At 66.7% G+C, this 57671-nt stretch carries 50 protein-coding genes and 2 pseudogenes (2 of these 52 running past the window's edge); 20 read left to right on the forward strand and 32 right to left on the reverse strand.

What is annotated here, in order from left to right; genetic code table 11:
• The 4 genes from AC4JJG_RS11445 to AC4JJG_RS11460 all read right to left on the reverse strand — a co-directional run.
• Positions 1-21, reverse strand: partial view of a DUF3349 domain-containing protein gene (locus AC4JJG_RS11445; protein ID WP_495401306.1) — the beginning only. Its footprint begins 336 nt before the window's first position; 21 of the gene's 357 nt are visible here — the first part of the coding sequence; it begins with the start codon at positions 19-21; the stop codon falls past the left edge of the window.
• Positions 22-213: 192 nt separating this feature from the next.
• Complete coding sequence (locus tag AC4JJG_RS11450) at positions 214-516, reverse strand: DUF3349 domain-containing protein (RefSeq protein WP_495401307.1); 303 nt, start codon at positions 514-516, stop codon at positions 214-216.
• Between the two features lie 41 nt (positions 517-557).
• Positions 558-839, reverse strand: coding sequence for a hypothetical protein (locus AC4JJG_RS11455; protein WP_495401308.1), 282 nt, complete (start codon positions 837-839; stop codon positions 558-560).
• Positions 840-863: 24 nt separating this feature from the next.
• Positions 864-2099, reverse strand: a complete 1236-nt coding sequence (locus AC4JJG_RS11460) for an inorganic phosphate transporter (protein ID WP_495401309.1) — start codon at positions 2097-2099, stop codon at positions 864-866.
• A 223-nt stretch (positions 2100-2322) separates the two neighbouring features.
• Between AC4JJG_RS11460 and AC4JJG_RS11465 the strand changes: the two genes are divergently transcribed.
• Positions 2323-3387, forward strand: a complete 1065-nt coding sequence (locus tag AC4JJG_RS11465) for an LLM class F420-dependent oxidoreductase (protein ID WP_495401310.1) — start codon at positions 2323-2325, stop codon at positions 3385-3387.
• Positions 3388-3396: 9 nt separating this feature from the next.
• A complete protein-coding gene (locus AC4JJG_RS11470; RefSeq protein ID WP_495401311.1) occupies positions 3397-3993 on the forward strand; it encodes a YdcF family protein in 597 nt (198 codons plus the stop codon).
• A 190-nt stretch (positions 3994-4183) separates the two neighbouring features.
• Here the strand turns inward: AC4JJG_RS11470 and AC4JJG_RS11475 are convergent, their stop codons facing one another.
• Positions 4184-4936: a GTP pyrophosphokinase gene (locus tag AC4JJG_RS11475; RefSeq protein ID WP_495401312.1), complete on the reverse strand. Its 753-nt coding sequence runs from the start codon at positions 4934-4936 to the stop codon at positions 4184-4186.
• Positions 4936-5904 carry a 1,4-dihydroxy-2-naphthoyl-CoA synthase gene (locus AC4JJG_RS11480; RefSeq protein WP_495401313.1) on the reverse strand — a complete coding sequence of 323 codons (969 nt, stop codon included), beginning with the start codon at positions 5902-5904 and terminating at the stop codon, positions 4936-4938. The genes AC4JJG_RS11475 and AC4JJG_RS11480 overlap by 1 nt, the downstream gene beginning before the upstream one ends.
• A 147-nt stretch (positions 5905-6051) precedes the next feature.
• On the opposite strand from AC4JJG_RS11480, the gene AC4JJG_RS11485 reads away from it, so the two are divergent.
• The 3 genes from AC4JJG_RS11485 to AC4JJG_RS11495 all read left to right on the forward strand — a co-directional run bounded on the left by AC4JJG_RS11485 (position 6052) and on the right by AC4JJG_RS11495 (position 8439).
• Entirely contained in the window at positions 6052-6216 is a 165-nt protein-coding gene (locus AC4JJG_RS11485; RefSeq protein ID WP_495401314.1) for a hypothetical protein, read from the forward strand.
• A 45-nt stretch (positions 6217-6261) separates the two neighbouring features.
• Positions 6262-6933 carry a PaaI family thioesterase gene (locus AC4JJG_RS11490; protein WP_495401315.1) on the forward strand — a complete coding sequence of 224 codons (672 nt, stop codon included), beginning with the start codon at positions 6262-6264 and terminating at the stop codon, positions 6931-6933.
• A gap of 213 nt (positions 6934-7146) precedes the next feature.
• Positions 7147-8439 (forward strand): acetyl-CoA C-acetyltransferase, encoded by a 1293-nt coding sequence (locus tag AC4JJG_RS11495; RefSeq protein WP_495401316.1) that lies wholly within the window; start codon positions 7147-7149, stop codon positions 8437-8439.
• Positions 8440-8459: 20 nt separating this feature from the next.
• Here AC4JJG_RS11495 and AC4JJG_RS11500 read toward each other — a convergent pair whose 3' ends face one another.
• From AC4JJG_RS11500 to AC4JJG_RS11520, 5 genes are all read right to left on the reverse strand, one after another.
• Complete coding sequence (locus AC4JJG_RS11500; RefSeq protein WP_495401317.1) at positions 8460-8963, reverse strand: YdcF family protein; 504 nt, start codon at positions 8961-8963, stop codon at positions 8460-8462.
• Positions 8964-9034: 71 nt separating this feature from the next.
• Positions 9035-9550 (reverse strand): DUF3558 domain-containing protein, encoded by a 516-nt coding sequence (locus tag AC4JJG_RS11505; protein WP_495405769.1) that lies wholly within the window; start codon positions 9548-9550, stop codon positions 9035-9037.
• On the reverse strand, positions 9547-10569 hold the full coding sequence (locus AC4JJG_RS11510; protein ID WP_495401319.1) for a glycosyltransferase family 2 protein: 1023 nt from the start codon (positions 10567-10569) through the stop codon (positions 9547-9549). The genes AC4JJG_RS11505 and AC4JJG_RS11510 overlap by 4 nt, the downstream gene beginning before the upstream one ends.
• Positions 10566-11876 carry a nucleotide sugar dehydrogenase gene (locus tag AC4JJG_RS11515; protein ID WP_495401320.1) on the reverse strand — a complete coding sequence of 437 codons (1311 nt, stop codon included), beginning with the start codon at positions 11874-11876 and terminating at the stop codon, positions 10566-10568. Before AC4JJG_RS11515 ends, AC4JJG_RS11510 begins: the two co-directional genes overlap by 4 nt.
• 199 nt (positions 11877-12075) lie before the next feature.
• Positions 12076-14226 (reverse strand): heparinase II/III family protein, encoded by a 2151-nt coding sequence (locus AC4JJG_RS11520; protein ID WP_495401321.1) that lies wholly within the window; start codon positions 14224-14226, stop codon positions 12076-12078.
• A gap of 39 nt (positions 14227-14265) precedes the next feature.
• Here AC4JJG_RS11520 and AC4JJG_RS11525 point away from each other — a divergent pair, with 39 nt between their 5' ends.
• On the forward strand, positions 14266-15585 hold the full coding sequence (locus AC4JJG_RS11525; RefSeq protein ID WP_495401322.1) for a phenylacetate--CoA ligase family protein: 1320 nt from the start codon (positions 14266-14268) through the stop codon (positions 15583-15585).
• A 173-nt stretch (positions 15586-15758) separates the two neighbouring features.
• The gene (locus tag AC4JJG_RS11530; protein ID WP_495401323.1) at positions 15759-16961 is read left to right on the forward strand and encodes a putative glycoside hydrolase; all 1203 of its coding nucleotides are present in this window, start codon (positions 15759-15761) and stop codon (positions 16959-16961) included.
• Here AC4JJG_RS11530 and AC4JJG_RS11535 read toward each other — a convergent pair.
• From AC4JJG_RS11535 to AC4JJG_RS11555, 5 genes are all read right to left on the reverse strand, one after another.
• On the reverse strand, positions 16859-18163 hold the full coding sequence (locus tag AC4JJG_RS11535) for a glycosyltransferase family 4 protein (protein WP_495401324.1): 1305 nt from the start codon (positions 18161-18163) through the stop codon (positions 16859-16861). The two genes, AC4JJG_RS11530 and AC4JJG_RS11535, sit on opposite strands and share 103 nt — an antisense overlap.
• Positions 18160-20460, reverse strand: coding sequence for a glycosyltransferase (locus AC4JJG_RS11540; RefSeq protein ID WP_495401325.1), 2301 nt, complete (start codon positions 20458-20460; stop codon positions 18160-18162). The genes AC4JJG_RS11535 and AC4JJG_RS11540 overlap by 4 nt, the downstream gene beginning before the upstream one ends.
• Complete coding sequence (locus AC4JJG_RS11545; RefSeq protein WP_495401326.1) at positions 20457-21440, reverse strand: glycosyltransferase family 4 protein; 984 nt, start codon at positions 21438-21440, stop codon at positions 20457-20459. The genes AC4JJG_RS11540 and AC4JJG_RS11545 overlap by 4 nt, the downstream gene beginning before the upstream one ends.
• A 70-nt stretch (positions 21441-21510) precedes the next feature.
• Positions 21511-22914 (reverse strand): O-antigen ligase family protein, encoded by a 1404-nt coding sequence (locus AC4JJG_RS11550; RefSeq protein ID WP_495401327.1) that lies wholly within the window; start codon positions 22912-22914, stop codon positions 21511-21513.
• Positions 22911-24602: a hypothetical protein gene (locus AC4JJG_RS11555; RefSeq protein ID WP_495401328.1), complete on the reverse strand. Its 1692-nt coding sequence runs from the start codon at positions 24600-24602 to the stop codon at positions 22911-22913. Before AC4JJG_RS11555 ends, AC4JJG_RS11550 begins: the two co-directional genes overlap by 4 nt.
• A gap of 295 nt (positions 24603-24897) precedes the next feature.
• On the opposite strand from AC4JJG_RS11555, the gene AC4JJG_RS11560 reads away from it, so the two are divergent.
• Genes AC4JJG_RS11560 through AC4JJG_RS11570 form a run of 3 tightly spaced genes read left to right on the forward strand, consistent with a single transcriptional unit; the run spans position 24898 to position 29168 of the window.
• Positions 24898-26307 carry a polysaccharide pyruvyl transferase family protein gene (locus tag AC4JJG_RS11560; RefSeq protein WP_495401329.1) on the forward strand — a complete coding sequence of 470 codons (1410 nt, stop codon included), beginning with the start codon at positions 24898-24900 and terminating at the stop codon, positions 26305-26307.
• Positions 26308-26333: 26 nt separating this feature from the next.
• The gene (locus AC4JJG_RS11565; RefSeq protein WP_495401330.1) at positions 26334-27851 is read left to right on the forward strand and encodes an oligosaccharide flippase family protein; all 1518 of its coding nucleotides are present in this window, start codon (positions 26334-26336) and stop codon (positions 27849-27851) included.
• Between the two features lie 3 nt (positions 27852-27854).
• Positions 27855-29168: a GNAT family N-acetyltransferase gene (locus tag AC4JJG_RS11570; RefSeq protein ID WP_495401331.1), complete on the forward strand. Its 1314-nt coding sequence runs from the start codon at positions 27855-27857 to the stop codon at positions 29166-29168.
• On the opposite strand, the gene AC4JJG_RS11575 is transcribed toward AC4JJG_RS11570, so the two are convergent.
• Together AC4JJG_RS11575 and AC4JJG_RS11580 are read right to left on the reverse strand one after the other, a co-directional pair.
• On the reverse strand, positions 29083-30351 hold the full coding sequence (locus AC4JJG_RS11575; protein ID WP_495401332.1) for a saccharopine dehydrogenase family protein: 1269 nt from the start codon (positions 30349-30351) through the stop codon (positions 29083-29085). The genes AC4JJG_RS11570 and AC4JJG_RS11575 overlap by 86 nt on opposite strands.
• 28 nt (positions 30352-30379) lie before the next feature.
• Positions 30380-31459: a transferase gene (locus AC4JJG_RS11580; protein ID WP_495401333.1), complete on the reverse strand. Its 1080-nt coding sequence runs from the start codon at positions 31457-31459 to the stop codon at positions 30380-30382.
• Between the two features lie 55 nt (positions 31460-31514).
• On the opposite strand from AC4JJG_RS11580, the gene AC4JJG_RS11585 reads away from it, so the two are divergent.
• Positions 31515-32075, forward strand: coding sequence for a dTDP-4-dehydrorhamnose 3,5-epimerase family protein (locus AC4JJG_RS11585; protein ID WP_495401334.1), 561 nt, complete (start codon positions 31515-31517; stop codon positions 32073-32075).
• Between the two features lie 3 nt (positions 32076-32078).
• Here the strand turns inward: AC4JJG_RS11585 and AC4JJG_RS11590 are convergent, their stop codons facing one another.
• The 8 genes and pseudogenes from AC4JJG_RS11590 to AC4JJG_RS11625 form a co-directional block, all read right to left on the reverse strand.
• On the reverse strand, positions 32079-33101 hold the full coding sequence (locus AC4JJG_RS11590) for an NAD-dependent epimerase/dehydratase family protein (protein WP_495401335.1): 1023 nt from the start codon (positions 33099-33101) through the stop codon (positions 32079-32081).
• A gap of 46 nt (positions 33102-33147) precedes the next feature.
• The gene (locus tag AC4JJG_RS11595; protein WP_495401336.1) at positions 33148-33789 is read right to left on the reverse strand and encodes a PIG-L deacetylase family protein; all 642 of its coding nucleotides are present in this window, start codon (positions 33787-33789) and stop codon (positions 33148-33150) included.
• On the reverse strand, positions 33789-34565 hold the full coding sequence (locus tag AC4JJG_RS11600) for a glycosyltransferase family protein (protein WP_495401337.1): 777 nt from the start codon (positions 34563-34565) through the stop codon (positions 33789-33791). Before AC4JJG_RS11600 ends, AC4JJG_RS11595 begins: the two co-directional genes overlap by 1 nt.
• Positions 34566-34605: 40 nt before the next feature.
• On the reverse strand, positions 34606-35835 hold the full coding sequence (locus AC4JJG_RS11605) for a methyltransferase domain-containing protein (protein WP_495401338.1): 1230 nt from the start codon (positions 35833-35835) through the stop codon (positions 34606-34608).
• Positions 35832-37172: pseudogene (locus AC4JJG_RS11610) on the reverse strand (glutamate-1-semialdehyde 2,1-aminomutase); the annotation flags it as partial. The gene AC4JJG_RS11605 and the pseudogene AC4JJG_RS11610, both read right to left, overlap by 4 nt.
• A gap of 168 nt (positions 37173-37340) precedes the next feature.
• Positions 37341-37901: pseudogene (locus tag AC4JJG_RS11615) on the reverse strand (GNAT family N-acetyltransferase); the annotation flags it as partial.
• Positions 37888-39240: an O-antigen ligase family protein gene (locus AC4JJG_RS11620; RefSeq protein ID WP_495401339.1), complete on the reverse strand. Its 1353-nt coding sequence runs from the start codon at positions 39238-39240 to the stop codon at positions 37888-37890. The gene AC4JJG_RS11620 and the pseudogene AC4JJG_RS11615, both read right to left, overlap by 14 nt.
• Before the next feature lie 86 nt (positions 39241-39326).
• Entirely contained in the window at positions 39327-41192 is a 1866-nt protein-coding gene (locus AC4JJG_RS11625; RefSeq protein ID WP_495401340.1) for a YveK family protein, read from the reverse strand.
• 127 nt (positions 41193-41319) lie between these two features.
• Between AC4JJG_RS11625 and AC4JJG_RS11630 the strand changes: the two genes are divergently transcribed.
• Positions 41320-42303 (forward strand): glycosyltransferase, encoded by a 984-nt coding sequence (locus tag AC4JJG_RS11630; RefSeq protein ID WP_495401341.1) that lies wholly within the window; start codon positions 41320-41322, stop codon positions 42301-42303.
• A gap of 8 nt (positions 42304-42311) precedes the next feature.
• Here AC4JJG_RS11630 and AC4JJG_RS11635 read toward each other — a convergent pair whose 3' ends face one another.
• Positions 42312-43406 carry a glycosyltransferase family 4 protein gene (locus tag AC4JJG_RS11635; RefSeq protein ID WP_495401342.1) on the reverse strand — a complete coding sequence of 365 codons (1095 nt, stop codon included), beginning with the start codon at positions 43404-43406 and terminating at the stop codon, positions 42312-42314.
• Between the two features lie 166 nt (positions 43407-43572).
• Between AC4JJG_RS11635 and AC4JJG_RS11640 the strand changes: the two genes are divergently transcribed.
• The 3 genes from AC4JJG_RS11640 to AC4JJG_RS11650 are packed head-to-tail and all read left to right on the forward strand — an operon-like array spanning position 43573 to position 48124.
• Positions 43573-45126: a flippase gene (locus AC4JJG_RS11640; RefSeq protein ID WP_495401343.1), complete on the forward strand. Its 1554-nt coding sequence runs from the start codon at positions 43573-43575 to the stop codon at positions 45124-45126.
• Positions 45123-47066 (forward strand): glycosyltransferase, encoded by a 1944-nt coding sequence (locus AC4JJG_RS11645; protein ID WP_495401344.1) that lies wholly within the window; start codon positions 45123-45125, stop codon positions 47064-47066. Before AC4JJG_RS11640 ends, AC4JJG_RS11645 begins: the two co-directional genes overlap by 4 nt.
• 2 nt (positions 47067-47068) lie before the next feature.
• Complete coding sequence (locus tag AC4JJG_RS11650; protein ID WP_495401390.1) at positions 47069-48124, forward strand: glycosyltransferase; 1056 nt, start codon at positions 47069-47071, stop codon at positions 48122-48124.
• 26 nt (positions 48125-48150) lie between these two features.
• On the opposite strand, the gene AC4JJG_RS11655 is transcribed toward AC4JJG_RS11650, so the two are convergent.
• Positions 48151-49179 carry a glycosyltransferase family 4 protein gene (locus AC4JJG_RS11655; protein ID WP_495401345.1) on the reverse strand — a complete coding sequence of 343 codons (1029 nt, stop codon included), beginning with the start codon at positions 49177-49179 and terminating at the stop codon, positions 48151-48153.
• A gap of 136 nt (positions 49180-49315) precedes the next feature.
• On the opposite strand from AC4JJG_RS11655, the gene AC4JJG_RS11660 reads away from it, so the two are divergent.
• The gene (locus AC4JJG_RS11660) at positions 49316-50281 is read left to right on the forward strand and encodes a glycosyltransferase (protein WP_495401346.1); all 966 of its coding nucleotides are present in this window, start codon (positions 49316-49318) and stop codon (positions 50279-50281) included.
• Positions 50282-50283: 2 nt separating this feature from the next.
• On the opposite strand, the gene AC4JJG_RS11665 is transcribed toward AC4JJG_RS11660, so the two are convergent.
• Positions 50284-50901, reverse strand: coding sequence for a class I SAM-dependent methyltransferase (locus AC4JJG_RS11665; RefSeq protein WP_495401347.1), 618 nt, complete (start codon positions 50899-50901; stop codon positions 50284-50286).
• Positions 50902-50979: 78 nt separating this feature from the next.
• Between AC4JJG_RS11665 and menD the strand changes: the two genes are divergently transcribed.
• Together menD and AC4JJG_RS11675 are read left to right on the forward strand one after the other, a co-directional pair.
• Positions 50980-52668 carry a 2-succinyl-5-enolpyruvyl-6-hydroxy-3-cyclohexene-1-carboxylic-acid synthase gene (menD, locus tag AC4JJG_RS11670; RefSeq protein ID WP_495401348.1) on the forward strand — a complete coding sequence of 563 codons (1689 nt, stop codon included), beginning with the start codon at positions 50980-50982 and terminating at the stop codon, positions 52666-52668.
• 54 nt (positions 52669-52722) lie between these two features.
• Positions 52723-53226, forward strand: a complete 504-nt coding sequence (locus AC4JJG_RS11675) for a DUF3592 domain-containing protein (protein ID WP_495401349.1) — start codon at positions 52723-52725, stop codon at positions 53224-53226.
• Here AC4JJG_RS11675 and AC4JJG_RS11680 read toward each other — a convergent pair.
• Positions 53178-53798: a Type 1 glutamine amidotransferase-like domain-containing protein gene (locus AC4JJG_RS11680; RefSeq protein ID WP_495401350.1), complete on the reverse strand. Its 621-nt coding sequence runs from the start codon at positions 53796-53798 to the stop codon at positions 53178-53180. The genes AC4JJG_RS11675 and AC4JJG_RS11680 overlap by 49 nt on opposite strands.
• Positions 53799-53906: 108 nt before the next feature.
• On the opposite strand from AC4JJG_RS11680, the gene AC4JJG_RS11685 reads away from it, so the two are divergent.
• Together AC4JJG_RS11685 and AC4JJG_RS11690 are read left to right on the forward strand one after the other, a co-directional pair.
• The gene (locus AC4JJG_RS11685; protein ID WP_495401351.1) at positions 53907-55049 is read left to right on the forward strand and encodes a glycosyltransferase family 4 protein; all 1143 of its coding nucleotides are present in this window, start codon (positions 53907-53909) and stop codon (positions 55047-55049) included.
• Positions 55050-55076: 27 nt separating this feature from the next.
• Positions 55077-55778: a demethylmenaquinone methyltransferase gene (locus tag AC4JJG_RS11690; protein WP_495401352.1), complete on the forward strand. Its 702-nt coding sequence runs from the start codon at positions 55077-55079 to the stop codon at positions 55776-55778.
• Between the two features lie 16 nt (positions 55779-55794).
• On the opposite strand, the gene AC4JJG_RS11695 is transcribed toward AC4JJG_RS11690, so the two are convergent.
• Together AC4JJG_RS11695 and AC4JJG_RS11700 are read right to left on the reverse strand one after the other, a co-directional pair.
• Positions 55795-56745, reverse strand: a complete 951-nt coding sequence (locus tag AC4JJG_RS11695; protein WP_495401353.1) for an oxygenase MpaB family protein — start codon at positions 56743-56745, stop codon at positions 55795-55797.
• Between the two features lie 27 nt (positions 56746-56772).
• Positions 56773-57671, reverse strand: partial view of a geranylgeranyl reductase family protein gene (locus AC4JJG_RS11700; protein WP_495401354.1) — the 3' portion only. Its footprint extends 376 nt past the window's final position; the window shows 899 of its 1275 coding nt (coding positions 377-1275); its start codon lies off the right edge, out of view; its stop codon occupies positions 56773-56775.

The following is a 57671-nucleotide window of genomic DNA, read 5'->3' on the forward strand; positions in this document are numbered from 1 at the left end:
AAGAAACTGTGGACGGTCCATCTCCCCATCATCCCCATATCTCCCCCGACGACCCCGCTACGACGGTCGTCCGTGGTCCGAGCGTCGCCATCGACCACGAAGACCTGCTGCAAGTGTATTCCTCATACGTCATGGCACGGGTCGTCTGAACCCGTGCCATTCCCGCTGACCTGCACGCTCGTGCGAGCGTACGAGTGACGTCCGCGCGGCGCCTCAGTGCGCGGCGGCCAGCGGCCAGCCCGCGACGGCGAGGCGGCCGGCCACCTGATTGATCTCCTCCGGAGTGGGCTCGCTGCGGGTGACCTCGGCGATGGCATCGCGGATCTGCTCTTCGGTGAGCGGGTTCTCGATGCCGTGCTCGCGGACCAGCGTCAGCGCCACCGTGGTGACCTCTTCCTCGTCCAGCACTCGGGTCAGGAGAGCCAGCAGGGGCGGGAATTCGGTGGGCGACACGCCTTCCGGATAGCCCTTGCGGATCCAGTTGACGGCCGACTCGAACAGATCGGAACTTGCCATGGAAGAAACGCCCTTTCGAAGCGGGACTGACCGTCGTCGGCTTACTTGTAACCGAAGGGGAAGAGCTTGATGTCGGTGTAGTAGTAGATCGTCTGCCGGGTGATCCACAGCAGACCGACCACGATGACCAGCGCGACGAACGCGAAGATGACGTAGCCCGCGGCGCGCGCCATCGGATTGCCCTGCGTGACAGTGCCATCCGCGTGCGTCTCGCTGTCACCCTGCGCGAAGAGCCGCAGCCCGGTGGCGAACAGTGCGGGCAGCCCGGCACCGAGCACCAGTCCGACGATCAAGACCTTGCCGATCGATTCGACGATGTCCATCTGAGGGTCCTTTCGGGGCGCCGGTCAGGCGACGGTGGTGGGGCCGGCGGTGGGGGTGCGGTCCTCGGGAACGACGACGGAGTGGGATTCCTCGTCCCATTCGGCATTGACGTTGCGCGAGTCGACCTTGTTCTGCTGTGCGCGCCAGTACATGTAGCCGGACGCCGCGACCAGGACCAGGAAGATCGCGATCGCGCCGCCGACGTTGCCGATGAGGTGGGCGAGCCAGAAGCAGAGAGCGCCGACGAGGCCCGCGGCGGGCAGCGTCGTCACCCACGCGACGACCATGCGGCCGGCGACGGCCCAGCGCACCTGCGCGCCGCGCTTGCCGACACCCGATCCGAGGATCGAGCCGGTCGCGACGTGCGTGGTGGACAGCGCCATGCCGGCGGCACTCGAGGTGAGGATGATCGCGGCCGACGACGCCTCGGCGGCCATGCCCTGCGGCGAGCTGATCTCGACGAGACCCTTGCCGAGGGTGCGGATGATGCGCCAGCCGCCCAGGTAGGTGCCGAGTGCGATGGCGCCTGCACAGGTGAACACGACCCAGAACGGCAGACCGTGGCTCACCGACGATGCGTCGAGGTGGCCGGTGGCGATCAGGGCCAGGGCGATGACACCCATGGTCTTCTGCGCGTCTCCAGTGCCGTGGGCGAGGGAGACCAGCGACGCGGTGGCGATCTGGCCGTAGCGGAAGCCGTCTTCCTTCTTGCGGTCGGCGATCTTGCGGGTGATCGCGTAGACCAGCCAGGTGCCGCAGGCGGCGACGAGGCAGGCGATCACCGGGGCGGCCAGCGCCGGGATGATGATCTTCGCGGAGATGCCCTCCCAGTTGATGCCGCCGGTGCCGATCGCGGCGAGGCCGGAGCCTATGAGGCCGCCGAAGAGTGCGTGCGACGAGCTGGACGGCAGGCCGAACAGCCAGGTGAAGAGATTCCACAGGATGCCGCCGATGAGACCGGCGAAGATGATCAGCAGGGCTTTGTTGGCATCGAGCCCGGCGACCAACTCGCCCTTGTTGTCACCGGTCGTCTCCTGGATCTTCAGGACGTCCTTGGTGATCGTCGCGGCGACTTCGACGGAGAGGAAGGCGCCGACGAGATTGAGGATTGCCGACAGACCGACGGCGATTTTTGGTTTGAGGGCACCGGTGGCGATGGAGGTCGCCATCGCGTTGCCGGTGTCGTGGAAGCCGTTGGTGAAGTCGAACCCGAGTGCTGTGATGACGAGCAGCACAAGGATCAGCATCTCTCCGCTCATGGAGATCATTCTGCGGCGTGAGGGGCCCGCGCACCTAAACAATCGGCGGGAACGATAAACCGCTGACCTGGGAAATCCCTGAGCGCGCCGACATGTTCATTTTCTGTTCATGTAACCGATGGCAAACGTCCATCGGACACCATCGAGCTGCCGGGTGTGCCAGGTCACTTGCGGCCCAGGACGAGGCTGCCGCACACATGGTTCTCTGTGGAAGAATCCGCCCATGACTTCGATGACGCTGGGCATGCCGATCAACTATGCGGGCGATTTCCGCGAGACCATCAACAATCTCGCCGACTTCGAGAAGGTGGGAGTCGAACGGATCGCGGTGCCCGAGGCCTACAGCTTCGATGCGGTGAGTCAGCTCGGCTACATCGCGGCGAAGACCGAGAAGATGGAACTGCAGACCGCGATTCTGCCGTTGTTCTCGCGCACCCCGTCGAACCTCGCGATGACCGCCGCCGGCCTCGACTACATCAGCGACGGCCGTTTCATTCTCGGCATCGGTGCGTCCGGCCCCCAGGTGATCGAAGGCTTCCACGGCGTCAAGTACGACTATCCGCTCGGCCGGGCCCGCGAGACCGCGGAGATCTGCCGCAAGGTCTGGCGCCGCGAGAAGACCGAATACCAGGGCAAGCACTACACCCTGCCGCTCACCAAGGAGGACGGCGGAAGCGGACTCGGCAAGCCGCTGAAGATCATCAACCATCCGGTCCGCGACAACATCCCGATGCTGCTGGCCGCCATCGGACCGAAGAACACCGAACTCGCCGCCGAACTGTTCGAGGAATTCCAGCCCTTCCTGTTCCATCCTGAGTATGTGGAGGCGGCCTTCGGTGAGGCGCTCGCCGCGGGCAAGGCCAAGCGTGATCCGTCGCTGCCGCCGCTGAAGATCGTCGTGCAGGCGGCCACGCTGATCTCCGACGATGCCGACGAGATCGAGAACGCCATGAACATGGTGCGTCACCACGCCGCGCTGTACATCGGCGGCATGGGCGCGCGCGGCAAGAACTTCTACAACGCGCTCGCGGTGCGCTACGGATACGCCGACGAGGCCAAGCTCATCCAGGATCTCTACCTCGACGGCAAGAAGGTCGAGGCCGCCGAGGCGGTGCCCGAGGATCTGGTGAGCGCGATGTCGCTGATCGGTCCGCGCTCACTGGTCGCCGAGCGCGTCAAGGCCTTCGAGGAAGCCGGAGTGGGCGTCATTCTCGCGTCACCGGCCGCGGGCACCCATGCCGAGCGCGTCGAGGACATGAGTGAACTCCGGGGGATCTTCGGAGGCTGAGCCATCCGCGTGCGAAAGATCCTGCGGGGACCGAGGTTCCGATCGGAGAGGACCCGCGCGGCGATACTCGTGATGGTCGTCGTGGTGGGGCTGGTCGCCGGGATCTTCGGTTATGTGGGCGACCGGGTGTTCGGTAACGCACCGTCGGATGCGCTCCGGCCGGTCGATGCGATCGTCGTCCTGGGCGGCGCTCATGACGGCCGGGAGATGTACGGCGTCGATCTGGCGCGCGCCGGTCTCGCCGACACCGTTGCGATCTCGAATCCCTACGGACCGAGGGACAAGAACACCGATGTCGACAAGGCCTGTGCCTCGTCCGATGCCCGGGTGAGGGTGATCTGCTTCGTACCTGATCCCGCGACGACCCTCGGGGAGGCGCAATGGGTCGAGGACATGGCGCAGCAGCATGGCTGGCGGGAGGTGATGGTGATCAGTTGGCGCTATCACCTGCCGCGGGCACGGTCGATCTTCGGGCACTGCGCACCCCGGGTCGACGGGGTATTCGTCGAGGTGCCGCGTGACTACCGCTATTCCGCACTGCGATGGACGCTCGAATACACGTATCAGACCTTCGCGTTCGCGAAGGCGGCGATCGTCGGATGCTGACCTTGACCTTCAGGTGACTCGAGACCGGGTGATGGCCGCATGACCGATTCCGAAGAACAGATGTCCATCGGCGACGGATCGCTACCGCCTGTCGACACGAACCGTGGCGCCCGCCGATAGCCAGACGAGCGCAGAAGTTGCCCTTTGACGCGCATACCGCGTCACAGGGCAACATCTGCTGACGTACACATCAGTGATCCTGGTTGTTGGCCCAGAAGTCGAGCAGCCACGCCTTTTCGGTCTCGGCGGCCCAGCTGCGCTCCGGCCCATCGGTTTCCGGGGGGAGTTCGCCGTGGTGGATCTCGCTGTGCAACTGCTCCATCCGGAGATCGAGGTCGTCGGCGGTACGAGCGGCCGTGGCCAGGTCGGTGACCAGTCGTTCGGGCACGGCGCCGTCGTACTTGTAGAAGATCTTGTGCTCCAGTGACGCCCAGAAATCCATGGCGATGGTGCGGATCTGGATTTCGACCGGGACCCGCACCGGTCCCGTGGAGAGGAAGACCGGGATCTCGACGATCGCGTGCAAACTCTTGTAGCCGTTGGGCTTCGGCTCGGCGATGTAGTCCTTGATCTCGATCACCGTGACGTCGTCCTGCGCGGTGAGGGTCTCGAGGACCCGGTAGGTGTCGGCGATGAAGCTGCAGGTGATGCGGATGCCCGCGATGTCGGTGATGCCGGCGCGGATGGCCTCCAGGCTCGGCTCCACCTTCTTGCGGGACACCTTGCGCACCAGGCTTTTCGGCGTCTTCACCCGTGACGTCACGTGTTCGATGGGGTTGTAGTGGTGTAGATGCAGGAACTCACTGCGGAGGATGGTGACCTTCGTCAGCAATTCGTCGACCGCGAACTGATACTCCATCATGAACCGCGTCAACTGATCGCGGATCTGGACGAATGCGGTGAGGGTGGCCGGGTCGATGTCGTCGATGGGGTTGCCGTTCATCAGTAGTAGTACGGGAAGGCATCCCAGTCGGGGTCGCGCTTCTCGAGGAACGCGTCGCGGCCCTCGACGGCCTCGTCGGTCATGTAGGCAAGGCGTGTGGCCTCCCCGGCGAAGACCTGCTGGCCCATCAGTCCGTCGTCGGTGAGGTTGAAGGCGAACTTCAGCATGCGTTGCGCGGTGGGCGATTTGCCGTTGATGGCACGTCCCCACTCGATGGCGGTGCGCTCCAGATCGGCGTGGTCGACGACGCGGTTCACCGCGCCCATCCGGTGCATCGTCTCGGCGTCGTAGGCCTCGCCGAGGAAGAAGATCTCGCGGGCGAACTTCTGACCGACCTGCTTGGCGAGGTAAGCGCTGCCGTAGCCGGCGTCGAAGGAGCCGACATCGGCGTCGGTCTGCTTGAACCGGGCATGTTCACGAGACGCCAGGGTCAGATCGCAGACGACGTGCAACGAGTGTCCGCCACCCGCGGCCCAGCCGTTGACCACGGCGATGACGACCTTGGGCATCGTCCGGATGAGTCGCTGCACCTCAAGGATGTGTAGTCGGCCGCCCTCGGCCTTGACGCGGGCCTCGTCGACGCCCGCCGCGTCGGCGGCACCCACATCGGAGTCGTGGGCGGTGGCGTACTGGTAGCCGGAACGTCCCCGGATGCGCTGATCGCCACCGCTGCAGAAGGCCCAGCCGCCGTCCTTCGGGCTCGGACCGTTGCCGGTGAGCAGGATGGTGCCGACGTCGGGGGAGCGGCGCGCGTGGTCGAGGGTCCGGTAGAGCTCATCGACGGTGTGCGGCCGGAACGCGTTTCGCACCTCGGGGCGGTCGAAGGCGATCCGGACGATGCCGTTCTCGCGGCCCGCTCCGACGTGCCGGTGATAGGTGATGTCGGTGAGATCGAAGCCGTCCACCGGTGCCCACTGGGTGGGGTCGAAGGGTCCGTCGGAGGCGGGCGAAGAGGTGTCGGCGGTCATGCTGACAGGTTATCGCGGGCCCGTGTGCACGAAAGGACGATGCCATTGACAGTGGTCAGAGTGGTGTCTGACCCGCACTTACAAGAATCGTTTGTCGATCGTTAACCGACGGTTGTCAATGAGGTTGCGATACGCAATTCTGTTTTTGTGAGCGTCTTCGTCATCGCGGCCATCATCGCCATCGTGTGGGGAACCCTGGCTGTCATCGTTGCGCTCGTCATCGGTTTCGGCGTCCGGCTTCGTGACCATCACGAACTTCCGCGCGTGGGAGTCGACGCGGGTCCCGCCGACGGGCACGCGTCGCGGAACTGAGTCCGGCCCGCAGCGGCGGATCCGCAGGTCGATAACGTTGGCTGTATGACCGATCGTTCCGATTCATCCATCGCCGACGCCGACTCTCGTGACGAAGGCGCCGCCGAGCCGCCACATGAGGGCGGGTTCCGGGCCACCACGGCGATCACGACCGAACGGGGCGGCCCACGCTACGGCGAACTCAACGAGCAGGTGCGCCTGCTCATGGATCGGTTCCGGTACGCCTGTCCCACCCCGGAGATGACCGATCGGCTCATCGAGCAATTGGCCTCGGTCAACGAGGAACTCGGCAGCGTCCGCATCGACGAATGGCATGCGCCCTCGGGCACCCGCGTCGACCTGCCGGCGCGCGGCAACATCACCCTGCCGCCGTACGAGGTCGTGCACGGCGATGCCGACGGCGTCGAGGCCACCGTCACCTTCCGCGACTTCCACCTCGGCGGCAACGGCGTCGCGCACGGCGGCCACGTGGCGGTCTGCTTCGACGATCTCGGCGGTTACGCGTCGGCCGTGGCCATCCATGGAGTCAGTCGCACCGCGTATCTGACGGTCCAGTATCGGTCGCTGACACCGTTGAACACGCCGCTGACCTGCCGCACGTGGGCCGACAGGATCGAGGGTCGGAAGGTGTTCATCAAGGGCACCCTGCACGACGGCGACCGTCTGTGCGCGGAGATGGACGCACTGTTCATCAAGCTCAATCCCGGCCAGGCCTGATCTCGATACGCGCGCTCGCTGCGCTCGCGGGCTACTCGATCAGCAGGATGGGCGCGCTCGCTGCGCTCGCGGGCTACCCGATCAACAGATGGGGCCGGTGGTGCATCTGCTGGTCGAGTAGCGACGCGCGAGCGTAGCGAGCACGCCGCGTATCGAGACCGACAGGCGCGACCCTGACAATGACCGATGTCGACGTTGGGTTATCCTCGGCCGATGACGACATCGCGCACGTTGATCCCCGCCTACGTGCTGGGCGGCAACCGGATTCCGTTCGCCCGCTCGAACGGCAAGTACCTGGGCGAGACCAATCAGACGATGCTGACGGCCGCACTCAACGGCCTGGTGGAGCGTTTCGGATTGCAGGGCGAACACCTCGGGGAGGTGGCCGGTGGCGCCGTCGTGAAACTGGCTCGCGACCACAGCCTCACCCGCGAGGCCCTGCTCGACACCGAACTGTCGCGGGCGACACCGACGGCGGACATCCAGCAGCAGTGCGCCACGGGTGGTCAGACCATCGTGCACATCGCGAACAAGATCTCCTGTGGGCAGATCGAATCCGGAGTCGCCTGCGGCGCCGACACCACGTCCGACCCGCCGATCGGCTTCGGACCGCGCCTGCGTGACCGGCTGGTGCGCATCAACGCCGCGAAGTCGACCGTGGACCGGCTGCGTCAGGCGGCCCAGATCCCGTTGTCGCTCGACTTCGACATCCCGAGCCCGGCCGAACGTCGCACGTCGCTGGTTCCCGGTGCGGCCCAGGCGATCACCGGTGAGAAGTGGGGGATCGGTCGTGCCGAGCAGGACGTCATCGCGCTGAACTCGCACCGCAATCTCGCGGCGGCGTACGACCGTGGCTTCTTCGACGATCTGGTGACTCCGTTCGCCGGGCTCGCGGAGGACGACAACATGCGCCGTGACATCTCCGCGGAGCGGTTGGCCACGCTGAAGCCGTGCTTCGGTGGACCGGACGGCACCATGACCGCCGCCAATTCCACGACGCTCACCGACGGTGCCTCCTCGGTGCTGCTGGGTACCGAGGAGTGGGCGAGGCAGCGGGATCTGACGCCGCTGGCGCGCATCGTCGACGCCCAGAGTTGGGGTGTCGACTACGTCGACGGTGATCCGAAGACCCAGGGTGTCCTGATGGCGCCGGTGTACGCGGTCAACGAATTGTTGCGCCGCAACGACATCGGACTCGGCGACTTCGACTTCTACGAGATCCACGAGGCATTCGCCTCGCAGGTGCTCTCCACACTCACCGCGTGGGACGACGCGGAATTCTGCCGGGCACACCTGGATCGGCCGGAGCCGCTGGGGACCATCGATCGCGATCGCCTGAACGTCACCGGCGGCTCGCTGGCCACCGGCCATCCCTTCGGCGCCACCGGCGGCCGCATCGTCGCAACGGTCGCGAAGCTGCTGGCGGACAAGGGAACCGGGCGGGCGCTCGTCTCGATCTGCGCGGGCAGCGGTATGTCCGTGGCGATGATCCTCGAAGCGGCCTGAGAGCCGAGTCGGTTGGCGTGTCAACAATCTGGGTGGAGTGCTGCCCGGACGTAACCCGCGGTCTGGTACACGTACGACTTCACCCAATAACCGGCCGATAGGTCTGCCGGACTTTCCTGCATGATCAACTCACCGGGGAAACACTGCTGCAGAATATAACGCGCGCGAGAGATGTGTGGGCGGAACGTCACCACGATCACCGTGCGCCAGTGATTCCGCACGGCCAAGTCCCGAAGCTCCATTGCCTCGCCTTTTGTGGTGGGTGGGTTAGGTACGAAGCAATTGATTGAGAAGGGGTAGCGTCGCCGAGTGCAAAGATCGGTGAGCCACGAGTCCTCGGCCCCGGCCGGATTCGACATGACCAGGTGGTCGGCATAGCCGGCAAGCGCGAGTTCGAGGCCAAGGGGATAACGCTCGTAGCCGTTGCCGCCGAGCACCAGAATGGCATCGGCCTTCCGCAGACGGTCGGTCTGTGGTAGCCCGTACACCGGGAGTCCGGCCACGATGACTGCGACCAGCGCCACGACGATGAGTGCAAGGCCGGTACGGTGGCGCCGCCACCGGGGGCGGCGAAGCGAAGGCGCTCCCGTGTCGGTCATCGGTCACCGATCGTCGGCTCGACGACGCCACCGATCTGCCGAATCCTGCTGCACGAGTTCATCCCCCATTCGCGGGCGGCGACCGATATCTGTGTTGTCACCACAACGGTTCCCTGTGCAGATTTCAGGGCGAGCCGGCAGCCGGAATCGTTGCCCGGCTTGCGGAAGATGACTCCCGGTCGCCGGTTGATGTCCACGCCGATTCGTCTGCCGACATTGGCATCCCGGGTCTCTTCGAAGGTCAGAGACGAGGTGGTAAGGAACACCGATATGTCGGTTGACGTGAACGAGCAGCTCGCGGTGTCGGGCGCGGTTACCTCGACTCGGGTGCGGGAGAAGGGATTCAAGCCCACGGACCGGAGGGCATCGTCGCCGACGGTGGTGCACGGGTCAAAGATGCTGGTGACCGATGCTGTTTCAGGCGTCACCGCGGTAGTGTCGGTGCCGCATGCCGAGAGCACAAGTCCGGCGAGCAGCACGCGCACGACACCCCGGACCGAAATACCAGTCATTCCTTGGCCCGTTCGGCCCGTCGGGTACGCATGATCACGCGCGAAATGCGACCTTCGACACTCTGCCGCAGTGGATGGAGTCGCACGAACAGTCGGGGCGCCACAGTTACCGCAGCAACGATGCCGAGAGATCGGACCGTGCGCCGCTGAGTGAGTGCCGCACGGGCCGATTGCCGTGCGAGGTCGATATCGCCCGCTAGCAATGCGCTCCGGGCGCGTCGGATTTCCTGGTGATAGCGCAATGTACGGACGGTCCGCGCGGCAGCCTCTCGGTGCGCCGGGTCGGTGGACTCCTCGGCCGATAGGTCGAATGCTCTGATGAGTTGGCGTTCAAACGTTTCCACCGAATCGGAGTCCCGGGACAGCGAGTCGTCGCGCAGGCGATATCGGGCAAGACGATCGGGTACCAGCCGAACATCGAAATGTTGTGTCAACCGGCACCAGATGATCACCGACTCGTCGACGTCGTCGATATCGGGCTGGTAGCCGCCGACGTCGTTCCACGCGGCACGCCGGATCGCCGCCGTGTAATACGGGACCCGCCCGTCAAGTACATCTGAAAAGGTCAGTGGCACGGCAGGATCGGCAACTGACCGGATGCCCACGGAACGCATGTATCCGCCCAGCAAATCACGTTCGTCCGATCCGCTGAAACGGAAAGCGTCGACGCCGACCGCATCGATACCGGGATCGGCGTCGAGCAGTGCGCCGACGACCTCACAGAACCGCGCCATGAGTTGATCGTCGCTGTCCAGGACGCACACGTACTGCCCGGTGGCCGCTTCCGCCGCCGCGGTCACGCCGCCGCGATACCCCTTGTTCTCCTGACGGATCAGACTGATTCGCGAATCCCGGGCTTGGAACCTTCGGACGACATCGGCCACCGCGTCGGCAGGCTCGTTGTCGACGACGATCATCTCCCAGTCCGGACACGTCTGTGCGAGTACCGATTCGATGGTGGCGGGTAGGTACTCTTCGGACCGGTACGCGGTCGTCAGAAAGCTGAATCGAGGTGTCACCAGCCGATACCTCGGTATCCGTCGCGTCCGCGGAGGTTTGTCGCGTTGGGCAGGCGGACCAGGTCGAGGACGAGCGGTCCGGGAGCCAGTGAGTCGATGACGGCGGCGACCTCCGGAGCGCGGGATCCGACGACGAACACCTCCGCGTGCTCGACGACCGCATCGATGTCGTCGGTGAGAAGATCTCGGATATGGGGCAGGCGTGTCTCGATATATGTCCGATTGGCGCCGATGAGCCGGGACAGGGCGACGTTGGGGTCGTAAACCTGAATGGAGTAGCCCTTGCCGATCAGACGCTCGACGAGATCGACCATTGGACTCTCCCGGAGATCGTCGGTGCCGGCCTTGAAGGACAGACCGAATACGCCGATCTTCCGTCTCGGCTGGGCAACCACCACGTCCACCGCGCGACGCAGATGGGTCTCGTTGGACACCAAGAGGTTACCGAGCAATGGAATCTCGATGTCGTGATGCCGTGCTACATGAACGAAGGCCCGCAAGTCCTTTGGTAGGCAGGATCCGCCGAACGCGAATCCGGGGCGCAGGTATGCGGGGCTGATGTTGAGTTTGTGATCGGCGAGGAAGATGTCCATGATCTGGTGCGAGTCGAGTCCGAGTGCGGCGCCCACCACGCCGACCTCGTTGGCAAAACCGACCTTGAGCGCGTGGAAGCTGTTGTCGACGTACTTGGTCATTTCGGCCACCGGGATCGATACCTGGAATTTCTCTCCGGGCAATCCGGCGTACAGCTCGACCACCTGACGCCCTGAACGGCTGTCCGATTCCCCGACAACGGTTTTCGGTGGGTCCCGGAAGTCTCTGACACTCGTCCCCTCGCGGAGGAACTCCGGGTTCACGCACACCCCGAAGTCCACGCCGGCGCGTTTGCCCGACGCCTTTTCGAGGAGCGGGATCAGGATGTCGGAGCATGTCCCGGGCAGCATCGTGCTGCGATAGACCACCACGTGCCACGAATCCTTGGTGGCCAGCGCGACCGCGATGTCCTCGGTAACGCGTTCCAGGTACTCGGTGGACAGCGATCCGCTCGATCCGGTGGATGGGGTCCCGACGCAGACGATCGAGATATCGGTTCGGTGGACCGCTGCGGTCGGGTCGTCACTCACCGTGAGACGTCCGGCCAGGACCTGCTCGGCAGTCAGTTCGCCGATGAGTTCCTCGACTACGGGCGACGTGCCGTCGCGCAAGAATTGGGTCTTCTCGGGATTCGAGTCGACCCCGATCACCAGGTGACCGCGATCGGCGAAGCACGCCGCCGAGACGCAGCCGACGTACCCGAGGCCGAACACGCTGAGCGCGGGTAACGGAACCGGTTTGGAGACAAGGGCATTCGATGATGCGCCACCCGAACCCGAGGATTCCGAGGCGGCATGTCCAGTATCTGACGCCACTACAGCCATGTGTTGTTGTGCCCCCACTGTCCGCACCACGTGAAGTCACATGCCGGGAAGGTCCCCCCGTCCCTGCATCCGCGAATCGGACGGTGTCTCAGTGCACCGTGGTACGACTCGACACAACTTTCGCGTCTCGCGTGATGTCGATAGTGACTATAAGTGTGTCTTCGCCTTTGCGCCAGTGGATCTCGATCTCGTTGTCCTTCAAGTGGAGGATGAGTCCGGTGGGGCCACCGGGGCCTGGTGACGTGTCGACCACCGTGGCTACGGCCAAGGGCATAGGTGCACGCATGTGGACACCGACCAAGTCGGCCGGCACCGGATGTTCGAGCCTGCGTGACCACCACCCCAAGTGGTTTTCGTGGTCGCCTCGTATCACATCGACGTGGTGGTCCGCGGTGGCCGTGGTGAGCATCCGGACGGTGGTGTCGGCGCAGCGAGCGACCAATGCGTCGTCGTGGATCTCGGTTCTGACGTCCGGGGCCATCGGCCACGACAGTGATACATCGTGGGTTCCGCTGCCGGTGAACATGTCGACCACCAGAATGTGCGACTCGTCAGGTGGGGCCACCAGCCACCGTCGGTGGCGCACAGGTTGTGCGAAACGCGTATATCCGTCGTGGTCGGCATCGACGACTCCCGTGCCGATGCCGACGCCGCGCACCGTCACCGCTGCCTGTCGCCCCCACAGGAACGGCCCGGCGATGTCCGACTGATCGCAGCCGTCGACGGTTGCGGTGGCGTGGGTTCGGGTTCCCCTGTGCGCGCGGCGTAGGCCCGGATTGCCGTAATAGCTTCCCGCGCCGGGGTCCCCGATGATGTCGTGGCCGTCGACCGCGAGGGTGACCGCGAGGGCGTCGGCGTGACCGTGTGCGGCGATCGACAAGAAGCCCAGCGGACCGACGTCCATGATGACCCGACGGCCGCCCGAGCGGAACACGACCAGCCCGCCGTCGGGCGCATGGCGGGCCGCCGGAACCGGTACCGCCGACGTCATCGACGGGTTCGTGCGGGGGCCGGCGAGCCACGCGGCCGTCAGGGATTCCTCGCCGTGGGCGCGTAACCGGTCGTCGCCGATGGCAGCGCCGACGATGCCGAGGTGCTCGACGACGGTGCGGACGGGCTCGGGCCCGAGACGGAGTGCGAATCCTTCGTCGTCGTCACCGTGGCGAGGCGCAGGGTCGCCGTCGCCGACCAGATCGGCCAGGTGATGAGCGCCCCGCCGGGCCGCTTCGACGAGTCGCTCGGGTCTGGTACCGGTCTGCATCTCAATCAATCTGGCCACCAGGATCAGCAGCTCCGCGGTGAAAATCTGATACCCGACGGCTTGTTCGGCGCCCATGCCGTCGGGCAGGATCTGGGCGTCGCCGTGTCGCTCCAGGGTGCGAACCGCATTGCGTAGATACATTGGCGCCGAAGGGATTTCGGGAAACAGCAGTGCGGTTGTGGCGAGTCCGGCCATCTCGCCGATCAGATGATTGTTGGCCGAGCTGAACAGTGAGCGATTCTCCCAGCATCGCCGTGCGGACTCGGCCAGCATCGCGGTGACGGCCGCGAAGCGGTCGGGGGTGAGTGCGGAGCTGTCGCGCACTCCTGCGACGGCGATCGCCACCGAGATCGCGCGAATGCCCACCTCGAATGCGCCGCGCCACGCTATCCCGGTGCCCGGCGGATTCTGTGCCAGCCACGAATCGAGTTGGACGCCAAGCGCGTTCGAATAGACATCGTCACCGGAGAGCAGCCACGCCTCGGCGAGAACCGGTAGATGCTGCAAGCGGTTGAGTTCCCAAATCCACTTCACATCGCCGGCGGCCGTACGATGATCGATCCGGTGCGAGGGTGTCCTCGGCCAGTGCACATTCGCGATCGGGTCGTGGTTCCAGTCGACGGGTGCGGCCAGGAGCACCGAGGGGTATCCGAGGTACGCGACCCGAAGGCGGACTGCGTCATCGGCGGCGTCGAGCAGCGCGGCCGCGGCATCGGGGTGGTCATCGGCGATCTGCCGTGCCCGGGTCCGGTCGAGCAGGACCGGCCTGCCGGAGCCCGAGCGGAACGCAGGCAGGGCGTCGGCATCGAGGCTGGGCGCCGGGTGCCGGGCGCGACGGATCGGTGCGGCGACGATCTGCCCTGCGCGCCAGCCGACCTCGGGTATCGACATCGATCGGAGACGTCGGGCATACCACGCGGTCTGCGACATCTGTTCTCCTCCGGTCGCCTGCGCATTGCTCGCGCCGGGAGCTGCCATCTGCCACGATGGTCGATGTTGCACATCGAAGGAGGGGCGATGGCGCCGGGGGGCGGATTGCAGGATCTCAAGCACCGTATCCGACGGACGCATCCGTTGCGCCCGCTCATGGTCCGTGAACTTGCGCGACATGCGAACGCGGGCCCGTCCGAGCTTCGCGAGTATCAGGAGCGGCGGCTGCGCCGCATGGTGCGACATGTCGCACGGCGCTCGCCGTACTACCGTGACTGGTTCCGTTCGACCGGGGTGAATCCACGTGATATACGGACCCTCGACGACCTGTCGATCCTTCCGCTGATCGGAAAGGCGGAGCTGTCGGCCGACGCCGACCGTTTTCGTGTCTATCCTCGCGCTGCGACGTGGCCTGCGCGGTCGAGCGGTACCTCGGGTACCGCGATCACGGTATATCGCACGCCCGGCTCGTCGGTGTATGAACAGGCGGCTCTGTCAAGGCAGTGGAGCTGGTTCGGTCTGCCTGCAGACGCTCGTCGGGTGGTGTTGCGCGGTAGTCATCCCGGGCCGGACGGCGGCCCGGCAGTAGTGGCCTTACCGGGAAACCATCAACTGACCGTATCCAGTTACCATCTGACAGCGGCTGCGCTGGACGAAATCGCCTCCGCGATAAGGAACTTCGAACCGCATGCGATCGAGGGCTGGCCGTCGAGCATCGCGCTGCTGGCCGCTCTGCTGCGGGATGCGGGCGAGCGGATCCCGGTGTCGGGGATCATCACATCATCGGAGGTGATGAGTCCGGGACAGAGGCAAGTGATGCGAGATGTGTTCGCCGGCCCGATCATCGATCACTATGGCCAGACCGAGCGGGTCGCGCTGGCCGGCAGTTGTGAGCACGGCGGTTTCCATGTGTTCTCCGATTACGGAATCGTCGAACAGTTGCCGGTGCCCGGCTCGCCGGGACGTCGGGAGATCGTCGGTACGCCGTTGCACAACTGGGGGTTTCCCCTCCTGCGGTACCGCACCGGTGACGAGGTGGCCGCTGAGCGTCAAGACGCCACGGGGTGCCCGTGTGGCCGCGGTTTCGAAACCCTGGGGCCGATCGACGGACGTATAGAGGACTCGTTCGTCACCGCCGATGGACGCCCGCTCCCGCTTCCGTCCACTGCCGTCGACGATCTTCGTGGACTGCGGGAGGTGCAGATCGCGCAACTGGCACCCGGCCGCTTCGAAGTGCGGGTCGTGCCGGGGTCCGGCTTCAACGAGGACACGACGTCGGCCCAGGTGATCGGCAACGTGGAGCGGTACTTCGGGCCCGGGCAGGAGGTGCATCTGCGTGTGATGGACCGGATACCCCGCCCGGCGAGCGGAAAACTGAAGACTGCCGTCGTCGAGGGCTCAGGGTGACCCACGAGGGCCGGGCCCAGCGACCAGCGGTACGCGTCCTGGTCGCGATGGCGATCGGCGCGGTAACCACCTTGGTGCTGAGTATTGTTCACCCGGTGGACGATCCAGACTCTCTGTCGTCGTCTCGGCCTCAAGTCCTGACTGGCCCCGCGTTCCCGCGTTCCGCGACGTACGTGCTGGATCAGGACAGTTTGCCGCCCATTGCGGAATTGGCCCGTTACGACATGGTGGTCATCGACGCCGAATGGCAGAATCGCATGCCGCGCAGCTTCTTCGAAAGGCTCCGACGCGCCGATGCCTCGGTTCGGATCATCGCGTATCTGAATCCGGTCGACATCATGCCCCGCGTGGGGTCTCCTGAGTACTGGCGGAATGCCTACTCGCTCTGGCAATTCAGAGATTCGACACGGAGTGACTTTCCGGACGAATGGGTGTCCCGGACGGCTGCCGGAGCCACCGTGCACGAATGGCGTGATTACCCGATGGCGAACCTCACCGACCGCGCCCCTCGGGTCGGCGGCCAACTCTACTCCGAGTATCTGGCCAACTGGGTCGCCGACCACGTGTGGTCGACCGGGCTCTGGGATGGCGTCTTCCTCGACGTGTGGGCCGACCGGTTGTTCACCGTGGACCATCCGCGATGGGATATCGCACGGGACGGATATGACCGGGACGCTGACCAGATCTTCGGCCCCGGCAACCCCCTTGACCGTGGACTACGCCTCGGTGAGCGGATCATGCGAACGCGGATGCCGGATGCGATCCTGATGGCCAATGGTGTTCGTGCGCTGCGTGATCAGACTCTGTCCGGACTGGTATTCGAGAGTTTCGCCGACCGCCTCGCCGTACCGTCGGTCACCGAATACAACGCTTGGGCGCGTTATATGAGAGCCCAGGTCGACGGAGGTCTGCGGGGACCCGTCACCGGTATGACGATCAACCGGCGACGGGCACCCGCAGGTTCTGCGGACGATTACCGCCGCGCCCGCCTGTTCCTGACCGCCACGTTGATGCAGAACGGTTGGTGGGCGCCGATGGGGCCCGACTACGGTGCCACCGCCTACTACGACGAACTGGACGGGGGTGGGCTCGGGCGCGGATATCTCGGGCGCCCGCTGGTGGCCGACCCCGATTTGTCCCGGATGTCCGAGGCGGTCGCGGATGGGACGGGATCACCTGCGCCGCAGGTCTTCCGACGGTCCTTTGAGAACGGGACGGTAGTGGTGAACCTCAGTGACCAGTCGCGAACGATCGCTCTGGGCCGTTCATACCGTCATCTCCGAGGCACCCAGGACCCGAATGTGAACAACGGTCGAGTCGTGTCATCGGTGGAGTTGCCGCCGAAGGACGGCATCATCCTGGTCATCGACAAGTGAGAGCGCGACGGCCGTGCGAGGAGATCGCGGTAGAACTCGACGAGGTTCTTTCGGGATGTGTCCCAAGATAATTCGGCCTCCACGCGATGTCTGCCGTAGCTGCCCATCGCGGCGCGCCGTGCCGGATCGTCGAGGAGCTCGCCCAGGGCCACCGCGAAGGCTTCGACATTGTTGTCGGGGACGTACACGGCCGCCTCGCCCGCCGACACCCTGGCCTCGGTGAGATCGAAGGAAACGAGCGGACGGCTCATTGCCATGTACTCGACCACCTTGTTCATTGTGGAGACGTCGTTGAGTGGGTTGTGCGGGTCGGGGGAGAGACAGACCTCCGCGGTACACAGGCACCGCTGGACGAATTCGTCGGGCACCCGACCGGTGAACTCCACCATGTCGGCGATCCCCAGCTCCCGGCTCAGCGCAACCAGATCGGTAAAGGCGTCGCCGGCTCCCATGAACACGCAGTGCAGATCGTCGCGGTGGAGCGTATGCCGATAGTGGGCGAGGGCACGCAGCGCGTGGTCGACGCCATCCTGCGGACCCATCACGCCGAGGTACGCGGCGAGATGGGGCTTTCCGCGGAACAGATCCGGATCCGGTTTGCGAGCAACGAAATTGGTGAGATCGGGTGCACTGCGTACCACCCGGACCCGGTCGGCAGGGCGGCGCCCGCGGGTGAGCGCGACCCGGCGGTAGCTATCGTTTGTCGAGATGACCCCGTCCGACGTGGAGTAGGTGAGTCGTTCGAGTATCAGCGTGAGGCCATACAAGAAAGAACCGCCGCCGGCGAACCGGGACTGGAACAGCTCGGGCACGAGATCATGCTGATCGAACACGAAACGGCTGCCGCCGAACAGTTTCAGTGGCAGACCAACAAGGAAGAACAGATCTGGGGGATTGCAGGCGTGTACGACGTCGATGGGCCCGGCCCGCCGAAGACGAAGGGCAAGGCGTGCGGTGTGCCAGAGCGCCGTTCCGTACTCGCGCAGATACCCGGCCGGTCCGCCTTCGGCGGGGCGGAGCCGATAACGGAGGATGCGTACGCCCTCGATCGTCACGTCGGGTTCGGTGTCCTGTTTCGTGCCCATCGGGCAGATCACGCTGACGCGGTATCCCGCGTCGGTGAGCGCTCGACTTTCCTGCCACACCCGGCGGTCGAAGGGGACGGAAAGGTTCTCCACCAGTATCAGGATGTGTTGACTCATGGTCGATTCTTTCGTGAGGCGACGAGTTCGGTGAGCAAGGCTTCGTAGTGTTGTGCGGTGTGGCGGATATCGAAGTCGCGGTGTGCTCGGCGCAGCCCCGCCTGACCGAGTTCGTGACGAAGTACGGGCTCCTCGGCGAGTAGTCGGAGGCGAGCGGCGAGTGCCCGGTGATCGCCGACCGGGACCAAGAAACCCTCGACGCCGTCGGTGATCATGCCGGGTAATGAGCCGCACGCTGTCGCGACCACCGGAACCCCGGTGGCCATGGCTTCGATCACGACAAGGGGTGCGCCCTCGTGCACCGACGAGAGGCAGCACACGTCGAGACCGGGTAGAAGATCGTCGACGTCGTCACGCAAGCCGACGAAGTCGGTGATCGAGAGTATGCCGAGTTCGCGCGCGAGCGCCCGCAACTCCGTCCCGCGATCGCCGTCGCCGATCACCACGAGCCGGAGATCAGGATTCGTCCGCACGAGTTCGGCGACCGCGGCGAAGAGCACCTGATGGGCTTTCTGCGGCGACAAACGCGCGATGATGCCGATGGTGAATGTGGCGGGTTCGACGCCGAGGCTCGCGCGCGCCGTCGCACGGTCCCTCGCGGTGGCCGGGGGTCTGAGAGTAATCCCGTTGGGAATTACCACCTCTCGCGTCGCGGACGCGGGACCGCGCCCCACGCCTTCTTCGGTTCGTAGGTACGTCCCCTGCTCGGTACTCAAGAGGACGAGGGCATCGACCGACGAGAGCGTACGTACCCGCCACGGTGGCAGCACCCGGCCGCCGACCGAGGTCAGGTCCATGTCGTGCGCCGCCACGACCGACGCCGTGACACCGGCGAGCCGGGCTGCCACCGGACCGAGGGCAAGCGCGGCGCGGTGATGATGCGGTACGAGCACGACATCGGTGCCGCTGTCGCGGAGGTCCGACACCAATGCCACGAAACGACGAGGATCGAGACGTCCCCCGCGCGGAATCACGTCGACATCGAAGCCTGCGTCCCGGAAATCATCGGCCAGTGGGCCTGATTCCCGCAGACATACGATCCGCGGCCGCACCCGTTCGGGATCGAATGTCCGGAACAGGCGCAACAGCAGCTTCTCGACTCCGCCGACGAAGGTCAGATCGAGAATGACGGTCAGGATGACCGGAGATGCCCGATGCGATGGTGCCGGTGCACTCACCGCCATGAGCGCCCGCTCAGTTCGTTCGATCGAACGCTCAAGGGTGAAACACTCTTCGACGCGCCGCCGGGCCGCGACACCCATGCGGCGGCGCAGTTCGGCATCGCGGAGCAGGGTGACGGTGTGCTCGGCGAGTGCGACGGGATCGCGGGGCGGAACCAGGTATCCGGTTTCCGTGTCGAGCAGCATCTCCCGGACGCCGCCGACGTCGGTGCACACCGCCGGTCGCCCGGATGCCATTGCCTCCAGCAGAGCCATCGGAAAACACTCGATCGTGTACGAGCAGAGGACGAACACGTCCATCACACCGAGTAGTTCCGGTATGTCTTCTCGGGCGCCGGTGAACTCGACGTCGTGCTCCAAGCCGAGACGTCTGGCTTCGTCGATCAGGCCGGCACGGATTGCGCCGTCGCCGACGATCAGGAAACGTGCGTCGGGGATCTGTCGTCGGATGTGGACGGCGGCAGCGAGGAAGGTCGCGTGGTCCTTCTCCGGCCGGAGCGCCGCGACGATGCCGACCGTCGGTCGCCGCGCACCGAGATGGCCGGTCGTGCGGTCGAACGGTCCGGGAGTGAAGGGCCCGGTATCGACACCGTTGTGGATGATCGTGACCTTCTGCGCCGGATGTCCGAGATCGTCGGTAAGGTACGCCAATTGTGCTTGAGCCACACCGAAATACGCAGTCGTGCGCCGGTCGAGGAGCCGATCCGCGAGCCGACGGAATCGCCCCCGCGGTTCGGTGTCACCGCAGTTGTGCACCCAGACAACGGTGGCCGGCACGCCGGCGATCCACGCCGCCACGCGTCCCAGTCCCTCGGCGCTGTATCCACGCATGATCACCACATCCGGTGCGAATCGCCGGAACTCGGTGACCAGGTCGCGAACCGCCGCGACCGCCTGACGTTTGGACCGTCCGAGTGCCCGGGCCGGCACGCCCGCGTCCACCAGGTCGCCGAAGAGCTGACCTTCGCCGCCGATGCACACCATCGATGGCTCGAACCGAGTGCGGTCGAGCGCGGACATCAGGGTGATCGCATGACGTTCGGCGCCGCCGATGGTCAGATCGGGAACCACATACAGCACACGCAGGCGCGTGGACGGCTCGGCCGGTGACGTCATCGGGTGACCTTCCGGTAGATCTCGTCGAGTTGCTCGGCGATCCGGTCGCGGTCGAATCGGTTGCACACCCGGCTGTGGGCGCGGCGTCCGTACTCCGTCCGGGCAACCACGTCGGCGGCGATCAGGCGGAGGACATCAGCGAGCGCATCGACATCGTCCCGCGGAATCACAATGCCGGCGTTGTCGGCAAGCATTTCCGGGATGCCGCCGGTATCGGTCGCGACCACGCAGAGGCCGTGTGCCATGGCCTCAAGGACGGCCATCGGCTGTCCCTCGTCGAGCGAGGGCAGCACCAGGGCATGCGCGCCCCGCAGAAGCGCGTCCTTCTGCTCCCGATCGACCCATCCTATGACCGAGACTGATTCGGCGAGTTGGTAATCGGCGACCATGCCGCGGGCACGGTTGACGTCGCCGTCACCCGCTATGGTCAGGTGGACGCTGCCCGGTGCCTTACCGAAAGCCGCCTCCCAGGCCTCGATGAGGGTGAACGTGCCCTTGCGGTCGCCGATCCGGCCAAGAAAGATCGCGTGAAATGGTCCGAGATCCTGGCGGACCGGGTCGGCAGGCGCAATGGCATTGGGCACCACCGCGATCTGAGCCGTCGGGGCGATCACCAGCAGACGTTCGCGCCAGCGGTGACCGAGTGCGATCAGGATGTTCGCGGCGGCGAGCGTCCGGCGGATGTAGCGCTGCACGGGTCGGCGCGCGGTTGCGTGAAATCGGTGGAACTCGGCGCCGTGTATATGCAGGACGATCGGAATCCGAAATAGCACGGCGAGCCACACGACCGTGCTCTTGCGGACGAAACTGCCATCCGACGCCATGTGAACATGAATCAGCGACGGCCGGTTCAGCATGACCGTCATGATGATTCGGGGCAGGGCCGCCAGATAGGTCAGAACGCGGCGCACTACCGCACCATCGGTATGTGTCGCGACATGCCGTATCCGCCACTGCGCCCAGAGCGGTGTCTGCTGCATCGTGAGCACGAAAGACGCTATTCCACCGCGGGTCTGGGTGCTGGTCGAAACCCAGAGCGCGTACTGCTCGTCATGACCTGACATACCCGACCGCCGACTTGTCCCGAACATCCGGTTCGGTGCCGGTCGGCCGGTGCGTATCGGCCGATGAGTGGCGCTCGGCCGCGCCGGTGGCGACGCCGAGGAGGAGGAACACGAGGGCGGTCGGAAAATCGAAGAAGCGTAGATCCACTGTGGTTCCCACGATGATCGTTGTGGCCAGGAGCCCGGCGGCGAGTAGTGCCAGGCCATGGCCGGTCAGTGTGTCGTCGTCGGCCAGCACGCGCATCGCGCGGACGACCCGGAAGACGAGTAGCACGATGACCGCCATCCACAGGAACAATCCGATGACACCCAGTTCAACCAGGATGCCCAATTCGTTGAAGTGGGACGATATCCCATAACCACGAACCCATGGCACCTCCGGGGAGAACTGCCGGTGATGGTAAGTGTTTATCGCGGTGAATCGTCCGATTCCCCACCCGGACAACGGTTCTCGCGAAACAGCCCAGATCGAGGTGGCGAAGGTGTTGAGCCGGTCATCGACCTCGTTCGTGGAGCCGATGCCACCGGCCTCGCGGTCGCTGCTGGTGAAGGCGGACCAGTTGACGAGCACGGCCACCACCATGACCCCGACGGTGGTGAGGAACATTCGCCTGGCGCGACGACCGCATGCCGCGCCGAGCAGCACCACGACGAGAAAGGCCAGCCATACCACGCGGGTGTGCGTGAGATATATCCCGAAGGCCATCGCTCCGGCTCCGACACCGAGAAGGTGACGTACCCAGCGTGGCCGCACGGTGTCGTACGCGACGAGAACAATGGACGCGACGAATCCCGCGATGAGCGAGAGCCCGTTCACCACAGGCTGATTGAACACGCCGTTCGCGCGGCCCGGCCAGTTCGGCGCATCAACGATATATCGGGGCCACACCAGTGACGGTGCGTAGAAGTTGAAGATGCTGACCACGGCAGAGAAAGTTGCGAACGCGACGACGAGGTACAGCACCATACGTACTGAACGGCCCGACGGATAGAGATCACGACCGACGAGGTAGAGCGCAAAGGGGATGGCGACGCCGGTCAGAATAAACCGGTACACCGACACCGTTTCCCCGGAGAGGGGATAGACGGCGCCGAGGCGGTGCGGCGACACCATCGAGAAGATGTTCCACAGCAGGTACAGCACCATCGCACCCTCGAGCCAGCCCAGACGCGGAGCGGGTCCGCGGTGGCCACCGATCCATAACAGGTAGGCGACAACCACTCCGAGGAATGCCAGGATGAACGGATCGACCGGCAGGAAACCGGACACGACAATGCGAAAGAACATGGCGGTCAACAGATATGCGACCGCGATGCGCGGATTGCGTAGACCGATCAACGCCACGAGCAACGCGACGACCCCGAGCGCGGGCATCGCGATGGCGGTCATTGGGTACGGTCTGTTCGCGGTATGTGTCGCTGGATGGCCCGAGGGCGTTCCGGTCCGACGTCCGTCGGCGAGTGATTGGCCGCTGCCGGCACGCCCGACGGCGACCCGGTGGTCGTCGTGGTACTGAAGGACTGCCCGGCGATGTCGGATAATGCTGGTGCGGTGCGCTCCTTGAGTGAATGGATGGCCGCGGCCTGCATCGGATCGGATCCGTTGCGCGAGGGCCGTACGGGTGATTGGCCGTCCGGTGAGTCCTCGGTGGAGGCGTCCGGAAATGGCGGCTGCTCGGCGGGGGGCTGCTCGGCGGGCGCCAGGTCTTTCGGCGGCCGATTTGTGAAGGGGGCGGGGGAGGCGCCGGACGGGAGCGGTTCGGACCGTGCAGAACCTGCTGTACTCGGATCGTCTTTCGGTTCCGCTGTGCCGCTGCGAATCACCCGGTGCCACAGGCGGTCCGGTTTCCGGATGGCAACCACGCCGAGAACGGTGGCTCCGGCTTGCGCCGCCAGAGTCGCTGCGGTCGACAGATCACGTCGCCGGGACAGTCCGTACTCGACGACGAGGATTTGTCCGTCGGCCGCGGCGGCGATGAGCGGGGTGTCCGGATTGTCCGGTGCGGAGGGTGCGATCACGATGACGGTGTCGCCGGCGGTGGTGAGATCGACGAAGAGGCGGCGGAGTAGGTGCGCGTTGACCGGGATCGCGCCGAGCGTTCCGGGACCGATCGTCGCGGGCGCGCCCGACGCCCGGTCGTGACGGATCTCGTCGCCAGTGGCCCGCTCGGCGAGATAATCTGTGAGGCCCGGATCATCTGCGCGTTGCGCCAGGCGTGCGTCGATGAGGACGACGCGCTGCCCGTGCGCTGCAAGGAATTCCGCGGTCGCGCGGGCCACGGTCGCCACTTCGGGGAGTCGGTGTGAAGCGGTGAACACGATTGCCCGCACGCCGGCGCCGTGGTCGCGAAGGATGCCGGTGGCGAGAGTGCCGTATCCGTCGGACGCATCCCGCCGCTCGGGGCGGATCGTCGCCATGGGCCGGCAGCCGGTACATGCGACGATGTCTTCCTCGGACTCCAGACGGCGGGAGAGTGCACCCGTGGCGAGCGCAATCGCACACCCGACCACGATGCCGGCGGCCAGCGCCATCAGCAGTGGTGTCGTCCGGGACGGATCGGTCGCCTGGGCAGGCGACCGGAGATTGAGGATGGCGACTTGATTCGTCGTGTCGGCGTTGAGCTGACTGATACGGTCTTCCATCTGGGTCAACGCTTGCTGAGGTATCACTCCGCCACCGGCCCGGATGTCCTCGTATGGGCGCCGTATCTCGGCGGCCGCTCGAGCGCGGGCAGCCGCGAGTGAGCCATTGATGCTGTCGCGCAATGCGATCGCCGCATCCGCCGCGGCCTTCTCCACCGGTGTGGCGTCGTAGGCGGTTGCGACGATCTGAATCAAGGGGCTGGGCGCGGCGACCTGCGCGGACAAGGAGACGTCAGCCGGGATTTTTGCGTCGGCACGCAATCTCTCCTGGAAGCCGGGCTGTTCGAACAGATCCACATAGCCGTGCGCGAGCATGGAATCTTGTTCCGGCGCACGATTAGGTGACACCACGCCCAGGGTCGAGGTGCTGGAATAGGTCGTGGCCACACCGACGGTCGATATCGCACCGCCGACCACGAACACGAGGGCGGTCAAAACGACGATCCACCATCTTTGTCGTAGTCGTTCGATGTGCACGCGAAATTCATTCGCGGCGATTGGCTTCCCCCGTCTGCGATAGAATTTTGTGCGCCCCCCGGTGCACTTCCGGTTCGCATCGTAACCGCTCTGACCGGCAGTGTCGACGGAACGAGTGCAATCGCAGATGTCTTGGCCGGATATGCCGGTATCGATGTACGCGGTATGGCGGACGCCCTCGAGCAACGGTATGTTGCTCATCGGGGGATCGATCATTCTTGCCTGTTATGGCCAGCGGAAAAGAACTGCGTCTATGAACATCCAGATGGAAGCGCCCGGGGTCGGCGGGCGCGGTCTGCGCATTGTGATCGAGAACAGCGAGTACTGGCTGTGCAATAACGGCGATCTCGCGATGATGGCGGTGACCATCGAGCGGCTACGAGCGAGGTGGCCGCTGGCACGTATCGCGGTGCTCACTGATTCACCGGCACTTTTGCGCGCCTACTTCCCGGACGTCGAGGGCATCACAGTCGGTGACCGAAAGCCATGGGCGGGAGGGCGGCCGATCGATCGGATCGCCGGATTTCTCGGACCGGAATGGGTCGGTCCTGTCGCGATGACCTGGTTGAGATCGCGAGTGTGGTTGCCGCAGAAGGCGCGTGGCGCGCGGCGCCGGCTCGGTCGGGCGTGGCGCCGAGTGACCGGAGGCGTGCCTGTGGTGGATGCACCGACTACCTCGTCGCCGGTGCACCGCGGCTCGTTCGAGGCCGTGGATCAGGCCTCCCTGTTGATCGCTCTCGGTGGTGGCTATCTGACGGATGTCGATGCGGCGCAGGCGCAACGGGTGCTCGGGTTGATCGAGCGGGCGGTAGGGCGCGGGGTCCCGGTGGCGTTGGTCGGCCAGGGGCTGGGGCCGATGGAATCGGCGGCATTGCGCGCCCGGGCGGCCAGGGTGCTTCCCGCTGCGGGGATGGTCGCGTTACGTGAGCGCCTGCGCGGCCCGGAGTTGCTCGACGGGCTCGGTGTTCCGTCCGAGCGAGTACGCGTGACCGGTGACGATGCCATCGAAGGCGCTTACCGCCGTCGACGGGACGCGCCCGGCCCGGATCTGGGGGTGTGCCTACGGGTTGCCGGGTACGCGCCGGTGCCGAAGGACGTTCAGGATGCGGTCGGGCACGCGGTACGGGAGACGGCCCGTCGGCTACGGGCACCGTTGGCGCCGCTGATCATCGCCGAGTATCGATCGCAGGACCGGAAGTCGACGCTGCCGATGGTGCGTGGCTATCGGCCCCGACGTCGACCGGCGGGACGGTACTGCCGGCCCGAAGCGGTCATCGATTGCGTCGGGAATTGCCGAGTGGTGGTCACCGGTGCCTACCACTTGGCCGTTTTTGCCCTGTCGCAGGGCATTCCGGTGGTTGCGCTCAGTTCTTCGACCTACTACGACGACAAGTTCGCGGGTTTGGCGGACATGTTCGGCGGCGACGGATTGACGGTGATCGACCTACGCGCGCCCGACGTTGCACCGGCCGTCGGTACGGCGATCGAGTCGGCTTGGCAGTCCGGTACCGACCTGCGATATCGCCTGCAGGAGAGCGCGCGTGCACAGATCGAGAGCAGTCGCGCCGGATTCGACCGGATGTACCGCATGGTCGACCCGACATTGCCGTCCGAGGCGGGCCGCGGCCAACTGGGCGCGCGGCCGAACCGGGCGCCGGGCTAGGGCAGGAGACGGGGTGGGGGACGCTGGTGACGGATCGTAATGTTCCGGAACCCGAAGCGGACGGGGGCGCGTTACGCCGCAAGGTCGGCAGTGTCGCCACCGCGTCGGCGGCGGCGCTGATCTTCGGCGAGGTCGTGACCTTCGGACAGACCGTAGCCCTGGCGCGGCTGTTGACACCCGCCGAGGTTGGCTGGTTCGTCGCGGGCACCGTGCTGGTGACATTCCTTGGCAACTTCGTCGAGGGGGGACTCCGGTCCGGTCTGATCCACCGTGAGCGCGATCTGCGGGATGCGGCAGAGACTGTGTTCTGGGTGACCCTGGTGGCTGGGCTGGGAATGGGTGTCCTTACGCTGGCTGCTTCGCCGGTGGTCGGCCTCGTCTTCCACAGTGGTGAGGTCGGGGCAGTCGCCGCCGCGACGTCGGGTGTGCTGATCCTGTACTCCGCCACCAATGTTCCGGAAGCCATGCTGCAGCGCGAGTTCAGCGTGCTCCGCCGGCTCGTCGTGGGCCCGTCGGTGGCGCTGTCATATGCGGTCGTCGCGGTGACCTGTGCGGCGCTCGGCTACGGGGTGTGGAGTATGGTCGCCGGGCTGTACGCCTCGTATGTGGTGTGGCTGGTGGCGGTCTGGCTCATTTGCGACTGGCGGCCGGGTCGCGGCAGACTCTCGGTCCGTCTCTGGCGGGAGCTGGCGCGCTACGGATTTCCATTGGTGCTTGGCATGATCGGGGCACGGGTGTACTCGTTGATCGAGTCGGTGTCCGTCGGTCGCGGACTGTCAGCGGCCGACTTGGGGTATTTCCGCTATGGCCAACGCATCTCGATGATTCCGCCCAAGGCCATCATCGAAGTCGGTGCGGTGGCGCTCTTTCCGGCGTTCGCCCGGCTGTCCGGGATGCCCGTGCGGCTGACGTCGGCATACCTGGACGCGCTCCGATGGGCGATGGTCGGCGCCGCTGCGCTGTCCGGTCTCATGATCGCCATCGGTGCCCCGGCCGTCGTGGTGATGTTCGGCGAACAGTGGCGCGCGGCGGGAGTGGTGGTCGTCGGCATGTCCGGCCTCGGCATCGGCAAGGCACTGGTCTCGGTCAGCGAGGAAGTCATCAAAGGCGGTGGGCGGACACGGCTACTGAACTGGTACACCGCCGTCGAACTGGTGGTAGGCGTCGCGCTGTTGCTGGCGCTGATCGGTCCGCTCGGGCTCCTCGGAGTCGGCCTGGCGGTCAGTCTGACCGCGCTCCTGGTCGGCGCGACCTGCGTGCTGCTGGCGCGTCGCGTGGTCACCTTTCACGCGCGGGAGATCGTTTCGGCGACAGTGCCGTCGCTGGTGTGCGCGGCGACGGCCACTGCCTGTACTGCGGCGCTGGAACATTATGTATTGCAGGCTGATTCACATCCAGTGGCGCTCGGGTTGGTTGTGCTGATCGTCGACGGACTTGTGTTCGGGGTGGTGTACGTCGCCGGGTTGGCGCTGCTCGCGCCCGCAATGTTCGGGGTGGCGCTACGCGGTGGCGGGCGCCTCCTGCGGCGCATGAGGAAGGCGTGATCGATGACGCGAGACGTAGCCGCCGGGGCCGACCTCTTGACGGTGGTCATCGGTCCTCGGCAGATCAACGGACACACCGTGTACCTGCGCCCGCCGCAATTCGGCGACTTCGACGACTGGCGGCGGGTACGACTGCATGATCGGCAGTTCATCGAACCGCATTGGGTCAGTTCAGAACTCGACTGGGAGCGCAGGCATTCGCGGCGCCGGTGGATTCGTGAGGTCCTGGATCAGCGACTGGCGGGACGACGCGGTTGCACATTGTCCTCGGCCGTGGTCGTCGATGGCCGATTCGCCGGCCAGGTGAGCCTCAGCGCGATCGATCGCGTGACTCGATCGGCGGAGCTGGGTGCCTGGGTCGATTCCCGGGTGGCGCGCCAGGGCGTGGCCGGAGTCGCCGGGGCAATGCTGGTCGACTTCGGATTCGATGAGTTGGCGCTGGAGCGTGTTACCGCACCGATCGGCGTGTCCAATATTGCGGCCCGCACGACAGCGGAACATCTCGGTTGGTATCGCGAGGCGGTGATGGTCGCGTATCTCGATGTCGGCGGTCGATGCGAGGATCACGATCTGTGGGTGATGACCAAGCGCCGACGGCCCATCGGAGGGCTCACCGCGTGTGCCCTGCGGCGCGATCGCGGGCCGCGTGTGGCGACTCCGGAATTGACCACCGGACCCGACGCGGCATGGTCCGCCCGGATCGTATTCGAGCTGGTGCGGCACCGAATGTGGCGTTGGCGTGCTCGGGTGTCGATGCCACTGCCCTTCCGTCAGGCACCGCTGCCGTGTCGGGGCGGCGCGGTCGAGGTCGTGGCAGACGGTCGCGTGACGCTGACGGCGCGATCGGTGGCGATCGGACTACCGGGGACGGGACGCGTCGGCCGAGGCGCGGATTTCGACGTCGAGGTTGACGGCACAGTGGTCGGTCACTGTGGCTATCGGCTCCAGTTGGACTACCAGTCGTCGGCGCTGTTGTGGATTCGAATCAGCTGTCCGCATAGCGATGACGGGGAGGTGGCGGCGGGCGGAGTGCTCTCCTTCCTGGCGGACCGTGCGTTCGGCGCGCTCGGCGTACGCCGGGTGATGTGTACCTCTCCGGCCGGCGGGCCGACGGCGGCGCTACGGGACTCAGGCCTGCGTTGTGAAGGCCTGTTGCAGGATTTCGTCGATGCCCACGGACGGCATGGTGACCACGAATTGTGGGCGACCACGCGTGACGCCTGGGCTGAGGTCAGTGCAGTTCGACGGCCGAGAGACCGGCGCCCGCATCGCGCAGGCGGTCGACGAGTGCGTCGCCCATGGCGACCGCGGGAGTGAGAACGCCGCTGCGCGCGGGCAGCTTGTCCCGATCCAGAGCCAAGGTGAGGGCGCTTTCGCCGAGCATCATCGCGGTGGCCTTGTAGCCCGGGTCGCCCTTCATCCGGATCTCCGAACGGAAACGACGACCGGTGTCGGTCTCGGTGAAGGTCTGCGTGACGAAAAAGCCCTTCTCCCTGGACTTCTCGCTCGGTCCGTCGCCGGGCTTCGGGAGCAGTCGATCGAGGAGCTTGCGGGTGGGGCCGAAGCTCATCGCGCCGAGGAAGACGCCGGTACCGACGCCGATCGCACCGGAGATCAGTGTCGACAGCCCGGGCACACCGCCGACCGCCATCGTCTCGGCATAACGGAAGTCGGGTCCGTAGGCGTCGTCGAGCAAGGCGTTCGAACGCCGGACGACGCGAGTGTTGTACGACGCCATGAAGAATGGCGCGAGCGTACCCGTCAGCGACGGATCGACCTTGCGTCCGCTGGTGATGGTGATGTCGCTCGGCTGCGACGACAGCGCGGCGCGCGGGGTGCCGTCGGGGCTGCCGGAGAGTGCCTGCGGATTGAGCAGCAGACCGCGGATATGCGGATCCTTCGCCTGCTCGGCGATCACCCGCATGGAATCGATGGTGCCGCCCGAGATCCCTCCGCGCATGGCCTTGACCACCATCGTCGTGTCGGTCATCTTGCCGGCGTCGTCGTCGGTGATGCGCTTGTACAGAAGATAGGCGCCGAGATCGGAAGGAACCGAATCGAATCCGCACGAGTGCACGATGCGGGCGCCGGACCCCTCGGCGATCTCGTGGGCCTTGGCGATGGAGAAGTGGACGAAAGGCACCTCGCCGGTGAGGTCGACGTAGTCGGTGCCCGCCGTGGCGGCGGCGACCACGAGAGCTTCGCCGTAGCGCAGGTATGGGCCGACGGTGCTGCAGACGACGCGGGTCCGGGACACCATGGCGTCGAGTGAACTCGGGGAGGAGGCGTCGGCGATGATCAGCGGCCAGTCCTGCGCGCGCAGCGGCAGCCGGTTGCGGGTGTCGGTGAGTTTGGTCTCTGATCGTCCGGCCAATGCGATCCGGGTGCCGATGGGTGCGTGATCGGCGAGATAACGTGCCGTGAGCTCGCCGACGAATCCGGTGGCACCGAAGACGACGACATCGAACTCGCGCGGTTCCTGAGCGGGTCCCCGTGTCATGTCTCCGACTCTAGTCAGCGGCGGTTGCTCAGTCGAGGACGATCAGGCGATCGGCCAGCGCGGGATAGGCCGCGGACACCTCGTCGTGCAGGTCGGGCAGGGTCAGCCAGACCGAATCGGGTTCGGCCGCCACCAGGTCGTCGGGGGCGATGATCGGTACATCGGTGCCGGGCATCCGCCGTCCCTGCTTCCCGGGTGACGCGTCCGCGACCGCCGTGATGTCGTTGCGGGTCAGCCCTGCCAGAGTGAAGACCGCGACGGCCCGGGACGCCGCACCGTAGGCGTAGCAGCGACCACCCGTCGCCGCGACCGCGTCCACGTGACTGCGGATGCGGTCGACCATCTCGGTGACCGACCGCTGCAGACCGCTCAGGCCGACGGCCGAGCCCAGTCCCATACCGCGCTCGGCCCCAAGGATTTTCGTGACCGAGTCCGACGGTGTGTGCTCACCGTGACGTGCGGCGATCAATACGGTGCCGCCGTAGAGCGGGAATTCCCACGCGTCGGTGATCGACATGCCCGCGGCGGTGAGGAGAGTGTCGAGGGCGCTCAGCGAATAGTAGGCATAGTGACCGTGGCGCAACGACATCCACTGGTTCTGCGCGACGATCGTGGCCAGCGAATGGAATTGGAGGAGCAGCGTGCCGTCCGGGGCGGTGGCCGCCGCGCGCGCTGTCGCCGCGGCCTGCTGATCCGGATCGTGCATCATCCCGAAGCTGTCGAACACCACCTCGGCGGTCGCGCCGGTACCGGCCTCGACCAGCCCCGCGTCGAGAGCCAGGGGCGTCCAGCTCCCGCCGTGCGGGCTGCGGAACTCCGCGACCGACTGACCCGGCCGGAGGACATCCGCCTCGAGCAGGATGCCGATGGCGTCGGCGGCCTGATCCCGCAGGGCTTGCGGTTCGGTACCGAGTGGCTCCTCGGTGGCCGTGTCGTCGGTGACCAATTGCGCGAGGCCGCAGCGACGGCATACGGCCATCTCCAGCTGATGCGCGGTCTCGGCGGCGGTGACCGGTGAGTGCGCCTGAGGGAAGAAGTCGGCAGCGGCCACCTCGCCCAGGTCGAGCACCGGGTCGGGTACGTCCAACCGGCATCCACGACAACGCATTTCAGATCTCCTCCGGCCATTGATGGCGATGGGCGACGCCTGGCATACTCGCCATATGCAGGTCACTGGGACGGACTTCGACGGCGTACTCGTGTTCACCCCGAGTCCGCATACCGACGACCGTGGATTCTTCACGCGTACCTTCGATGCGGACATCTTCGACGACGTGATGGCCGGACAGCGAGACCCGGCGCTGCGCGAACTGAGATCCGTTGATTTCCGGCAGGATTCGCAGTCGCGGTCGTCGGCGGGCGTCATCCGGGGCATGCACGGCAGGCGCGGCGAGGGTGAGGCGAAACTCGTACGCTGCGCGCGCGGAGCGGTCGACGATGTGGTCGTCGATCTGCGTCCCGGCTCTCCGACACGCGGCGAGCACCGTCATTTCCTGCTCGACGACACGAGTTTTCGTCATCTGTTCATTCCTCCGGGCTTCCTACACGGATTCCAGGCCCTCGTCGATTCGGATGTCTGCTACCGGATCAACCGGCCCCATGACCCCACCGAGGACATCGGGGTGTCCTATCGGGATCCTGACCTGGCGATCGAGTGGTCGATGCCGGTCGGTGTGATCAGCCCGCGCGATGCGGCGGCCGGTCCGCTGCGCGACGTCTGGTGACCGTCAGGCACGCGCGCGCAGCACATCGTCGACGCGGCCCTGCGCCTGTAGGTGTTTGAGCCACGCCAGACGGGTGAAGCGTTCGGTGAACGCCTCCCGGGTCAGCGCGTCGGCGGTGTACCGGGCATACAGTTCCTCGGCGCCACGGCGGACATCCCATTCGGCCTTGTAGTCCGGCAGCGCTTCGCGGATGGCGGAGAAATCGACTCGATAGCTCCGGGGGTCGCCGCCGAACTCGCCGGTGATGCGGACCTTCGCCCCGGTGACGTCGGCGACGATGTCGGCGATCTGCGCGACCGTCACGTTGTTCTCTTCGGCGCCCACGTTGAAGGCCTTGGCGTGCACGGTTTCCCGCGGTGCGTCGAGCACCGCGCGGAATGCGGTGGCGATGTCCTCGGCGTGCACCAGCGGACGCCAGGGGGTGCCGTCGGAGAGCACGAGTACCTCACCGGACAGGACGGCACTGCCGACGAGGTTGTTGACCACGATGTCGGCGCGCAGGCGGGGGGAGAACCCGAAGGCGGTCGCGTTGCGCAGTGAGGTGGGGGTGAACGAGTCGTCGGCCAGCGCGGTCAGTTCGGCTTCGACCTTCACCTTGGACACCGCGTACGGCGTCAGCGGATCGAGTTCGGCCGCCTCGGTGACCAGACCCTCACCACCGGACGCGCCGTAGACCGAGCAGGTGGATGCGTACAGGAACCGTTGGACACCTGCCTCTTTCGCCATCCGTGCGAGACGGACCGACGCGTGGTGGTTGATGTCGTGGGTGATCTCGGGTGCCAGTGCTCCGAGCGGATCGTTGGACAGTGCGGCGAGATGGATCACGGCGTCGAACCCGGCGAGATGTTCCGGCGCGACATCACGCAGATCGACGGTCGTGGTCGGTGCGTCGGTGGGTGCCGCCCCCAGGACGCATTCGGCGAACAGGCCGCTGTCGAGGCCGTGGACCTCGTGGCCGGCCGCGGAGATGATCGGCGACATCACGGTGCCGAGGTATCCCTGATTGCCGGTGATCAGTACTTTCATCGCGGGTGCTCCTGAGGTGAATCGGTGGGGTGGGATCGATGGGTCGTCAGACGGTGATGACGGTGGGGTCGGCGACGAAGGCCTCCGCGTAGCGCGACCGGGCGTGGACGCCACGGATGCGCATCAGACCCGCGAAAGCCTCCCGGTCGAACCAGTCGTGGGCAGTCTGCGACGGATAGTGCTCGAAGAGGGTGTCGATCTTGGTTTCCGCGGAGTCGTCGGTCACCGGGATGAGGACGTCCGGGCGCGGTAGATCGTTCTCCCACTTGAGAATTTCGTAGCCCAGGAACATCTGGTCGCGGAACTCGTTGGGGATGATCTGCGCGAGTTGCCGGTGGTCCTGGTGGGCATCGGCGGCCTGCGGGCCGAAGACCAGCTGGGGAGTACAGCTCGCGGCGAATCCCCGGACCGCGGTCTTGACCTCCAGCCAATGGTCCGGGGTGCGACCGTCGGGGAAGGCGGCAATGGTGAGAGCGAGTTCGGCTCCCGGCGTCAGGGCGGTCAGCGCGGCACGTTCCTCATCCGCACGCGGGCCGTCACCACCGGTCAGGACGAGTGCGTGGACCTCGATGCCGGGGTTCGCCCGGCACAGCTGAAACAGTGTGGCGCCCATGCCGATCGCGATGTCGTCGCAGTGGGCACCGAGAACCGCGACCGACGTCACGCCGGTCAACCGGGGGCCGAACATCACTTCTCCCACACCATCCAGGGCCGGTCGCCGTGTGAGTAGGCCTCATCGAGCTGCGCACGTTCCTTGAACGTGTCGGCGGGCTTCCAGAATCCGTGGTAGCGGTAGCCGAACAGCTTGCCCTGCTTGAGAAGTGCGCCGCAGCCGTCCTCGACGAGGTCACCGCCCTCGGGGATGTGTTCGAAGACCTCGTCGGTGAGAATGAAGTAGCCGCCGTTCTCCCACACCGGCCATTCGCTGACCGGTGTGATCGCGGAGACCATGCCGTTGCTGTCGTCGACATCCACGCAGTGGAAGGAGGACTGCGGCGGGACGATCACCATCGAGGCCGCCGCCCCGGATTCCTCGAAGGCGGCGACCATCTCGTCCAGCGGTACGTCGCAGAGGACGTCGGAGTAGTTGGCCAGGAAGGGTTCCCCCGGGTTGAGGTGTCCGCGTACACGGCGCAGACGTTCGCCGATCGCCGACTCGGTCCCGGTGTCGACGAAGGTGATCTGCCAGTCGCTGATGTCGGTCGAGAGCATCTCGACCTTGCCGTCACGCAGGACGAAATCGTTGGAGTGTTCCTCCGAGTAATTGAGGAAGAAGTCCTTGATCGCCTGCGCACCGTAGCCGAGGCACAACACGAATTCCTTGTGCCCGTAGTGCGCGTAGTACCGCATGACGTGCCAGATCAACGGTCGCGGACCGACCATCTGCAACGGCTTGGGTATGGGATCGGAGTCGTTGGCGCGCATACGCATGCCGTAGCCCCCGCAGAACAAGACGACCTTCATGTTTCCCCTCCTGGTGTGGATGCCGTGTGCGCCGGGGCCCCTACCCGGCGACCCCCGCGTGGTCGGATGCGATGGGTACGTGGAACGTGGCGCCCCACTCCGCGGTATCGGCGAGTTGCGCGCGGATCTCGTCGGCCAGGTTCCACGGCAGGATCACGATCACGTCCGGACGATCGGTGTAGATCTGTTCCGGTGCGTGGATCGGGATGCGGGTGCCGGGCGTGAAACGGCCATGCTTGTAGGGATTCCGGTCCACGGTGTACTCGATCAGATCGGGCCGGATGCCGCAGTAGTTGAGAAGGGTGTTGCCCTTGCCCGGGGCGCCGTAGCCGACGACCCGCTTGCCCGCGGCACGGCAGTCCAGCAGAAACCGGAGGAGGTCGGCGCGGACCTCGCGGCTGCGATGCTCCATGTCGGTGTAACCCGAGACCTCGTGCAGCCCGGCCTCGCGTTCGAGTTCGAGGACCTGTGCCACCCGCTCGGACGGCTCGTCGACCGCTGCCGAGGGACGTGCCCACAGCCGGATCGAACCACCGTGGGTATCCAGCAGTTCCACATCCGCGACCGTGAGATCGGCTGTGGCGAGCGCATTCTGGGCGGCCAGGACCGTGTAGTACTGGAAATGTTCGTGGTAGATGGTGTCGAACTGGGCGTGCCGCACCAGGTTCAGCGCGTGGTGGACCTCGATGCTGATCCAGCCGTCGTCGGCGACCAGGGTGCGCAGACCCTGCGTGAATCCGATCAGGTCCGGGATGTGTGCGTACACGTTGTTGGCGACGACGAGGGACGCCGGCCCGTGCTCGTCGCGCACCTGTGCGGCGGTGTCCGGTCCCAGAAAGGCGGTGATCGTCGGTACGCCCTTCTCGCGGGCCGCCTCGCCGACGTTCACCGACGGTTCGATGCCGACACAGGGGATTCCGCGCGCCACCGCATGCTGCAGCAGGTAGCCGTCGTTGCTCGCGACCTCGACGACCAGCGAATCGCCATCCAGTCCCAAACGCTCCGCCGCGCCGTCGACGAAGGTGCGTGCGTGGTCCACCCAGGTGTCGGAATAGGAGGAGAAGTAGGCGTATTCGGTGAACGTGTCCTCCGGTGTGATGAGCGCCGGGATCTGCAGCAGCATGCACTCCGGGCACAACCGCAGATGCAGCGGATACGTCATCTCCGGTTCGTCGAGCTGATCTCCCCGCAGAAAGAGCTCACACGGCGGTGTTGCGCCGAGATCGACGACGCTGAGCAGGGATTCGTGACCGCAGAGACGGCACTTCACGGGCTGGTCCTTTGTTCGTGGGTCGAGAAGGGGGTACGCGGCGCGCCGGTGGACCGGATGGCCGGCGCCACCGGTCGTCCGCGCAGAAAGGGTTCGGCCGCACCGCGTTCCAGGGCATCGCGATAGATCGGCATGAGTGCGCCGAAGGCCTCGACGGTGCGTGCGACGTCGCGCTCGTTGTGGGCGGCACTCACGACGAGCGACTGCCCGAGCACCCCACGCCCGATGAGTTCCTGCATCGCGAGGGTGCGGTAGGCCTGCGACGGATTGCCGTCGGCGTCGCGGGTGACGAAGATCAGGCAGGACGGCCGACCGGTCACCTGCAGCCGGTCGGCGATACCGACATCGGCTGCGAGCGCATTGATCCCGTCGGCCAGTGCCGTGCCGGTGGATTCCATCCGGGCGATCGGATCGTCGGTGCGGTAGGCCTCGATCACCGCGCGCATGGCCGCGAGCGATGCCGACTCCGGGCCGTGGGTGGTGGACAGCAGGAAGACCCGATCTCCCGGGGCGCGGAGCCCGCCGGCCTCCATGAACTCACGCCGGCCCGCGAGGGCGGCGATCGGGAAGCCGTTGCCGAGGGCCTTGCCCCAGCAGGACAGATCCGGTGTGACGCCGTAGACCGACTGCGCACCCGCCGCGGACCAGCGGAAGCCGGTGATCATCTCGTCGAAGATCAGGAGCGTGCCGTGTGCGGTACACAGGTCGCGGATCGCCTGGAGGCTGCCGGGTTCCGGTTCGGCGAGCGCGGTGGCCGCCTCCATGACGACCGCGGCGATGTCGTTGCCCGCCAGCAGTGTCCGCAGCGCCTCGACGTCGTTGTACGGGAAGGTGACGGTGTGGCCGTCGCGGGTTCCCGCGTTCATCGGTGTGGTGCCGATGAACCAGTCGTCGACGGAGAAGAACGGTTGCTCGCAGATCGCGATCGCGGTACGCCCGGTGATCGCCCGCGCCAACCGCACGGCGGCCGTGGTCGCGTCCGAGCCGTTCTTCGCGAACTTGACCATCTCGGCGGTGGGCACACAGGACAGGAAGTCCTCGGCCGCAGCCACTTCCAGCATCGATGGACGGCTGAAGTTGTTGCCCAGATCGAGCACCGACCGCACGGCCTCGGTCACCGGCGGAAACGCGTGACCGAGCGTGACGGACCGCAGTCCCGCGCCGTACTCGATGAACTCGTTGCCGTCGACATCCCACACATGGGATCCCCGGCCACGCGCGATGATCGGGGCCATGCCGTCGGGATATTGGTCTTCGCCGCGTGCGTAGGTGTGCGCGCCGCCCGGCACCAGATCGTGCAGTCGGGCCTGTGCGCGAACGGATTCCGTGAAATCGCGATCGACGGGTGCATCGGTCTCCGCCGGACCGTTCTCCGACTCCGCCGCACGCTCTCGTCGCCATTGGTCGTGATCGGCGCGTGTCATGGCGAACATGACGTGGTCGGCCCGGCCACTGCCGATGCCGGTGTAGGCGCGCATGACGCCTTCGTTGACGAAACCCAGTCGCAGGACACTGATCCCGGCACTCCGATTGGACACGGAGATCGGTGCGAGGAGCCGTTCGAGCCCGAGTTCGTCGAAGGCGAAGCGCGCCAGTTGTTCGTGGCAGGTCTGCATCAGATGGAGTCGGTGCGCCGACGCATCCAGCCACGCACCGTACTCGGCGGTGCCCGATCCCTCGTCCACCCACTCCAGATTGAGCTGTCCGACCAGTGCGCCGTCCATGACGATCAGGTTGATCAGCGACGAACGATCACGACGGCCCCGACGTGAGACCCGGACCTGATCGAGCCAGTCTCCGGGCCGGTGACGATCCTCCCATGACCGGTCGTCGGCCGCCCAGAACGGTTCGATCAGTTCACGATTGCGGGTGCGGACGTCATACCACTCCTGATAGTCGGACACCTGCGGTGCCCGCATCTCGAGGTGCCTGCCGCGATACTCCCAGCGGGCGATGACGTCCGGAAACGGGTTCGTGCGGAGCGTCGGCCGGGCATCACGAAGGCGGCGCAGTCCGAAGCGGAGTAAGTCGGCCGGACGGATACCGCCCCTGTCAGATCGCGTCATCGGTTCCCCGCATCAGCACGGTCGCCAGGGCGACCAGCAGGATCATCACCATCGAGATCTGCGCGAACCCGTTGACGTCCAAGATCGTTGCGGTCACCGCGATCACCGCGATCGCCGCAAGCACTCCGGCGGCCAGGTCTATCCGACCGCGATCGTGGTCGCGCATCGCGCGGATGGTCGCGATGCCGGCCGCGACGATCCCCATGACGAAAATCGCGGCGAAGGCAATCATGCCGAGGAGGCCGACCTCCATGAGCCGCGACAGGTACTCATTGTCCAGCACGGGCTGGAGTTTCAGGTCGTAGGTGCCGATGCCCTGGCCGAGCCAGAGGTGATCCGGGAAGTGCTTGGTCACGTAATCCGCGCCGAACGAACGTGTTTCGAGCGAATGGTCCTGTGAGCCCTCGGACAGCACCTTCGACAGGCTCGTCACCAGAGAGAACTGGAGAACATAGGAGACCAGCAGGGCCGCGAGAGTGGCGATCGCCGCGACCAGGGTGCGGCGGATCGGCGAGACGAGCGCGAACACCAGCGCGGCGATGACCATGCCCACGATGGCCGAGCGGGACACGGTGGCAAAGGCGCCGATTGCGATGATGCCGCCGGTGACCGCCCACGGCCACCACCGTTCTCCGCGATGACGCGCTTCGAAGGCGACACCGATGGCCACCGGGGTCAGTGTGGTCAGCACGGCGCTGAGCTCGAGCGGGTGGCCCGCCGCGCCCTGCGGTCGCACGGAACCGGCGCGCATGAGCCCGGTGACCAGTGTGGTGGTGTCGCCCTTGAGTATGACCGGAATGCGCATGTACGGAGCGATGTCGAAACCCGTGGCGGTCTGGAGCAACGCGTACATCGCACTGATCGCACCGCCGATGAGCAGACCGCGAAGCAGCCATACGACGGCTCGGCGGGAACGGATCACGGTGACGACCAGGACGAACGTGGCCAGCATGATGACCTGGCTGAGGAGGCCCCGGTCAGCGCTGAGGACCTGGTCCGCGGTGAGGCCCCGGGAGGCGGCAGCCGCGTACGATGCCATCGCGACCACCACCGATGTGACCACGACCAGCAGTGGGATAACCGGGGGTCGAGGGACACGATCGCGGCCGAACATGGCTCCGGCACACAGCAGGATCACACCGGCGCAGATCGTTGTTTGCATCGGTGTGAGGCCGCGACTGGCACGCAGCAGGAAACTCTGGCGCATCGCCAGGAGTGCGACGCACATGACCGCGAGTACGCCGGCCCAGACCAGCGGGTCATGGCGGAGCGCCGACAGTCGCCGCAGACGATCGGCGTCGCCGGACGTGTCGTCCGTCCGAGCGACAGTGGCGGACACGGCTGTTCGCGCATCGTCGCCGGGCTCTGCGAAGGAACGGGAAGGTGGGTCACCCGGCGGGTCACCGACGAGCCGGGGTGCCGAGGTCACCGCCAGGAATCCGATCGGTTGTCGCTACCACGGTCGTTGTCGTCGGCGGCCGGTTGCGAATCACGCTCGCGCGCATCGGGTTCGCCCCCTCCTGACCATCGGTCCGAGCGCCAGGCGAGTCCCGACCAGGGCTCGAACGGCTCCGGCTGCGCTTCGGGCCGGGGCGGCTCGGGACGCTGCTGTTCCGGACGCGGTGGGCGGGGCGGGCGGCTGCTCGTGCGTGGCTGCTGGTGTGAGGAGGTGACCGATCGGAACACCGGGCGGTCCGACCCCCAGGTCCGCGTTCGCGGTGCCGCGGCACGATCGGAACGCCTCCGGACGGCGGGGGCCGATTCGTCCTCGTCGACCGGATGACCACCGTCCGACTGCTGTTCGTCGGTGGAGGCGGGGATCTCGGCGACGACCTCGTCGTGCGTATCCTCCTCGTCGACTGCGTCGTCGGCGTCCACCCACGCCCCGTCATGCAGATGATGCAGGCTCGGCATCCCGAAGCCATTGGTGGGCAGGTTCTCCGGGATCAGGCCGCCCGGACCCATGCCGTTCGGCGCCAGACCGGTCGGCGTGAAGGTGGGTGAGGTCAGATCGGGTGTGGCATCGGCGTTGTCGTCGGAGACCGCTGCCGAGTCGTCGGTATCGGCGACGGAGTCGTCCTGAGGCTTCGGCGCCGCCTCGAGAGTGATGTCCACCGTGGGGGAGTCGAGGTTCAGCGATTTGCCGAGCGTCAGTCGCTCGGAGATGTCGTCGAGATCGAGTGGTCGGGAGGAACTCGGCTGATCGCCACCGAGGACGTCTTCGTCACCGGAGGCGTCCTCGTGCGTGTTCTCCTCGTGCGTCCGGCCCTCGTGTGCCGCATCGTCACGTGCCGCATCGTCACGTGTGGCGTCGACAGGTGCGTCGTCGAGGATCTCGTGCAGATCGGACTTCTGCAGGTCAGTGGTCGGCAGGTCGTCGGAGGGCAGTCCTTCGACTGATTCGACCTCGATCTCGGTGGCGGAGTAGGCCTCTGCCATCGGTGTCGGCACATCCGGTGCGGGGTCATCCGAGTCGTCGACCAGCGGTTCGTCGGACCGCGGCGCCGGTGCGGAGCGGGGCATCCGCATCGACGAGAGGCGTGTGCGGAACCGCTTGCGGGTCGGGGTCACCGGTGTGGCCGAGGCGGCGAATCGCTCGGTCTCGGCGTCGCGGACCTCATGCGGCACGTCCAGCGCTCGATCGGTGGCGGGCCGAGGGGAATCGGCTGCGCCCGAGGCGTTCCGGCCGCGGCGGCGCAGGATCAGGTCGGCGAGTGCGACCGCACCGCCGGCGAGCACCCCCGCGATGATCATGAACAGCAGTGCCATCGTGCCGATCGCCTTCACGCTCGAGGCGCTGACCTGTTCGGGCGTTGATGCTCGCGTCACCACCAGGAGGTCCGCGAAAGTCCGGCCGCGCACACCGGCATCGGTTTGCATCCGGTCCAGCACGGTCTTCGCGTACGTGGTCAGGCGCTCGACGGTGGCCTGGGCGATACCGGGGTCGGTGCCCTGGGCGGTGATGGCGATCTGCACGGTGTCACCGGAGCCCGCCGTGCCCGCCGAGGTCTTCACGGTGTCGGCCGCGACCGTCTCGATCGACGAATCCGGTTGTCCGAGATCGGAAACGGTGCGAGGAGAGTTGAGGGCCGTGGTGAGGGCGAGTGCCAGCTGGATCATGTTGTTGTCCAGGTTCACGAAGGGATTCATCTTCGCGTCCGGATTACCGGCACCGGGTGGCAACACCATGACCACTGCACTCGACTCGTACAGCGGATGTGTGCGTGACTTTCCGACGAGGCCGCCGACGAGTCCGGCCACCGCCACGATGGCGACGACCACGACGACCACGACGCTCCGTCGGCGTGCAGCAACAAACGACAAAAGGTGTTCCCCCCACCTCGTCACCGACGCGTTCCCGTCCCCCGAGCGCCGGTGCTTACGGAGAGAGTATAGAGGTCCATGCCAAACTTGCGATGTGAGGATCCGGAATCGTTTCGTCCGCAACGGAACGTTGTTGGTCGCGTCGCCCGGTGGACATGTCGATGAGCTGCGGATTCTCAGCGAGAACACGGATCTTCCCCGGCCGTTGACGTGGGTGACCAGTTCTGCCGCGCACACACACGGTGTCCTTGCCGGCCACGACGTGCGCTGGGTGCCGCAGATCGGTCCTCGCGAACTCCGGCCGGCGCTGGCCGCCCTGCCCCGGGCGCGGCGGATCGTGCGCGAGATCGCGCCCGCTGCCGTGGTGTCGACGGGAGCGGCACTGGCGGTGCCGTATCTCGTGGCCGCGCGCGCCCAGGGGGTCCCCACCTACTTCGTTGACAGTGCAACCAGATTCGATGGTCCGAGCCTCACCGGCCACATGGTCCGGGGTCTCCCCGGTGTCGTCTGCTATAGCCAGGAGCCCGGATGGACTCGCCGGGGCTGGCGCCACCTCGGCTCGGTCTTCGACGCTTTCGGAGCAGCGGATACGAGTCCGCCCGGTGAGCGCGCCGTCGAGCGCGTCGTGGTGACGCTCGGCGGCGAGAGGTTCCAGTTCGGACGTGCGGTTCGCGCGGCACGGCGGGTGGTCGCGGACCTTCCCGGAAATCCCAGGGTCACCTGGCAATTGGGAGCGACTCGGGACGACGGCCGGTTCGGGCCGGAGGATTCGGTCTCCGATTTCCTGGATCCCATGACATTGCGGTCGGCCATTGCCGACGCCGATCTCGTCATCGCCCACGCCGGAGTCGGGTCGATCCTGACCGCTCTGGAATCGGGACGTTCTCCGGTGGTTCTGCCCCGCGCACACGCCCATGGTGAGCACGTCGATGATCACCAGTGGCAGCTCGCGCGCCGCCTCGACGACCGGGGCGTGGTGGTCGCGGTGGACCCCGACGATCTGGGAGTCGGGCACGCGATGTCGGCGGCGTCGCGAACGGTGGTCGCCGGCGCGGCGTCGTGGGACCTACTGCGCTGAGGTCCGCTTTAGGAGACGTCGTGCAGGATCGTCGCGATATGTCCGGCCATCCGGATCGAGCTGAACTGCTCGTGTGCGACTTCGGCTGCCCGGCAACCCATTTCGCGGGCGCGTTCCGGTTCGTCGAGCAATGACTCCAGGGCTGCGGCAAATGCCTCCGGATCGTTCGGCGGCACCAGCAGGCCGGTCTCGCCGTGCGCGACGTACTCGGCGATGCCCGGATTGTCCGTGACGACGACCGGTCGCCCCGATGCCATCGCCTCGAGTATCACGGTGAGTCCGGAACCGGTATCGGTCGGTTTGAGCGCCACGGCGACCACCGAGGAACGTCCGTAGACATCACGCATGCGCCCGTTCATCCGCTCGGTGTAGAGCGTGCCCCACTCATCAGGGAGGTCGACGGGCAGCCCGGTCGCCAGCTCCAGACGGGTATTCGGGTGACGGCGCGAACGTACGCTGCGGACCGCTTCGATCAACAACGCGTGATCGCGGAAACGGTCCTCTCCGGCGCTGGAGATCGTCGCCGGTTCGTAGGACTCCGGAAAAGGTTGTGTGCGAAAGAAATTGGTGTCGATGCCGAGCGGCACGTAGCGCAGACGGGACCGGGGCACGTCCCACTCCCGCGCCAGGACGTCGACCATCGGCACACACTGCGTGAACAGCGCGTCAGTGCGCGGTAGCGCGCGCTGCGCCGCCCAGCGATGAAGTGTCGCGGTCTCGGCCCGGCGTGCCAGCCAGGCGATTCCGGAGACCACCGGTGCACGATCGGAGCCGGGATACAGGGCCGCCGGGATGCCGGTCCGCTCGTCATAGCAGAACACCGCGTCGGTGGCGTTCGAATGGAGATGTCGGCGATGTGTGCCGATGGGGAGGAATTCGAGTCCGTCTGTACGATGGTGAATCGTATCCGTGACCTTGGCACGAACTCGGGAACGGAAACGAGGGGGATGAGTGGCCGCAGTCGAGAATTCGACATCGAAGCCATGATCGGCGAGGTGATGGAGGCCGTAGGGGGTCGCGTCCGGAACCTCGTCCGCATTGTGACGTCGAGTCCAGTCGGACGTCTCCAGGGTGTGGGTGAGCGCGATGAACACTCGCTTCATGAGCACTCCTGGGGGATGAATGGCGGACGGCCACGCGTGAGCATACCGGGTGTGCGTTGGGGGCACGTGAACATCTCCGCTGCTGTGCTGGATGTGTGCGGTCCGAACGTATGTCGGGCCGCCCGAACAGGTTTGCTGGAGAAGTCACGTTGAAGCGAGATCCGTCGTGACCGAGGCGGCGGCCGGCGATTCGACGCGCCGGTCGCGGATCGCCTCGGCAACCGTGCTGCAGATGGCAGCGCGCATTGCAGGCACGGTCGCCTCGTTGGTGACGGTGTCTCTCACCACGCGCGCTCTCGGACCCGAGTCGTACGGGCACCTGCAAGCCGCGATCATGTTCGTCGCACTGTGGACCAGCTTCACCGAACTCGGTATCAACGCGGTCATCGTGCGGCGGGTCACCGGTGAGGCATCGGCAAGTGCCGGAGCGAATCCCGAGGCGCGGCTGCACGCTCTCGTGCGCACCAATCTCGGGCTGTCCATGGTGTTCTGCCTGCCGCTGACCGCGCTGTCCATGCTTGCCGGAGTCATGGTCTATCAGGAGTCACGAGAGACCGCGGCGATGGTGGTCATCATCGGTGGCAGCCTCGCTCTGACCGCGTTGGCGAACTCCTTCGATCCGGTGTTCATGGTGCGAGTGCGTTTCGGCGCTCCCGCGCTGGCCGACGTCGCCGGGCGATTCGGCTCGATGATCGCGACCATCGCGTTGGTCGTCACGGGCGCCCCGCTCCTGTGGTTCGCCATGGTGCAACTGATCCCACCGCTGGGGCAGCTGCTGATCAAGTATTTCGCCGCGCGCCGGGTCACCACGGCGACGCCGGTGTTCTCGATGGACGCGTCGATGAGTCTGGTGCGGGAAAGCCTGCCGCAGACCGCGATTCTCGTCATCGGCGTGCTGTACTGGCGCATCGACGGCGTCATCCTGTCGGTGATGTCCACCCCGGAGCAGGTAGGTCTGTACGGGCTCGGCTACACCCTGGCATTCACCGCCTCGATGGTGCCGGATCTGTTCCTCGCCACCACGCTCTCGACGAGTACCGCGCTGTTCGCCGCCAGCCGTGCGGAATTCGAGAAGTTCGTGCGGCGCACCATCGAGATGCTGTACCTGATCGCGCTGCCGCTGATGGCCGTCGGAGCGTTGTTGTCCGGCGGGATCATGCGTGTGATCGGTTCTGATGCGTTCGGCGCCGGGCACGCGGTCCTCGCGTTCCTCTTCCTGGCCGCCGGGCTGTCCTTCCTCAACGCGGCCGTCTCCCAGGCCTTGTTCGCGGCGCATCAGCAGGTGTTCCTGATGCGTCTCAACATCATCAATCTGGTCATCAACATCTTGCTGAACCTCGCGGTCGCTCCGCAGTTCGGCGCCCGGGGTGCGGCCTGCGTCCTCGTCATCAGTGAGGCCATCGGCGTCGTCGTGGCCTCCGTTCGTCTGCGCAGCATGGGATTGCGCGTGCAGCCCACCGGATTCGTGGCGTGGTGCCTGATTCCGGTGGGGGCCGCGGTTCTCGTCGCCTGGTCGATCTCCGGCACCTCGGTGGTCCTCGCGGGTCTCGCCGCCGGGATCGTCTACGTGCTGGTCAATCTGCTCGTCGGGCCTGCGCGGTGGTCGTTCCTCAAGGAGTTCGTCCGCAGTGGGGGCGCGGAGGCCGCATCCCCGGCTGAACTCGATGACGCGACGACCGAACTGCCCGCCGTACGGCACAACGAAAGGTGGCCGGGATGAGTACGCCCTCGGGGCTCGACGTGTTGGTCGTCGCCTACAAGAACCCGGATCTGCTGCGCACCTGCTTGGACTCGGTGCGGCGATTCCTGCCCGAATCGCGGATCGCGGTGTGGGACAACTCCGGTGACGGCTTCGACGGCGTCCGCACGTTTGCCGCGGAACACCCCGAGATCGACTGGTACCTGGGGTCGCCGAACATCGGGTTCGCGGCCGGGGTCAACCGACTCGCCCGGACGACCGGTGGCCGGGACTTCTTGTTGCTCAACCCCGATGCGGTGTTGCTCGGCGACCTGTCCGTGACGATTGCGATGCTCGCGGAACCCGGAGTCGCGGCAGTGGCCCCCTACACCGACGACCCGCACGCGGATTCCGGGGCGCGTGACTGGGACGTCGCCCATCGGGAGGCGACGGTGCTGCGCCGCCTGGTCGACACCGCCTGGTACTCGACGAGGTTGCGGGCGACCCCGTGGTCCTCGTTGTACCCGGAGCATCCGGACCAGGTGGACGGTTACGTAACCGGTGCGTGCCTGGCGATTTCGGGTGCGGCCTGGCAGGCGGTCGGTGAGTTCGACGAGGAGTTCTTTCTCTACGGCGAGGAGGAGCAGTGGCAACGGCGTGCGCGCGCACTCGGGTATCGGTTGATGGTTGCGCCCGAACGCGGAATTCGTCACGGCGGTCACGGAACGGTCGCCGGGGAGGGCCCGGCGACGCGCCGGTCCGCGGACCTGTTGCGCAGCAACATCGCACTCAATCTCGAACAGGTGCGGGGGAAACGCTCAGCCGATGTCTTTCTCGCCGGCAGCACGCTCCTGGACCGGATGCAGCGTTCCGAACGCCGTCAGCGCACGCGATATCGCCAGTCGGTGACGACCGGTAAACCATCGGTCGTCATCACTACGAATCGACTGTGTTTCGGTGGCGCGGAACGGCAGCACGTGGTGCTCGCCTCCGAACTCGACCGCCGTGGCTACCACGTGACCATCGTGTGCATCCAGAGACTCGGGCCGCTCATCGCGGAGGTGCCACCGACCGTCCGGGTCGTCCGGATGCCATGGTGGGCGCCCGTGGTCGAGATCGGGGCCCAGGACGCGGTTCTGATCACCGGTGACACGAATACCGAGACCGGATTCGGAACCCTGTGGCGCACCGGACGATCACGCCGCCGATGGCTCGTGGGTGCCCACATTCCCCCGGAGCCCGATCGGCCCACCTACTCCGTGCCGCTCGCCCGTGCGATGAGTCGCGCGGACGGATTCGTCGCGCTGTCTCCTCGGCACTGGGAGGAGGCCACTCGCTTCCAGTCGCTGGGGGAGCGGCATGTCGTCGCGCCGAACGGGGTGATGACCGGCGACGAACTCACGCGAATCCCGCAGCGCACCACCCGTCGTGGCGGCCCGCTCCGCCTGGTGATGCTCGCGCGGATAGTGGAGCACAAGAATCCGCATCTTCTCGTCGAAGCGCTGGCCGATCTGGCACGAGACGGTCAGACCGACTGGCGCCTCGACATCTTCGGGGACGGGCCGGATCGCGAGCGACTGCAGGCACTCACTCCGGCGGAGCTCGGCGACCGGATCCGCTGGCGCGGATGGTCTCCCGGGCCCGACCATGCCTTTGCGGACGCCGACCTGGTGTGTGTGCCGAGCCGATCCGAGGCATTCCCCCTGGTGATCGTCGAGGCGATGGCACGGCGGCTACCGGTCATCGCGACCGGTGTGTGCTCGGTGAGTGACATGCTCGACGACGGTGCCGCAGGTTTTGTGGTCCCTGAGGCGACAGTGCCGGCGTGGCGTACGGCGCTGGCCGATGCGATGTCGGATCGTGATCGGCTGACAGCGGTGGGCGAGAAGGGGTTTCAACGGTCTGCCGCGCTCTACACGGTGGAGGCCATGGCCGACGCCTACGAGTCGGCCATCGCCGCGGTGATCGGGGGACGGCCATGAGGATCCTGTGGCTCTCGCCGTGGATGCGGCCCCTGGCACGGTTGCACTCCGAAGCACTGCGGCGGGCCGGCGACCAGGTGCTGCTCGTGACCTCGCGTCAGCACCCGCAACAACTCGCCCCTCAACCGTGGGAGCTCGTGCTCGACCCCCGTCCCAAGAAGGCGTCGAGCTGGCCCGAATTCGTCTGTGCCGCACGACGAGTCCGGGCGTTCGACGCCGACGTGGTGGTCACCGAACTGGTGCGGGATCCCCGGTGGATGCTCCTGGGACGCGGGAGGCCCCGGATCACCGTCGTCCATGACGACCGACCGCATGGTGACGACGAGGAAATGCCCGCCTGGCATGGCCCGTTGTTCCGTCGGTGGCATCGGACAGCGTGTGCCACACTGTGTTTCAGCGAACATGTGGCGCATTCACTACCCGAGAGCACGCCACCTCCCATGGTGGTTCCGCTGACCAGTGATGTCCCCGACGGGATCGTCGAGCCGATCACCCACGCACCCGATCGCCGGGATTTCGTGATGGTCGGAAGGCTGAACGCCTACAAGAACCTGCCGACCGTCCTGGAGGCGTGGGAGCGGCATGTGGCCTCATCCTCCTACCGAGGCGACCTGTTACGACTCTATGGTGCCGGCGACGCGATACCCGAACTGCCTCGAACGGTGCGGTGGAACGGTGGCTCGTACGATCAGAACGAGCTCATGACGGTGCTGAGTCGCGCGAAGGGATCCCTGGCGCACTATCGGGTCGCGACACAGAGTGGCGTGCAGGTCGTGTCCATGCAGGCCGGTGTGGCCCCCATCGTCTCGGATCGTGGTGCGCTGCCGGAATTCCAGCCGTCCGGGGTACCGCCGGTGGCCGTCGACGATGTCGCGGGCCTGGCCGACACCTTCGGCCGCCTCGCCGATCCCGATGTCGCACATAAGGAGGGCGTGGCCGCGCGCGAAAGCTATGAGCGCATCCACTCACTCGACCGCGTCGGTGCTGCCCTGCGTGATGTCTGTGCTGTCGTCGCCGCAAGCGATCCGGCCCGGCGCATGTCGACGACGATGCGCTGACCGGTGGACAGAAGGCCCGACGTCGGTCAGCGGGCGAGCGATCGCCAGACGGTGAGCAATTCGGCGTGCCAACCCGCAAGAGAAAATGTGCGCACGGTGTCGCGGGCATGTGTGGCCAGTTCGCGCCGGTAGACGTCGTCGGTGGTGAGGCGTTCGATCGCGGCGGCGATGGCATCGATGTCGCCGGGGCGCACCAGGATGCCGTTGCGACCGTCGTCGATGACGTCACCGATCGCTCCGACCGGCGACGTGATGGGCGCCAGCCCGGCGGCCATGGCCTCCAGGAGTGCCATCGGCAGTCCCTCGTCGTAGCTGGGCAGCAGGAAGATGTCGCCGATGCCGAGCAGCGCGTCCCGCTGGTCGGGGTTGAGCCAATCCCGCACCTGCACAGGTCCCTTCGCGCCGAGGTTGCCGTTGACCCGTGTCGCGGCGGCGCGGGCCTGCTCGACCTGATCGTCACCTGCGAGCACGACCACGAGTCGTGACCGGATCGATTCGTCGAGCCGGCCGACTGCCTCGATCACGTCGAAGGTGCCCTTGCGTTCACCGAGCCGACCGAGGGCCACCGCGATGACAGGTGCTTCCGCGTTGGCGGTGGGCAGATCGGTGCCCGTCACCTCGGGAGCCGGATTGTGCAGCACCTGAACAGCATTCGCGTCGAGTCCCAGGACGTCGCGGTACTCGTCGGCCAAGTCACGGCCGAGGATGAGCCAGCGATCCGCGGGCAGCATCAGGCGCACCACCCGGGCGGCAGGAGCAGGCAGCGTCCGGTACCAGTCGGCAAAATTGTAGGAGTGCGCGTGAATCACCGCGGGGACGCCGCGTAATCGGGCCGCCCACAACGGAACCGATTTCCGGAGCACGCTACCGCCGTGCGCCAGATGGACATGCAGCAGGTCCACCCGTCCGAAGGCGATCAGCGCGGCCGCACGGACCATGCCCCGGATACCGAGCCACCAGCGGGACAGCAGCGGGGTGTCGTTGTAGGTGGGCACGACCGTGAACTCGGCCGAAGACGAATCGATCTCGATCATCTGGCTCAGCACGGTGGCCATTCCGCCACGGCTGTCGGGGCCTGAAGGGGCCGGGCCAACGGCCAGGATGCGCAGTGGTCGAGTCGGTCTCACGCACACCATGATGCCGAATAGCGGTCCGGTGTCCACAGGACCCGCTTACGGTAGGGTTTCGCGTGTGAGCGCGCTGGGGGACAGTTGGTACGCGGAGCAGCTCGACGGGGTGATCCCCCTCGATGAGGTGCTTCGCGATCTTCCGGCTCCGGTCCGAGTCCTCGCGATGCGGGTGGCCCTGATTCGCGGTCTGGCGTTATTCGTTGCGGGACTGCGCTATCCGGCGATCGTCACCACCAATCCCGGGATCGCGACCAAGGTCTGTCTTCTGTTGTGCGCCGTCACCGGACGGCGACGGATGGTGCTGCTCGAGTACATCGTGCACAGGCAACCATCGGGTCGTTGGCACGACCTGCTCGACCGCGGCCGGGCGTGGATGTTCCGCCGCGGCGTCCGGGTCGCTCAGGTGTTGTCCGAGGGTGACTCCGAATCCTATGCCGCCCTGCATCGGGTGACCGCGGAACGATTCCGTCTGGTGCGCTGGCCGCAGAGTTCCGGTCCGGGAGCACTGCCCGAGCTGGATGCCCGGCGCCGTGTCATGGCGTCCGGCCGTCGCGTCGACTGGGCGACGTTCTTCGCCGCGGCGGAGGGCGCCGACTGGACGGTCGTCGCAGTGTGCAGCGCCGACGACCACGCCGAGGTGCGCTCTCTCGCCGAACGGCATGGCGTCACCGTGGAGATCGCGGTGGAGATTTCGCAGGACGCCCACCTCGCGGAACTGGCGGCGTCGACCGTCTACGTGATCGTCGTGCCGGAGACCGGGACCAGCGTCGGTCAGATCCGGGTGATGAATGCCGTCGACGCGGGAGTGCCCGTCGTCGCCAGTGATGTCGCAGGTCTGCGGGGTTATCTGGATGCGACGACCGCGGTGCTGGTCCGACCTGCCGACCCCACCGCATTGCGCACCGCGGTCGATGAGTTGCTCGACGACCCGGAGCGGCGCGACCGGCTTCGCCGAACCGCCCGCGAACAGGCGTCCTTCACCATGCGGGACTACCTCGGGACGCTGTCCGCGCTCATCGAGGGCTGAACTCAACCGATCTGCGCCACACCGAGATTCATGGCACCGAAGACCTTCGGTGTGCCCGGTGCGTAGAACCGGTCCAGGGCGGTGACGGTCAGACCCGCCGATCGGAGGGTGCCGCCGATGTCCCGGTCGAGGTGACAGCCCCCGCCGACGCGCTTCTGGATCGGCGTCAACCGGCGTTGCCACCGGTGGACCGATTCGTCGGGTGCCTGTCCGTGCTCCAGGAAATGCAGTGTGCCACCGGGTTTCACGACGCGACGTACCTCGGCGAGGGCGCTCGCGAGATCGGGGATGGTGCACAGGGTGAAGGTGGACAGGGCCGCGTCGAAGGTGTTGTCGGCGAAGGGGAGCCGCTGGCCGTCGAGTCCGCCGCGCTCGATGGGCACCCGCGATCCGGCCACCCGTTCCGAGCCGAGGCGCCAGCCGTTGTCGGAGGGTTCGATGGCGGTGATCTTCGACACCGTGTCCGGATAGGCGCCGACATTGAGGCCGGACCCGAAACCGAGCTCGACGACGTCACCGCTCAGGCCTGCGCAGGTGCGCTCGCGCATGGGCGCGAGAGCGGGCATCCCGCAGGTGAACTCGATGAGATGCGGCAGTATCCGATCGTCGTAGAAGCCCACGGCCCATACCCTCCTGCGCCGACCTCGGCATCGGCTCCCATCGAGTATGCACCGACGGTCTCGGCCTAGTCTGGAGCGATGAATCCCTCGACACTGCAGGCCCGGGTGATCGTCGACGAAATGATTCGCGGCGGTGTCACCGAGGCCGTGCTCTGCCCGGGGTCACGCAACGCCCCGCTGGCCTTCGCCCTGCATGCGGCCGACGCCGCCGGGGAGTTGCGCCTGCACGTACGGATCGACGAGCGGTCCGCGGGTTTCCTGGCACTCGGTCTGGCGGTGTCGTCGCGACGACCCGTACCCATCGTGATGACCAGCGGAACCGCCGTCGCCAACGTCGGCCCCGCCGTGCTGGAGGCCAACTACGCACGGGTCCCGCTGATCGTGATGAGCGCCAATCGCCCGTACGAACTGCTCGGTTCCGGTGCGAATCAGACGGTCGAACAGTTCGGGATCTTCGGCACGCAGGTGCGCGCGACCATCAGTCTCGGGCTCGCCGAACAGGACGTCGACACCAACAGCCAGTGGCGTTCGGCCGTGGGCCGGGTGCTGGCCGCGGCTCGTGGCGCCCGTACCGGCAACGCCGGTCCCGTCCAGTTCGACATCCCGCTGCGGGAACCGCTGGTGCCCGACGCCGCCACGGAGTCCGGACTCGACCTCGACGAGATCGCCGACGGACTGTTCGCGGGACGACCCGATCGTCTGCCGTGGACGCAGGCGCCCGTGGGCCGTCTCGACGTACCGCTGCCCATCGACCTGTCGCTGGATACCGTCGTGGTCTCCGGGCACGGAGCGGGGGAGCATCCGGCCCTGACCGGAATCCCGACCGTCGCCGAACCGACCGCGCCGCATGTGGAGAATCCGCTGCATCCGCTCGCACTCGGTGCGATCCGCCCGCAGCAGGCGATCATCTGCGGACGGCCGACCCTGCATCGCGGGGTGTCGCGTCTGCTCGCCGACCCGCATGTGCGGGTGTACGCGCTGACCACCGGACCGCGCTGGCCCGACGTGTCGGGCAACGTCTACGCCACCGGCACCCGCGTGGAGCCGGAGGGACGCCCGTCCGAGGACTGGCTCAAGGAGTGCGCCGCAGCACAGCAGCGGGTGCTCGACGCCGTCGACACCGAACTCGACACCGATGCCGCCGACGAGCAGACCGTGACCGGATTGCATGTGGCCAGGGTCGTCAGCGCGGCGATGGCGCCGGGCGACCAGCTGGTCGTCGGCGCCAGCAACCCGATCCGCGACGTCGCGCTGGCCGGTCACGTCACCGACGGTGTGCGGGTGCTCTCCAACCGCGGCGTCGCCGGCATCGACGGCACCAACTCCACCGCCATCGGGGCCGCGCTGGCACACGGCCGGGAGAACCCGTCGGGACGCACCGTCGCGCTGATGGGCGACCTGACCTTCGTGCATGACGCCACCGGCCTGCTCATCGGCCCCGAGGAGCCGCGCCCGCATTCGCTGCGCATCGTCGTCGCCAACGACGACGGCGGCGGCATCTTCGGCCTGCTCGAGCAGGGTGATCCCCGCTTCGACCGGGACACCTACGCGGGTACCTACGAGCGGATCTTCGGCACCCCGCACCGCACCGACCTTGCGGCGCTGTGCGCCGGTTTCCACCTGCCGCACCGGCGTGTGGCACTCGGCGAGCTGACCGCGGTACTCGCCGAACCCGCACCGGACGGCGGGATCGAGATCATCGAGGTGACCACCGATCGGCATCGTCTGCGGGACGTCCACCAGGCCATCGCGGCGCGACTCGGCTGAGCCGACCGTCCACTGGTGGCGGTCCCGGCGCGGACGCCGACTATCGTGGTGCGGGTGAAACCGATCATCCTGCGGCGCGTCCAGAAGGTGCTGCTGGTGATCGGTCTGGTCATCACGGTGATGGCGGGCGTGCTGGTGGCGGGCTGCTACCGCAACGACCGGCAGATCGACTCCCACGAGGTCACGGTGATGGCCGATGTGGTCTCGGCGGACCGTCTGCACGCCAACGTCAATTTCCAGACCACCAACGGCGACTTCCACAGTCCACGGCTGGGTCTGCTCTATCCCACCGAGTTGACGAAGGGGCAGCGGATCAGCGTCGAATTCGACGCCACGAATCCTGACCTGGCCCGGCCCGCCGGACGGTCGGCGAGCCTCTCGATCATCCCGGCGATCTCGATCGCGATTCTCGGGTGGCTGATCGTCGGCGCCGTGATGGTCGCACTGGCACTGATCAACCGCCGGATGGTCGCCTCACGCCTACGCCCGGACGGGAACGGGCCGGGGGATCAGGACGGTACGACGGTGCACACCGATCCGGAGACCACGACGGCCTGATCGTCGTCGATGAACAGGAGTCGTCCGTCGCCGGCGTGGCGCCGCCGGATCGCATCGACGGCCGCGCGTCCCACCACGATGCCGTCCGCATGCGGCATGACGATCCGGTCGATGAGCCCGAGCCCCGCGGTGGAGGCGAGGGGTGCGGTCTCCGACGGATCGTCCATCCCGGTCACGGGAGCGATGTCCGGGCCGACGATCAGCGCGCCCGCGCTCACCCCGATGTACGGCAGTCCGCCGGTGATCCGTTCGCACAGCAGATCGTCGGTGCCGGTGCTGCGCAGTACGTGCAGCAGATGGAAGGTGTTTCCGCCCGAGACGAACAGCGCGTCGACGATGTCGAGCTGCGCCGCCAGATCGGCGGGCGGGGTGCGGGCGAGATCGAGTTCGTCGAGCTGAAAGCCGAAGTCGCGCAGGGTCTGCCGGTCGTAGTCGACCCACCCCCGCTCCGGGTAGATCTCCGACGCCGTCGCCACGAAACCGATCGTCGGCGGCCGGTCGCCGGGTGTCGTGTGGCCGGCCACGAAGGACGGCACCGCCGATAACCATCGGCTGGCCAGGAGCATGTCCATACGACCATTGTGCGTGACCGGTGGTCGGCGGTGATCGTTCACGAGGAGTTCGCCGGGGCGTCACGTCGGGACGAGTCCGTGGACAGTCCGTTTCGCGACACTGACGCCATGCGCGTAGCCATCGTCGCCGAGAGCTTCCTGCCGCAGATGAACGGAGTGGTCAACTCCGTGCTGCGGGTCGTCGAGCACCTCGAGAAGACCGGGCACGAGGCCGTGATCGTCGCACCGGATACGCCGCGCGGGGAGCCGTCGGCGCCGCGGGTGGTCGGTGCGCGCACGCCGGTCCACCTCCTGCCGTCGGTCATGGTGCCGAAGGTGACCTCGCTGCCCATCGGGGTGCCCACGCCGATGCTGTACCGCGCGCTGCGCGACATCGAACCCGACGTGGTGCATCTCGCGTCGCCCTTCGTCGTGGGGGCCGCCGGTGCGCTCGCCGCCCGCCGGCTCGGCGTGCCGTCGGTGGCGGTGTTCCAGACCGACGTGGCGGGTTTCGCCGCCAGCTACGGTCTCTCACTCACCACCAGGCTGGCGTGGCGCTACACCCGCAGACTGCACGAAATGTGCGACCGCACCCTCGCGCCGTCCACGGACACCCTGAAAACACTTGCCGATCAAGGAATTCCGCGACTCTATCGATGGGGACGCGGCGTGGACGTCGACCTCTTCGATCCGGTGCACGCCGACTCGACCCTGCGCGCGCAGTGGGGCGCCGACGACCGGCTGATCGTCGGATTCGTGGGGCGGCTCGCACCCGAGAAGCACGTCGAGCGGCTGGCATCGATCGCCCAGGATCCGTCGGTGCAACTGGTGATCGTCGGTGCCGGGCCCGAACGCGAACGTCTGGGCGAATTGCTCCCACACGCGATCTTCACCGGGGAACTCCGCGGCGACGACCTCGCCCGCGCCTACGCCAGCCTCGACGTGTTCGTCCACGCGGGTGAGCACGAGACCTTCTGTCAGGCCATCCAGGAGGCGATGGCGTCCGGTCTGCCGGTCATCGGGCCGGACGCGGGTGGACCCCGTGACCTGGTCGCGCACCTCCGCACCGGCTATCTGCTGCCGCCGCAGGACTATGCCGAGCGGCTGCCGGCCGTCGTCGACGTGATGCGCGACCCGGCTCTGCGGGCCGAATTCGGCCGCGCCGCGCTGGCCGCCGTCCGCAGCCGGACGTGGCCGGTGATCTGCGACGAACTGCTCGGCCACTATCGCGCGGTGACCGGCGGGTCGGAGCCGGTGCCGCTCGCCGGGTGAGGACGTCCGGCCGGTAGCGTTGGACCCATGGCAGCAGGTTCGCAGGATCGCGCAACTCTCGACAAGGACCCGGCCGAGGTCGCGGCCATGTTCGACGGCGTCGCGAAGCGGTACGACATCACCAACACCGTGTTGTCCTTCGGGCGGGATCGCGGCTGGCGGAAGGCCACCCGCAAGGCGCTCAGCCTGACATCCACGGACGTCGTGCTCGATCTGGCGGCCGGCACCGCGGTGTCGACGGTGGAGCTCGCCGCGTCCGGCGCACACTGCATCGCCGCCGACTTCTCCCTCGGCATGCTCAAGGCCGGTGCCCGGCGAGGCGTGCCCAAGGTGGCCGCCGACGCCCTCGCCCTGCCCTTCGCCGACGGCTCCTTCGACGCCGCGACGATCAGCTTCGGACTGCGCAACGTCCACGACGTCGACACCGCGCTCGGCGAATTCCATCGCGTGCTGAAACCCGGTGGGCGACTGGCCATCTGCGAGTTCTCCGCACCGACCTTCGGTCCGTTCCGGACGGTGTACATGGAGTACCTGATGAAGGCGCTGCCGTCGGTGGCCACGAAGGTGTCCAGCAATCCGGCGGCCTACGTGTATCTGGCCGAGTCCATTCGCGCGTGGCCCGATCAGGAGGGTCTGGCCGAGCGGATCCGGAACGCCGGCTTCGGCGACGTGTCCTGGAAGAATCTGTCCGGCGGCATCGCCGCCATCCACTCGGCCCGGCGGGTCTGACCCGTCCGGACGGCGCTCAGTCGGTGCCGGTGGCGCTGCGTTCGTCGTGGGGGACCGGGCAGCCGGGCGGGGTGAACGTGCCCAGGTCGTCGAGCTGGTAGCCGTTCGGGTAACTGCGGATCTGCTTGGTCTGCCGACCGTACAGCGGCTCGGTGCGCGGCCGGGCGAAGAACCGGATCGCCAGGCCACGGGCCTTGAGACCGCCGCGCACGAGGACGCGCTCCACCGCCGTCGGCTTCGGGTAGCGGAAGGCCTCGAGTAGGCGATCGTCCATGAGCGCGAACGACATCCGGCGCACCACCGCACGCGGCAGGAACTTGTAGGGCGCGAACGTGCCCAGCAGATCCAATGTCGAATCGGCGACCGCCAGTGACTCGGTGCTGAAGGAGAAATGACGGCGCTCGTAGTCCTCGTAGAACCGCTCGAAGTCCTCGTAGGTCTCCGGGATGTCCTTGATCGCCATGTGCTTGCCGAGCTTGCGGTAGTAATTCGTGAGCCCGGTGATCTCGTGTCCGGTCAGCTGCCGCCACTCGTAGGCGTTCACCCACTGCACAGGGCAGACGACGAAGGTCGAGAGCACGTAGAGCATGTCGTCATTGGAGATGTCGTACATGGCATGCATCTGGTTGATGCGCCGGATGCCGGCACGGCCCTGTGTCGCGTCGAAGCCGTGCTCGATCGGTGCGTCGAGCAACAGCACGGTGTCGTCGTAGCGCTTCTGCGTCCGGCCCGTGAATTGTCCGGTGCGATACAGCAATTCGCCGATCGAGGGCACCGCGTAGGTGCGGAAGAGCGCGAAACTCAGCGCCTGGGTGATACCCCAGGGGAACTCGCGGGTGGCGAGTCCGGTGGAGATGGTCTCCGGACTGGTGACGGCGTCGACCCGGTCCAGCTCGCCGCGCAGCCGATAGCGGCCGGCGATCCGGTTCTGGATGGTGTGCTTGACGCGGGTCGTGATGGCGGACATGCCATGAAATATATCGCGCAATTTGTGTCATTGGAATGGCGGGCGGGAATCCAGCACCGACGACCCACGGCCGGCGGTGCGCCAGGCCCGCGCGATCAGATCGGTGTCCTCGGGGGTGATGAGGTTGCCCATCACCCGCACCACCATCGACATCAGGGCACCCGACCGGATGCCGGGCCGGCCCAGCGCGGGCACCATCTGCGGGACGGTCAGCACGTTCGCCAGGCGTCGCGCCGCGGAGAACGCGAGTCCGTAGTGGTGGGTCAGCACGTCACGCCACCGGGTCGTGTGATCGTCCGACGACTCCTCCAGCAACTCGACGGCCAGACGCGCGGTTTCCAGCGCGTAGTCGATGCCCTCGCCGTTGAGCGGATTCACGCAGGCCGCGGCGTCGCCGATGAGCATCCAGTTCGGCCCCGCGACACCGGTGACCGCGCCGCCCATCGGCAGCAGTGCCGACGTCAGACGTTCCGGCGGCCCCTGGATGTCCCACTCGTCGCGCACCATGGCCGCGTAGTGCTCCAGAATCGGCCGCAGCGCCATATGCGCGGGACGTTTGGCCGTCGCGAGTGCGCCGACGCCGACGTTCAGCAATCCCCGGTCACCCGCCCCGTCCGGCGAGGCGTTCCCGAGCGGGAAGACCCAGCCGTAGCCGGGCAGCAGACCGTCGTCCGGCCCGCGCAATTCCAGATGGGAACCCATCCACGGATCGTCGGCGCGGGACGACGGTACATAGGCGCGGGCCGCCACGCCGTAGGCGGTGTCCCGATGCCATTCGCGTCCCAGCGCCTTGCCGAGTCCGGACCGGACACCGTCGGCGACGATCACCTGATCGACGGTGATCTCCTGCGTGCCCGCGGTGCCGGACACGGTCACCGAACCGACCCGTGCACCGTTCATCGACACGTCGACGGCCTTGGCGCCCT

The organism is Gordonia sp. B8661-1 (assembly GCF_059427765.1).

Coding starts and splice junctions, on each gene's coding strand:
- AC4JJG_RS11590 (WP_495401335.1), bottom strand. CDS start 33,101: ATGAAAGTACTGATCACCGGCAATCAGGGATACCTCGGCACCGTGATG.
- AC4JJG_RS11680 (WP_495401350.1), bottom strand. CDS start 53,798: ATGGACATGCTCCTGGCCAGCCGATGGTTATCGGCGGTGCCGTCCTTC.
- AC4JJG_RS11595 (WP_495401336.1), bottom strand. CDS start 33,789: ATGTTCGGCCCCCGGTTGACCGGCGTGACGTCGGTCGCGGTTCTCGGT.
- AC4JJG_RS11575 (WP_495401332.1), bottom strand. CDS start 30,351: ATGACACGGGGACCCGCTCAGGAACCGCGCGAGTTCGATGTCGTCGTC.
- AC4JJG_RS11580 (WP_495401333.1), bottom strand. CDS start 31,459: ATGCGTTGTCGTGGATGCCGGTTGGACGTACCCGACCCGGTGCTCGAC.
- AC4JJG_RS11455 (WP_495401308.1), bottom strand. CDS start 839: ATGGACATCGTCGAATCGATCGGCAAGGTCTTGATCGTCGGACTGGTG.
- AC4JJG_RS11490 (WP_495401315.1), top strand. CDS start 6,262: ATGACCGATCGTTCCGATTCATCCATCGCCGACGCCGACTCTCGTGAC.
- AC4JJG_RS11600 (WP_495401337.1), bottom strand. CDS start 34,565: ATGAAGGTCGTCTTGTTCTGCGGGGGCTACGGCATGCGTATGCGCGCC.
- AC4JJG_RS11695 (WP_495401353.1), bottom strand. CDS start 56,745: ATGTCCGCCATCACGACCCGCGTCAAGCACACCATCCAGAACCGGATC.
- AC4JJG_RS11560 (WP_495401329.1), top strand. CDS start 24,898: ATGAACATCCAGATGGAAGCGCCCGGGGTCGGCGGGCGCGGTCTGCGC.
- AC4JJG_RS11450 (WP_495401307.1), bottom strand. CDS start 516: ATGGCAAGTTCCGATCTGTTCGAGTCGGCCGTCAACTGGATCCGCAAG.
- AC4JJG_RS11550 (WP_495401327.1), bottom strand. CDS start 22,914: ATGACCGCCATCGCGATGCCCGCGCTCGGGGTCGTCGCGTTGCTCGTG.
- AC4JJG_RS11635 (WP_495401342.1), bottom strand. CDS start 43,406: ATGAAGCGAGTGTTCATCGCGCTCACCCACACCCTGGAGACGTCCGAC.
- AC4JJG_RS11545 (WP_495401326.1), bottom strand. CDS start 21,440: ATGCAGCAGACACCGCTCTGGGCGCAGTGGCGGATACGGCATGTCGCG.
- AC4JJG_RS11655 (WP_495401345.1), bottom strand. CDS start 49,179: ATGGCCACCGTGCTGAGCCAGATGATCGAGATCGATTCGTCTTCGGCC.
- AC4JJG_RS11525 (WP_495401322.1), top strand. CDS start 14,266: ATGGCGCCGGGGGGCGGATTGCAGGATCTCAAGCACCGTATCCGACGG.
- AC4JJG_RS11685 (WP_495401351.1), top strand. CDS start 53,907: ATGCGCGTAGCCATCGTCGCCGAGAGCTTCCTGCCGCAGATGAACGGA.
- AC4JJG_RS11480 (WP_495401313.1), bottom strand. CDS start 5,904: ATGACCGCCGACACCTCTTCGCCCGCCTCCGACGGACCCTTCGACCCC.
- AC4JJG_RS11505 (WP_495405769.1), bottom strand. CDS start 9,550: ATGACTGGTATTTCGGTCCGGGGTGTCGTGCGCGTGCTGCTCGCCGGA.
- AC4JJG_RS11535 (WP_495401324.1), bottom strand. CDS start 18,163: ATGAGTCAACACATCCTGATACTGGTGGAGAACCTTTCCGTCCCCTTC.
- AC4JJG_RS11495 (WP_495401316.1), top strand. CDS start 7,147: ATGACGACATCGCGCACGTTGATCCCCGCCTACGTGCTGGGCGGCAAC.
- AC4JJG_RS11570 (WP_495401331.1), top strand. CDS start 27,855: ATGACGCGAGACGTAGCCGCCGGGGCCGACCTCTTGACGGTGGTCATC.
- AC4JJG_RS11690 (WP_495401352.1), top strand. CDS start 55,077: ATGGCAGCAGGTTCGCAGGATCGCGCAACTCTCGACAAGGACCCGGCC.
- AC4JJG_RS11460 (WP_495401309.1), bottom strand. CDS start 2,099: ATGAGCGGAGAGATGCTGATCCTTGTGCTGCTCGTCATCACAGCACTC.
- AC4JJG_RS11520 (WP_495401321.1), bottom strand. CDS start 14,226: ATGGCAGCTCCCGGCGCGAGCAATGCGCAGGCGACCGGAGGAGAACAG.
- AC4JJG_RS11475 (WP_495401312.1), bottom strand. CDS start 4,936: ATGAACGGCAACCCCATCGACGACATCGACCCGGCCACCCTCACCGCA.
- AC4JJG_RS11645 (WP_495401344.1), top strand. CDS start 45,123: ATGAGTACGCCCTCGGGGCTCGACGTGTTGGTCGTCGCCTACAAGAAC.
- AC4JJG_RS11465 (WP_495401310.1), top strand. CDS start 2,323: ATGACTTCGATGACGCTGGGCATGCCGATCAACTATGCGGGCGATTTC.
- AC4JJG_RS11540 (WP_495401325.1), bottom strand. CDS start 20,460: ATGACGTCACCGGCCGAGCCGTCCACGCGCCTGCGTGTGCTGTATGTG.
- menD (WP_495401348.1), top strand. CDS start 50,980: ATGAATCCCTCGACACTGCAGGCCCGGGTGATCGTCGACGAAATGATT.
- AC4JJG_RS11585 (WP_495401334.1), top strand. CDS start 31,515: ATGCAGGTCACTGGGACGGACTTCGACGGCGTACTCGTGTTCACCCCG.